The sequence below is a fragment of the Xanthomonas pisi DSM 18956 genome (assembly GCF_001010415.1).
Taxonomy (GTDB): Bacteria; Pseudomonadota; Gammaproteobacteria; order Xanthomonadales; family Xanthomonadaceae; genus Xanthomonas; species Xanthomonas pisi.
This window is the reverse complement of record NZ_JPLE01000001.1, coordinates 1-46747: the sequence shown is the minus strand read 5'-3', so window position 1 is coordinate 46747 and position 46747 is coordinate 1. Positions and strand designations below refer to the sequence as shown.

Genomic DNA, 46747 nt, shown 5'->3' with positions numbered 1-46747 from the left:
GTCGACACCATGCCTGCGACTGCGCTCAGGCGGCGGTTGGCCGTCGAGTTCGTATAGACCTGCGTGACACCGCCGATTTTGGCACTGAGGCGGTTACCCATGCCATTGTAACTATAGCCGTCGATCACCCTGATTTGAAAACGTCTTTGATCTCTGTGAATCTGCCAGGCACGCAAAACATTTTTAATTCTTTAAATAACCCTGACCCTTAAGCCCAATGCAGCTGAAAAGCAGGTTTTTTTTAGTCAAAATTTTCTCGACCTTGCTCAAATCAGAAGCCATGAACATTACATATACTCGCCCTTCTTTGCCGCCCCGATTATAAGCAAACAACAACTTTTCCCGATTGTCACTCACTTCCTTACCAAGTAAGTTGAACCCGTCTGTTGTTTTTACGCCAGCCCTCATCACTTTATGTGAGAACCTTGGATGTCCGCCAATGAAAACCTCAAGTGAAATGTTTTTCGCACTCAAGATGCCTACATCAAAGTCTGGGCCAGGCGCATCACTTCGGTAGGATGCACCGGGCGGCAGGTTTGCACAGACTCCGTACCGTTCACTGAGTGTAGTAGCACCTTGGTCCCCATGACATCCCGACAAAAAAACCAGCAACACAGTGGCGAATCTAGTTACTGCATCCGCAGTCATGCGTAATTGCTTCATTTCCATTATTCAAAACGCCCTTGATATTCTGCCCGTTGACAGGAACACTGAGGTTTCTCCCCATGATCCCTGGATCGTAATCACCCAAACCAAGAAGATGGCCTGCCTCGTGCGCAAATGTCGCGTCACCCCACTGACCAGGTGTATACCAAACGCCTTCATTCATCCAAGGTGTTTGAACATATGATTCTTTATCGGCCTCTCGGACAGCAATACCGTTAGTAGTCCCAACATGCCAAATCGGAATCGACTGAACTACTGTCGTGACGTTGTATGAACCGAACTTTCCACTCCAAGCGCGTTGGATCGAATTTTTAATCTGAGCAACCTGAGCTCGCGTAGCACCTTGGAAATTAATCGGAATGGTGATGCCAATATTGTTGCCCTTTTGGCACACGTAGCCAATCAAGCCTAGCAGATCAATCGCATTTGCCGGGTTACCTCCAACATAGGCATATGTGCTAATCCCTCCATCAAGCCCAATCGGATCACTCTGCCCATACCTGCCTGTGGCCGCATCGTAATCCCGGAAGTAGTTCTGATTGAACCCGCTCGCCGCATCAAACCGCTGTCCCGGGAAGCGCATGTCGAACACCATCGCGGTGCCATCGCCATCCGGATCCTGGTTGGGTGCGGTATTGCCGAAGGCTTCGCCTTTCAGGCTCCAGTTCCACACAGCAACGTCGCGGGCGGCATCGACGACCACACGGGGGCTACCGAGGTGGTCAGGTTCGATGTAGTGCAGTTGACCGCCGTTGGCCAGCAGGCCCACCGGCAGGTCGTCCAGCCAGATCGCTTGTTGCTTGGGTGCGCCGTTGGTGTCGTAGTCGCCCAGCCAGTGGCCCGCCTCGTCGTAAAGCGTGTAGGTATTGGTGGTGCCCAGATAACGGCGTACCTGCTCGCCGCGGCCGTTGTAACGGTAGTTCATCACAGCAACACCTGCCCGCTTGACCAGAGTCATACGGCCCGTGGTGTCGTATAGGTACTCACGTGCCTTGCCGCCGATGGTGAGGGCGTTGCCCAACTTGTCGTAGGTACGCGCCACGCCAGCAACCGCGCTCAAACGATGGTTGGTGGTTGGGTAGGTGTAGGTCTGCATGACGCCACCGACCTTGGCACTCAGGCGGTTGCCGGTGGCATCGTAGCTGTAGCCGTCGATCACTGGAAACTGGGTAGGTTTTTTTTAGGTGAAGACTGCTAACAGCACACCTAGGTAGTGACATCTGATCAGTAGTTACCAGTACAATTCCAGACGTTTTCGGCGTCTGCAGATCGATGGACGCATAAGTTACTGCCTGGGCCAAAATACTTGATTATTAACTCGTAATTATCAGGCGAATTTGAGACAAAGAATAACTTTATATTTGCGGAATCAACATCCGCCATGATTTCATTATAATTGCCAAGCTCATCAATCGACTTGGGATAAGCAGCCCTCTCAATACGATAAGCTTCGATTGAACGGACTATAGCGTTACCGACCTCCTTCGTCTTCTTGGCTTTTATACCTTGGCCAGGAGCAGCACAAGCAGACAAGGAGATCATAAGAATAACTGCCAGCCTTAAATTATTAGCAATCATTGGCCCAAGCACCCATTTTGAACTTCGTTTTGCAAGGCAGTCCAAATTTCCCCAGCTAAGCTACTTGAGTCGCTTGCAAGGTACGAATCTTCCCATAACTGAGCCTGTGCTTCGTACTTGCCATCTCCAAAAAGCGCATTGAAGTACTGAGATGCTTGTTCAGCGCTAGAGGGACTCACGTAATCATAGGGACTCCCAAAGCCGAGTTTATATCCAACCTGAGGAAGTATGAGGCGTGAGGTGACCTTTGCACCTCTACGACGCTGCCACACATGAAAAACCTCGTGAGCAAGAGTTGAGCGCGCTTCAACTTTATTGAGGTCGATTCCTTTACCTATATCGCCATCAATAAAAAGGCTTCGTGGCAGCTTAACATTGCTGCCACGCAGAGATGAGCCGCGGCTTCCCGATGCTTGCTGGATATCTAGTGATGCAGTATCGAAGCTGCTACCGAACAGATTGCCAATAAAAGCAGATTCTTGAGCAAATGGCGCACGAAGGCCAAATGGATCAGAGGAGAAAAACGGGCGATTGTTAGCATATGAGTAGCTATTCAGCCCTCCTCTTAATCCAATCGGGTCACTTTGCCCATACCGACCAGTAGCAGAGTCATAATCCCGGAAGTAGTTCTGATTGAACCCGCTCGCTACATCAAACCGCTGGCCTGGGAAGCGCATGTCGAACACCATCGCGGTGCCATCGCCATCCGGATCCTGGTTGGGTGCGGTATTGCCGAAGGCTTCGCCTTTCAGGCTCCAGTTCCACACAGCAACGTCGCGGGCGGCATCGACGACCACACGGGGGCTACCGAGGTGGTCGGGTTCGATGTAGTGCAGTTGACCGCCGTTGGCCAGCAGGCCCACCGGCAGGTCGTCCAGCCAGATCGCTTGTTGCTTGGGTGCGCCGTTGGTGTCGTAGTCGCCCAGCCAGTGGCCCGCCTCGTCGTAAAGCGTGTAGGTATTGGTGGTGCCCAGATAACGGCGTACCTGCTCGCCGCGGCCGTTGTAGCGGTAGTTCATGACCGCGGCACCTGCGCGCTTGACCTGGGTCATGCGCCCGGTGGTGTCATACAGATACTCGCGTGCCTTGCCGCCGATGGTGAGGGTGTTGCCCATCTTGTCGTAGGTGCGCACCACGCCTGCCACCGCACTCAGACGATGGTTGGTGGTTGGGTAGGTGTAGGTCTGCATGGCGCCGCCGACCTTGGCGCTCAGGCGGTTGCCGGTGGCATCGTAGCTGTAGCCGTCGATCACGGTATTGGCGGCGCCGTCCTTCAGCGCTGTGAGCCGACCGAGGGCGTCGTAGTCCAGTCGTAGCTCTGGTGTCGGATTGCCAGCCGGGGTCAGAGCGGTGAGGTCGCCAACCGCATCGAAGCCGAAGCCGATTTCCAAGCCGCCCGCGCGGGTGTCTTGGATGCTGCGTGGGCGATAATCGAGATCGTACATGCGCGCCAATCTGCGGCCGTTACCGTAGGTCCAGCCGGAGGATGGGCCGAACGGATAGTAGGTCGCTCCGCTCAGCAGACGCTGGCGGCTGCCGCCTTGTGCCGTCACGCCAACCTCGGTCGTCTGGCCTTGCGCGTTGCGGACATAATCGACCGTAGTGCCGTCCGGATAGACCATCGACCGCAGACGGCCGCCAGGGGTGTAGTCGTAGCGCACCACCAACACCTTGCCGTTGACCGTCTGCACCTTGCGCACCACCTCGCCGAAGCGGTTATAGCAGTATTGGGTGGTACCGCTGCCATCCTGGAGCTTGGCCAGGCGCCCGACGGTGAAGGTCTCACCGCTGGCGCACACGCTCTGCGTGACGTCATATGTATAGCTGATATTGAAGGCGGCGGTTGGGTAACTGATGCTCAGGACACGGTTGAGCGCGTCGTAGCCATAGGTAGACGTGATGCCGCGTGCATCGGTCTGCGTGGCGCGGTTGCCCGCGCTGTCGTAGGTGTAGGTGGTGACGCCGGCGTCCGGGCTGGTCAGCTTCAGGGTATCGCCAAAGCCGTTGTACGTGTAACGCGTATCAAGACGTTTGGGGTCCTTGACCTGCAGCGGGCGACCCTGCGTGTCGTAACCCACGTTGGTTTCGGCCTTGATGCCGTCGACATCCTGCAAGGTGCGCGCAAGCCGACCGAGCGGATCGTGCTCTTGCAGGGTGTTACGGCCAAATGCGTCGGTGACCAAGCGCAGGTTGCCGTTTGCATCGTAGGCGTAGTCGGTGGGATTTGCGCCCGCGTCCGCCTGCGTTTTCAGTTGGCCCAATTGGTTGTAAATACGGCTCAAGCTGCGCTTGAGCACACCTTGCACGTCCTTGGTCTGCTCCTCCAGACGATTGCCAGCGTTATCGAGCACGTAATGGAGGGTGTTGCCCAGCGTATCGGTGATATCGGTGAGGCGTTGGGCCTGGTCGTAGACAAACGTCGCGTAACTGCCATCGGACTGGGTGATGCGTTTGACCAAGCCGGTGGGCCAATACTCGAACGTGGTGACGCGATTCTGCGCGGACGTCGCGCCATGCACCGTAGTCGATGCCAACCAACCACGCGGGTGGTAGCTGTAATCGGTCAGCACCCCATTTTCGTCAACGGCAGACAGAACGCGGCCTGCTGCGTCATAACCCAGATTCTCGCGGACCTGGCCGCGGGCGTTGATGGTCTGCTTGAGGTCGCCCTTGCGATACGGGCACGGTCCGGTGCCGGTCTCGCATCCTGCGGCATCGATGGGGTAATAGTTGTAGGTGGTACGGTCGTCGATATCCGTGCGCGGGCCATCGATGGACTTCAGGAGGCCAATCACGGGACAGTCGCTACCGGCAGCCACATCGGCTGCCTCGCAGTAGTTCAAACTGAGAACTCTGGTCTGACCACTTGCGACGTCGGTAGTGGTTACTTGCTGCGGCTGCAGTCGCGCATTTCGAACGTAGCTGATTTTCCTGTCACTGGATTGAACTGATATCAGCCGGTTACCGTCGACCGTGGTACGCGTAGTTGTTGTTCGTTGAGTGGGCAAACCGGCCGCCTCGGTGACCGTATGCACATTGACTGGCACGCCAGCATCCGCAAGTTCGCCATAGGCGTGTTGCGTGACAACCCCAGTACGATCGATAGATACGCTCAGGCGCCGACGGAAGTCGATACTGGCATCCAGATAGTCGCTGCTGAGGGTGCCCGCGCTGTCGGTGACGTCATCTATTTTTCTAGGACCTGCGGAACGCTGGCTCAGCGTATATGTCGTCTGTTTCCCCAACGCGTCGGTTACAACGGTGGCGCCATCGGTGTAATCAAGCGTCACGCCGTCTGCGCCGCCTTGATGCTGGCTTGACACAACACGCCCAGTCGCGTTGTAGGCGAATGTGCTGTAGCGCATTCCATCCTCCGCGACCACACCGGTCAGGAAGCGGTAAAAATCCTCGTCCTCATACAGATACGACCTGACCCGGCCGTCCGCATAGGTCGCGCTCTCCAGCACCGCGCTGTCCGGGAAAGTGCCAGAGTAAGCGTAGGTGGCCAACGCAACTCCGTCCAGCGCAATTCGAATAAGCTGGGCATAACGGGAACCATCAGCGTAGTGGAAAACCAACTTGCGGCCGGTCGAGTGGGTGATCGACTCCAACCTCGAGGACCGATCGTACGCATATCGAAGATAAGTACCGTCGTCCTTCGACACCAAGCTCAACGCGCCTGTAGCATCAAATTCCGAAACCGTATCCGACCTAAAAAGTCGCCATCCATTAGCTATTTTCTCAAGCCGATCCCCAGAACCATCAGAAGCAATAAAAGAATTTCCGAACGACTTGAAATTACGTTGAAGCCCGTTTCCTTCAGCAAGTATTGCGTGAGAGCCACTTGCAGAAACGCTGATTTCATGTGAATTGAACCAGCCTGCCCCAAGGTTGGATCGCCGTCCGACCTGCGAGGACCGAAACGTTCGAACGAGACGTATCCATCCAAGATCGAAATCCTGCTCGGGCTGTGATTTTTCCCCGGTTTTTACATCGCACGGATTACCAACCGAACACGTATCCTCTAAAGAAGGCCCGGTCAAGTAAGCAAATATTTCCAGATTTACACAAGCCTGATAATCATCGTTCCAGGTCGTATACAAAGGACAGAATATCCTGCGCTGGCGAGTACCGAACCCGGTGTGCTCTACGGGTAGGCACGTTCCATCGTAATAAAGTACGTTCGATATAACTTCAAAGCTTTTTGAATCAAAACGACCCTCGAATTCCGCCGAGTATGGCGTCCATTCGGTTGCTGGCTTCAGCGAAACCTTGCCACATTCGTTAAATTCAGTGTAGAAGGACTCAATACGTGCAACCATCTCGACCTCAGTTGCGTAAGTGCTACCTAGTGCAGAGTAGGTCCATTCGGGATCGGAAGGTTGATCGTTACCAAGCCAGTATGTGAGCGTAACCGTCTGGTCTTCGTTTGTTTTTGTCTCTTTTATGTGCGTAGCTAAGGCATACGCATACTGTGCATCGCTGGGACCGGCGATCTGCGCCATGGCCTCAATTGCACGATGTTGATTGTCAAAAACGCCAACAGTTGTCGTCGGAATTTCTGGGTGCTTGGCAGAAACCGTCCACTCCGGCTTGACCTCCTGCGCGGAGACTCCGCAGACAACGGTCAGCAACAGCGCGCAAACATAATGACGCAGCCACAAGGGCCTAAGAACTTCCATGTCCTGATCTCTCTAATTTTTAACTGCGCGGCAGTGCTACAGCCGCTCTCGAGCATGACGCGGCTGCCACAGGTGCGTCACTATCACCTGCCGAAATTGCTCCAGTCAAGCATCAGTTTAACTTACGCTAACTCACTTAATAATCAAGGCGCACAGCTTCTTCCCAGCCAGCGGCCTCAGCAATCTGCTATGCGCACACTATCTTGCCCAGATCTGGGGTTTGCCCAGCATCGCGTCACGTTAGTTTGCAGTCGAGATTCACGCACACACCGATGATCGCGCGCACCTGCCTTCACACGCTGCCTGCCGGTCGCTGGGCGACAAGCATCGTGAAGCAGCGAGCCAGAAGCTTCATCGATTGCTCTGTACACGCGCCAGCCATCACGCAACGGCTGGCGCGTGCGAATCAATTACCCGGTTTACGCGCAGCTGCACTCCTGCCGACAGACTTCTTCGCTGCTACCTTGCCGGCCGCGGTTTTGCCCGCAGTCGTCCCGGCTGCTTTTGCGACTTTCTTCGCTGCCCGCTTGGTCACTGACTTTTTGGCAGCCTTGCCGGGCGAACCACCTGCGCTTCCAGCGGACTTTGCAGAAGGTGCGGCAGCACCTTGGGATGTGGCCTTTCCCGCTTTCTTGGCCGTCTTCTTGCTTACCTTCTTGATCGGCGTAGCAGCGCTGCTGCGTGCTTCCGGTGCGCGGCGCGGCGGCGGTTTGCGGCCTGGGGTGAGCGCTCGCCAGGCGTGTCCGCCGTTCATGGCCAGCAGCGCGTCGGCGGCCGAGGGACCGGCGCTGCCGGCGGCGTAGTTGGGGAAGTCGCTGGCCGGTTGTTTCCAGGCATCCAGGATCGGCTGGACGATGCGCCAGGCGCCTTCCACCATCGCCGCGTCCTGGAACAGGCCCGCTTCGCCGTTCATGCAGTCCTGCAGCAGGCGCTCGTAGCCCACGGTGTATTCCTTGGGAAACCAGTCGCGGTAGCGGAAGTCCATGCGCACCGGCGCCAGCGCCACCTGCGCGCCCGGGCGCTTGACGTCGAACTGCAGCGAGATGCCTTCATCGGGTTGAATATGCAGCACCAGCCAGTCGGGGCCGTAGCCGCCCACTTCGGTGCTGCGAAACGGTGCCAGCGGCGCGGGCTTGAAGCGGATGGCGATCTCGGTGGTGCGCTCGCGCAAACGCTTGCCGGTGCGCAGGTAGAACGGCACACCGGCCCAGCGCCAGGTGTCGACCTGCAGCTTCATCGCCACATAGGTTTCGGTCTCCGAATCGTCCGGCACGGTGTCTTCTTCACGATAGCCGGGCACGGCGCTGCGGTTGACCGCACCGGAGGCGTACTGGCCGCGCACCACGTCTTCCGGCTTGATCGGGCGCACCGCCTCGATCACCTCGGCACGGCGGCGATGCATCGCCTCGGTGGTGAAGGCAGCCGGCGGCTCCATCGCAATCATCGCCAGCAGCTGGAACAGATGGTTCGGCACCATGTCGCGCAGGCAACCGGTGGGATCGTAGAAGCGCCCGCGCCCTTCCACGCCGATGGTTTCGGCGGCGGTGATCTGCACGTGATCGATGCGGTCGCGGTTCCACACCGGCTCGAACAAGCCGTTTGCGAAACGGAACGCCAGAATGTTCTGCACGGTTTCCTTGCCCAGGAAATGGTCGATGCGGAACACCTGATCCTCATGCAGCACCTTGGCCACGGTGGCATTGAGCGCGATGGCGCTGGGCAGGTCGTGACCGAACGGTTTTTCCACGATGACGCGGCGCCAGCCCTGGTTTTCGCGCTGCTTGACCAGGCCGGCTTCGCCGAGATTCAACAACACCGGCTCGAAGAAACGTGCGGCGGTGGCGAGATAGAAAAGTACATTGCCTTGCGTGCCATAGCGCTTGTGCAGCTTCTCCAACAAGCTGCCCAGCGCCTGATACGCGCCCAGGTCGGTAAAGTCGCCGCGCAGGTAGTGCATGCGCTCGCGCAGCCAGTCCCAGGTAACGGTATCGAATTCGTCGGTCTGGAATTCGGCATCGCGGCTGCTCAGCAGCTGCGTCATCGACTGCCCCATGTTGCCGCGCCACGCGCGTTCGCTGATGTCGCCGTGGTCCATGCCGACAATGGCGAATTCCTCGCCCAATGCACCGGCGCGGCGCAGGTTGTACAGCGCCGGCATCACCAGGCGCTTGGTCAGATCGCCGCGTGCGCCGAACACCACGATGATGCACGGCGGTGTGGTCTGTTGCTCGTTCATGGATGTTGTTCCTTTTCGCCCATGCGTCCATGCAGGCGCAATGCCGCATTGACCAGGGCCACGTGGGAATACCCTTGCGGGAAGTTGCCAAGCATGCGTTTTGTACGTGGGTCGTATTCTTCGGCGAGCAGGCCCACGTCGTTGCACAACCCCAGCAGACGTTCGAGCAATGCGCGCGCCTCATCGGTGCGGCCGATCAACGCAAAGTTCTCCACCAGCCAGAAACTGCAGGCCAGGAAGGTGCCCTCGCCCGCCGGCAGGCCATCGGCGCTGTCGTCGGCGCGATAGCGTTCGACCAGGCCATCGATGGTCAGCTCGCGCGCGATCGCATCGGCAGTGGCGGCGATGCGCGGATCGTCGGCCGGCAGAAAGCCGACGATGGGGATCAGCAGCAGCGATGCATCCAGGCGATCGGAGCCGTAGCTCTGTACGAAATGGCCGTCCGGATGCACGCCTTTTTCCAGCACTTGCGCGCGGATCTCTTCGGCGATGCGGCCCCAGTGCGCGCGCTTGTCGGCATCGGCATTGGTGATGCCATCGCGGCTGCCGCAATCGAAGGCCAGCCACGCCATCACCTTGGAATGCACGAAATGCCGGCGCTCGTCGCGGATTTCCCAGATACCTTCGTCCGGCAAGCGCCACAGGTCTTCCAGCGTATCCAGTATCTTTTCCAGCAATGACGCCGACGAGCCATCGTCATCGGCGGGCGGGGCCACGCCTTTTTCGCGTGCGTAGTGAAAGGCGCCGATGAGCTCGCCGTACACATCGAGTTGAAATTGATCGACTGCACCGTTGCCGATGCGTACCGGTCCGGAATTTTCGTAGCCGGGCAGCCAGTGCGCCTCCCATTCCTGCAGACGACGCTCGCCACCGATGCCGTACAGCGCCTGTAACTGGTCCGGCGACCCGGCGATGGTGCGCTGGACCCAGTCGCGAAACGAAGCGGCCTCATCGCGATAGCCGGCCTGCAGCAATGCGATCAGCGTGAACACCGAATCGCGCAACCAGCAGTAGCGGTAATCCCAGTTACGCGTGCCGCCCAGATGCTCGGGCAACGAGGCGGTGGGCGCGGCCACGATGCCGCCGGTGGGCAGGTAACTGAGCCCTTTCAATACCACCAGCGAGCGACGCACCTGCTCGGTCCACGGACCGACATCGGTGCAGCGACGTGCCCAGCCATGCCAGAACGCGGCGGTACGTTGCAGCGCCTGTTCCGGGTCGATCTGCGGCGGCGTGGGCTCATGCGATGCACCATGACTGAGCAGGAACCAGGTGCTTTGGCCCTCGCGCAGCGTGAAGTCCGACTCGGTGCCCATGTCTTCGCCGTGCAGTTCCTGCGGCGAGCGCAACGCGAGCTGGTCGGGGCCGGCAATGGCGCGGATGCCGCCCTCGATGCCGGTGACCCACGGCACGGTGCGGCCATAGTTGAAGCGAAAGGTCAGGCGCATGTGCATCGGCACCTCGCCCTGCACGCAGCGCACGATGCGCACCAGATGCTGATGGTCGTCGCCTTCGTCGCTGGCGACCATGAAGTCGACCAGCTCCACCGTGCCGGTGTCGGTGATCATGCGCGTGCACAACACCAGGCTGTCGTCTTCGTAGGCGCGTTCGCTGCGAAAGTCGCCGGACGGCGATAACGCCCATTGCCCGTGCTGCTCATCGCCCAGCAAGGATGCGAAGAACGCATCCGAATCGAATCGTGGCAGACACAGCCAGTCGATGGTGCCGCGGTGGTCGACCAGGGCCGCGCTGTGGCAATTGCCCAGCATGGCGTGGTCCTCGATACGCACGCTCATCGTAGGGGCGCTTCCTTCCAACGAAAGAACCCGCAGTTTTACATGCATGGTGTCGGGATCAGGTTACGAATGCGCGGGCAGGCGCAGCAACGGTGGCACCGTGTGTTCCAGCCGACGGATCAGTGCCGGATCCATGTACGCGTCGTCATCAGGAATCTGCAGCGAGACCACGCGACAATGGCGCAGATGTGCGGCGAAGCGCTTGCGCAGCAGCTGCAGGTGGCGGCGCTCCATCACCAGCACCAGGTCGGACTCGTGCAGCAATTCGGGGGTGACCTGCACCTGCGCATCTGCGGCCAGCCCGGCCGATTGGGTCTGCACGCCCGGCCAGTCGGCAAACACGCGCTCGGCGGTGGGGCTGCGCAGCCGGTTGCGGCTGCACACGAACAGCACCCGCAGCGGTGCGCCGCCGCGCCGGCTCAGCGGCCTTCGCGCAGGAAGCGCGCCATCGAGGACACGCCCGGCAACGCCGGTTCGAACTGGCCGGCCACATCGATGAAACCGCGCATGATGGCGATCTCGCGCGGAGTCCGGTTGAGCGCATCGCGGCGGTCGGCATCGGCGCCGGCACGCAGCAGGCGCTGCACCAGCAGCGGCAGGCCATGCAGTGCGGCCAGATGCAGCGGGCCGAAGCCGCGCTGATCGGCCACATCCAGCGAGACGTCTTCATCGAGCAGGCGTTCGACGCCGGCCAGCACCACCTTTTCGTCGCAGGCGGTGCCCGGTTCGGCGCGCGCGCCCAGCAACAGCAGCAGCGGGCTGACCCGCCCACCGGCCAGCGCATCCGGGTCGGCGCCGGCCAGCAACACGGTGTCCAGCAAAGCCAGCAGGCGGGTGGTGTCGCGCGCGGTGAAGCCGTACAGCGCCGCGCAGTGCAGCGGTGCCAGCCCCTGATTGTCGGTGGCGTGCACGTCGGCTGCGGCGGTGAGCAGGCGCGCCACGATGTCCGGCAGGCCGAGCGCGCAGGCCAGCATCAGCACGGTCACTCCGCCCGGCAGGCGATGCTCGATCTGCGCGCCGGCCTGCAACAGCGCGGCGACGATGTCGGTCTGGCGCATGCTCACCGCCGCCGACAACGGCGTGGCGCCGCTGTTGGCCGCGCGTTGCGGGTCGGCGCCGCGGCCGAGCAGATGCGCGACCACACCCAGGTGGCCGCCACCGGCCGCACGCAGCAGCGCGGTGCAGCCCTGGGCGTCGACGGCATCCACCGGCAGGCCCAGGTCGATCAGCCGCCGCACCGCATCGGTGTCGCCGGTCATCGCTGCCGCCGGCACGTCCGCTTCGCGCAACGTGCGGCCTGGCAACGACCAGATCCGCCAGTCCAGCCAGTCGGCCAGATCGCGCCGGCCGATCGACAACGCCACGCCCAGCGGGGTCTGCCCGTCGGCGGCGCGCGCTTCCGGTGAGGCGCCCTGCTTGACCAGCAATTTCAGCGAGGCGTCACGCCCCAGCGCGGTGGCCAGATGCAGCGCGGTCATGCCGTGGCTGTCGCGCGCTTCGCGGTCCACGCCGTGTTCCAGCAACCACTGCTGCAGGCGCAGCCAGCCCAGCCGCACGGCCAGCGACAACGGCGGGTCGCCGGCTGCCGACGGCGCAAACGGGTCGGCGCCGCGTTCGAGCAATTCCAGTGCGAACTGTTCCAGCCCGCGCGAAGCGGCATCGTGCTGCACGCAGGCACTGAGCAGCCGGGTCAGGCCGCCCGCACCGGCCGGCGACACGCCGTGCCGCAGCAACACCTGCAGCGCCGGCACCGCTTCCACGCCGCGCGATAGCAGTGCAAACATCGGCACGTCGCCGCAGGCATCGCGCATCTCGGCATCGGCGCCGTGGCGCAGCAGCCAGTCCACCGCATCGGCGTTGAGCGCCAGATGCGCGTCATGCAGCAGGCCGCCGAGTTCTTCCGGGGCGCAGAGCCGCGCCAGCGCGTCCAGGCCATCGCGTTGGCCGAACTGCAGACCTTCGCGCAGCAATACCAGTGGCGGGCGATCGGGCAGCACCGCAACACCGGGGGTATCGCCATGCGCATCGCTGACGGCGGCCGGCACGGGATAGCTGGGGTCGAGCAATTGCACGATCGCCCAACGCCCGGCTTCGGCTGCCACGTCCACGGCGCGACGGCCATGCACATCGACGCTGTCGGCCGGCACCTGCAGATCGAGCAGACGGCGGATCAAGGCCGGCGACACGCTGTCGGCGGCGCAGGCCAGCATCACCGCATTGCGGCCCTCGCCGTCGATGGCCAGCACATCGGCCTTGCGCGCGACCAGGCGTTCGAGCACCGCACTGCGCGCCTGACGCGCCGCGTCCAGCCACGGCGTGCGGCCGAGCAGATCGCGCGCTTCCAGATTGGCGCCGGCCGACAACAGCGCCTCGACGATGTCGCCGTGGCCGGCCAGCGCCGCTTCGTGCAGGGCGCTGCGACGCTGGCGGTCGCGCGCATCCACGCGTGCCTTGTGCTTGAGCAGCAACTGCACGCCGGCCGGGTCGTCTTCTTCGGTGCCGGCCGCGGCCAGCAACACCGGCGCGCCGCCGTCCGGTTCTGACTGGGCGCCGCGTTCCAGCAAAAATTTCGCCAGCCGCCAATTGCCGACCTGGCAGGCCATCGCCAGCGGCGAGTGACCTTCGTTGTTGAGCGCGTCCAGTTCGGCGGCGGCGTCGCGCAGCAACGCGGCCACGCCGGGGTCGGAGCTGCGGACCGCGTGATGCAGCGGCGTATTGCCGTCGTTGTCGGTGGAGCGCGGGTCGGCACCGTTGGCCAGCAGGGTCATCACCGCATCCGGGCGGCCATGCCAGCTGTCGCGGGTGGCGGCCAGCAGCGGCGTCATGCCGCGATGCGGCTGGTTGACGTCCACGCGGCGCACGATCAGCTCGCGCAGCAGGCGCAGATCCGGCAGCACCGCTGCCAGCGCCGGCAGACTGCGCTGGTCGCGCCATTCCGGCAGCGGCATCGCCTGCGGGTCGGCGCCGGCCTCCAGCAACTGCAGCGCGCGATCCACCCGGCCGCTACGCGCGGCCTCGAACAATTCGGGCACCAGCTGATGCTGGGCGACCGGCTCCAGCGGACGCGGTTCGGCGGCCGCTTCGGAGAAGAAATCGGCAGCCTGCCGGGCCACTGGCGCATCGCTGCGCGCCGGTGCGGCGGTGCGTTGCAGCAGCAGATGGGCGGCGGGCAGCAGCGCGCTGGCGGCAATCGCCAGGCCCCAGCGCAGACCGCCGGACAACCAACCCGGCCAGGCCAGTGCCACCACCAGGGTGCACACCGCCAGCACCAGGGCGGCCGCCAGCAGGCCGCGCCAGGCATGCAATTCCTGCGTGGCCAGCGCGTGCCAGCGTGGCGCCAGCGCGCCACCGTCGCGTTCCACCTCGCCCCACAGCGGCCAGGTGCGCCACAGGCCCAGCAAGGCGGCGCTGACGGCCACGCTCAGGGCCAACGCGGCAGCCAGGCTGCCGCTGTCGCGCAGCGCGGTCAGCGGCCAGCTGATCAATGCCGCCAAGGCGAGCAGGCCGACGCCCCAGATCGCCAGCAGTGGCGGCAGCGCGTGTGCGATGGCGCGCGGCTGCGTCGCCAGCGCGCGGGTGCCGCGCGCCCACGACACTGCCAGTGCAAAGGCCGGCTGCGCCAGCCACAGGCTTACCGCAGCAACGGCGCCGCCAAGGCCACCGAGCAGGGACAACACCACGCCGGCTGCACCTGCCAGCGCTGCGGCGCGTACTCGCGCGGCACGCTGCGGCTCAGTCATAGTCGCACTCGCCCGCCAGCACCACCGTCTTGGGCAGCTGCAGGTAGAACCCGTGCTTGCCGAGCGCGTCGCGCACGGTCGCCACATCGGCCTGCGCCAGGCGGCGCTCAGGCGTCAACGCCACCTCCAGCACGAATGCGAATGGCGCCAACTGCGTGTGCACGGCAGCGGGAAGACCGGAGAAGTCGTCGCGCGTGGCCAGGTAGACGAAGGTGTCCTGCTTGCGTTGGCTTTTATAGACGTAGGCGTGCATGCGCGCGTGATCGCGCTCGAAGAGCGGTGGGTCGCAGGATTGTGTCCCAATTGTGGCGACGGCGAAAGCGCGGCCGCTGCGAAAAATTCCAGCCACGTCAGCGACATGACCGGCGCGTTCAGTTGCGCCATCGACGGGGCTGGCGCACGCCGCCGATATACTGCAAGCACTTTTTGCCAGCCAGACCATCGTGAGCCAAGCGCAGCATTCGTCCCAGATGGCCCCGGTCGCCGTCACCGCCTACACCTCCACCACTGCGCTCGGCGCCGGGCTCGCGGCCCAGGCCGCGGCCCTGCAGTCGCGTCGCAGCGGCCTGCGTTACAACGATTTCGGACCGCAACCGCTGCCGTGCTGGATCGGCCGCGTCGACGGCGTGGAAGCAGTCGTGCTGCCCGATGCGCTGCAAGGCTGGGACTGCCGCAACAACCGGCTGGCCTGGCTGGCGCTGCAGCAGGACGGCATGGCCGATGCCGTGCAGGCAGCCGCCCAACGCTACGGCGCCGAGCGCGTGGCGGTGATCATCGGCACCTCTACCTCCAGCATCGGCGCCAGTGAAGAGGCCTATACGCGACTGGTCGACGACGCCGACGGCGCGCGGTTTCCCCACGATCTGGCCCGGCCCATCGTGCACACCCCGCATTCGCTGGGCGACTTCGTCCAGCATGCCACCGGCCTGCGCGGCCCCAGCGTGACCGTGGCCACCGCCTGTTCGTCCAGCGCCAAGGTCTTCGCCCAGGCGGCGCGACTGATCGACGCCGGGGTGATCGACGCGGCGCTGGTCGGCGGCGTGGACACCTTGTGCGGCAGCGTGCTGTTCGGCTTCAACGCGCTGCAGGTGGTCGCGCCCGAACCGTGCCAGCCGTTCGACGCGCGCCGGGTCGGCCTGAGCCTGGGCGAAGCCGGTGGCTTTGCGCTGGTCGAACGCACCGCCGCCGCCCCGGATGCGACGCTATGGCTTTACGGCTACGGCGAATCCAGCGATGCGCACCACATGTCCGCCCCGCATCCGCAGGGCCTGGGCGCGCAGCTGGCGATGCGCGGCGCGCTCGAACGCGCCGGCCTGGACGCGGCAGCGGTGGGCTACCTGAATCTGCATGGCACCGCCACGCCGGCCAACGACAGCGTGGAAGCGGCAGCGGTGGCGGCGATCTTCCCGGACAGCTTGCACGCCAGTTCGACCAAGGCCTGGACCGGCCACACCCTGGGCGCGGCCGGCATCGTCGAGTCGGTGATCGCCCTGTTGGCGCTGCGCGACGGCGTGCTGCCGGGCACGCTCAACAGCTCCGTGCCCGACCCGGCCTGCGGCCCGCAGATCCGCTTCGACAACGCCCATTCCCGGATCGATTACGCAATGAACAACTCCTTCGGTTTTGGCGGCAACAACTGTTCGCTGCTGTTCGGGCGGGCACGCTGATGCTGACCGCCACCATCGAAGGAATCGGGTTCTGGACCCAGGGCCTGCCGACCTGGGAAGCGGCGCAGGCGTTCGTGCACGGCGCCCCGCTGCAGGAAACGCCCGCCCGTCCGGCACCGCAACTGCTGGCCGCCAACGAGCGCCGCCGCGCGCCCGATACGGTGGCGGTGTCGCTGGAAGCCGCACTGGCCGCCTGCACGGCCGCCGGCCGCGCCCCCGCCAGCCTGCCGTCGGTGTTCACTTCCACGCACGGCGATCTGGCCATCACCGATTACATGTGCACCACGCTGGCAAGCGACCCGCTGGCGATCTCGCCGACCAAGTTCCACAACTCGGTGCACAACGCCGCGGCCGGCTACTGGACCATCGGCGCCGGCGCGATGACCCCGGCCACCGCGATCAGCGCCCATACCGCCAGTTTTGCGCAGGGCCTGCTGGAAGCGCTGGTGCAACTCACCGCCGGCGTGGACGCGGTGCTGCTGGCCGGATACGACGCGCGCTCGGTGGGGCCGCTTGGCCGCATCTCGCCCAGCCAGGGCCTGCTCGGTGGCGCGCTGGTGCTGGGCCGCGCCGGCCAGGCCGGCAAAGCGCAGCTGCAGGCGCGGCTGGACGATGGCGCGCCGTCTGCCGGTGATGGCGCGCTGGCGCGCCATGTCGCAGGCAATGCGATGGCGCCGATGCTGCCGCTGTTTGCGCTGTTGGCCGGCCACGGCGACAGCGCTGCGCTGTATGCTGGCCCTGGCCGCGTGCTGCGCGTGGAGCTGCAGCGATGAGCCGGGTGCCGTTGACCCGCGAGGACACCGCGATTCTGGTGCCCGCCTTGAACGAGGCATTGCGCATCCGCGAAGTGGTCACCGACGCGCTGACCTATTGCTCGCACGTCATCGTGATCGACGACGGCTCCGACGACGGCACCGCCGAGTGTATCGCCGGCATGCCGGTCACGTTGATCCGTCACCCGCAGCGCATGGGCAAGGGCGCCGCGTTGCGCAGCGGCTTTGCGCAGGCGCAGCAGATGGGCATGCGCGCGGTGATGACCATGGACGGCGACGGGCAGCACAAGGCGGCCGATTTCCCGCGCCTGTTGGCCGCGGCCAACCGCCACCCCGGCTGCGTGATCGTCGGTGCGCGCATGCGCAAGCGCGCCACCCAGCCCACCATCCGCCGGATCGGCAACGACTTCGGCGACTGGGGCATTGCCTGGGCCTGCGGCTTTCGCCTGGTGGACAGCCAGAGCGGCCAACGGCTGTATCCGGCCTCGGTGTTCACCCTGCCTAACGTGCCCGGCGAAGGCTTCGTGTTCGAAGCGCAGCTGCTGATTTCCGCCGCCCGCCAGGCCGGCGCGCGCGTGGTCGCGGTGCCGATCGAAACCCGCTATGCCGGCACCTCGCCGGGCACCTTCCGCAAGAGCCATTTCCGGCTGGTGCGCGACCTGTGGAACATCACCTCGCACGTGGTCAAACAGGTCTGGGCGTACGGCCATGTGTGGCGCGAATACCGCCGCGTGCGCGCCAACCCGGTGATCATTGACGATCCCGACGGCGAATTTGCTACTGTGCCCGCGGCTACCAAGAGCAACCCATCCCCATGAATGCACAGCGTCGCGATGTCGTCATCACCGGTGGTGGACTGGCCGGTCTGAGCCTGGCCCTGCAACTGAAGCAACGCGACCCCGAGCTTGCGATCACTGTGCTGGAGCGGCGGGCGCACCCGGTGCGCGAGGCGGCATTCAAGGTGGGCGAATCCACGGTGGAAATCGGCGCGCATTATTTCGCCGACGTGCTGGGTCTGCGCGAGCATCTGGAGACCGAGCAGATCCGCAAGTTCGGTTTCCGCTTTTTCTTCTCCGACAAGCGCGAGGACATCGACCGCTGCACCGAGCTGGGCGTCAGCCAGATCCTGCCGACGCCGTCGTGGCAGATCGACCGCGGCCGCTTCGAGAATTTCCTCGGCGAGCGCGCCCGCGCGCACGGCATTACCTTCCTCGATAACTGCAGCGTCAAGGGCGTGGACCTGTCCGACGACGACGCCGACCACGCGGTGCGCTACGAGCATGCCGGCGAGCCGGGCACGCTGAGCGCGCGCTGGGTGGTCGATGCCAGTGGCCGCGCCGGCCTGCTCAAGCGCAAGCTGGATCTGGCGCAGGACAACGCGCACAACGCCAATGCGGTGTGGTGGCGCGTGGAAGGCCTGATCGACCCGAACGGCTGGTCGCAGGACAGCAGCTGGCTGCAGCGCTGCACACCGCCGGACCGCTGGCGGTCCACCAACCACATGTGCGGGCCCGGTTACTGGTTCTGGCTGATCCCGCTGTCGTCCGGCGCGCATTCGCTGGGCATCGTCTGCGATGCGCAGATGCACCCGCTGGAGACCATGAACACGCACGAAAAAGCCATGGACTGGCTGCGCCTGCATCAACCGCAGGTCGCCGCATCGCTGGACAAGGCCGACTACCGCCTGCAGGACTTCCTGTTCCTGCGCAAGTTTTCGTATGGCTGCAAGCAGGTGTTCTCGTCGCAGCGCTGGGCGCTGACCGGCGAGGCGGGCTTGTTCCTGGATCCGTTCTATTCGCCCGGCAGCGACTTCATCGCCATCTCCAATACCTATATCTGCGAACTGATCGGCCGCGATCGCGCCGGCAGGTCGCTCAGCCCGTATACCGAGCTGTATGAGCAACTGTATTTCTCGTTCTACGAAAGCACCCTGACCCTGTACCAGGATCAGTATGCGTTGTTCGGCGACGAGCAGGTCATGCCGGTCAAGGTGATCTGGGATTACACCTACTACTGGTCGTTGCTGGCGCCGCTGTTCTGCTCCGGACGCATCGCCGACCTGAGCCTGCTGTCGCGCATGAAGGCGGACTTCCTGTACGCGCGCGATCTGAACCTGTCCATGCAGCGCGTGCTGCACGACTGGGGCGTGCACAACACCGCACAGGGCATCGCCACCGGTGGTGGCCGCCTGCTGGACCAGTATCTGATCGGCTGGTTCAACGAGCTCAATGGCGCCTTGCACGACGTCCTGGACGACGACACGTTTGCCGCACGCATCCACACCAACGTGGCGCAAATGGCGGTGCTGGCGCGCGAGATCCTGCAGCAGGCACGCCACCGCCACCCGACCCTGCCCGACCACGGACTGGACGCACTGACCGCCAACGCCAGCGGCGACCCGATCCTGACGGCAACGTGGTACGCCGACGCGGCGTGAGTTTTATTACGTGCAGAGAGATACGTGGATGAAGTATGGCTACTTCGTAACCTTGCTTGCGTTTAGTGCGCCGACGCACGCGGAAGAAATTGCTGCATGCTCAAATCCGTCAGGAAAGGGCTATTACGCCGAGACAGGCATCATCACGGCAAAAGACAGTGGCTGGAACGATGAAAAGATCACGGGTGGCCTGACCAAACTGTCAAAGCACGGGAATGACTACGACCTGACGTATGTAGATGTACGTAAGGAGATAGTTTCAGCTCGCGAGGAGGGAGCAAAGGTCATGCTTCTGAGTCGCGGCACCAGCTCGGTGTCCATGCTGGTTGTTTATCCAGGCAAGACTGCCGAGGTCTATACGTTCCTCAAGACTTCTTCAGGGCATCTGGAATATATCCACACGCTTAGTCGTGCTGGAGATGAGGTGCTTATTACCAAGGCATCCGTGATGCATGGCGAATGCAACTACATCAACTTCGATGCGGTCTAGCCCATACCACCGTTGATGCCGATGATCTGGCCATTGATGTAACCGGCAGATTCCGAGCACAGGAAGGCGACCAGCGCGGCGACTTCGTCGGGTTTGCCGACACGCCCGGCTGGCACAAGTTGCTTGATCACGTCCGGCGCGAAACTTTCGCCGACCATCTCGCTTTCGATCACGCCCGGCGCCACCACATTGACCGCGATGCCGCGGCTGGCCATCTCGCGCGACAAGGACTTGGTCGCGCCATGCAGTGCCGCCTTGGCTGCGGCGTAATTGGTCTGACCGCGATTGCCCAGCACGGCCGCCACCGACGACACGTTGACGATGCGGCCCCAGCGCGTGCGCGCCATCGGCAACAACAACGGTTGGGTGACATTGAAAAACCCGTGCAGCGAGACATCGATCACCCGATGCCACTGCTCGGCGTTCATGCCTGCCATCGGCGCATCGTCGTGGATGCCGGCGTTATTGACCACGATCTGGATCGGGCCGGCTTCCAGCAGGCGTTCCAGCGCCGCACCGCTGGCCTGCGCATCGGCCACATCAAAGGCCACCGCTTCGGCGCTGCCGCCGTCGGCCACGATGGCGGCAACCACCTCCTGCGCGCGCGCCAGATTGCGATTGGCATGCACGATCACGTGCCGCCCCTGCGCTGCCAGATGGCGACAGATCGCACCGCCAAGATCGCCGCTGCCGCCGGTGACCAAGGCACGGCGCTGTGGAATGGATGTGCTCATGGACGTCTCGATGGAAGCCGCAGCAACGACGGCGGAAAGAGCGTCATCCTAACGGCTCGCAGCAGGCGCAGGAATAGATCCAGCATTGATCGCCCACTTCATGTAGGAGCGCGCTTGCGCGCGATGCGGCATCACCGCCAAAGCCATCGCGCGCAAGCGCGCTCCTACGAGGCCTCGGCGGCCTGCGCCGCGCCCAGCATCACCGTGGCGCGCCCTTCGGCGAGCAGCTGCGCCTGATGGGTCAGGCGGAAACTGTATTGCTGGCTGTCCTCGCCCTGCATCAGCACCTGCGCTTCGCACTCGATGGCGTCGGGCAACGCGTCCAGATGGGTCACGTGCAACTCCACGCCCCGCAACGCGACCAGCATGCCCGGGCGCACCGGCTTGCCGGACTCGCGCCCCAACAGGCCGCCATGCACCGCCATGGCCTGCGCACCGTATTCGCACAGATGCACGGCGCGCAGACGTCCATCGGCACGCAGCGGATGCATGTCGCTGCGATGCGCATGACTGCGCAACACAATCCGCTGCGCATCCCAACTCACGACCTCGTCCCACAGGCACATGCTGCCCTGGTGCGGGATCAAGGCGGCGATGGCGTCACGTCCCTGCATGCGATGCTCCACTGCGTGTGCGCTCCAATGCCGGTTCGCGCGACACCAGCAACGCCAGGATGAAATTGAACAACACGCCCAATGCCACCGTGCTGCCGATCGCGCGCAGCACCGGGATGCTGGAGGCGGCCAGCAGCGCGAACACCAGCAATGTCATCAGGCTGCAGACGATCAATGCATGCAGCGTGCGCAGTTGATCGGCGTGATCGTCGCCGGCATGATCGAAGAACAAGGCGTAATCCAGGCCCAAGCCTGCGGCAAGAATCAACGCGATCAGGTGGAACAGGTTGAGCTCCACCCCGACGCCGCGCAGGATCGCCAGGATCAGCACGGTGGTCAGCGCCATCGGCAACAGCACACGCACGATGCGGCGCGGGCTGCGCAATGCGATCGCCACCGTCACTGCAAGCAGCAACGCCGCCACACCCAGGGCGCCCAGCACCCGGCCGCGGTAGGCGGCCACCAGCGATTCGGACGCGTCCTTGAGATCCAGCAATTGCGCGCCGCTGCCCTGCACCGCCGCAGCCAACAGCGCCGGATCATGCAAGCCGGTCAACGACACCAGGGCGGTCGTACGATCGCCGCGCCCCAGCAGCAGGCCGCCCACCGAGGTGGCCAGCGGCGAGCCGGTCAGATCCTTCGGCAGCAGCGGCGGCGCGCGCCTGGCGGCATCCAGATCCTGCAGGAATGGCGCAAACGCATCGCTGCGGAATGGCGTGGCCGCCACCGCGCGCTCGGTCAGCGCGCGTGCCTGCGCCGCATCCGGCAACCTGGCCTGACGCGCCTGCTGGGTCCTGGCACTGGGCAGATACCGCGCGGCCATGTCGTAACCGGTCAGGGCACCGTCGCGCACCAGCGCATCCAGCCGCGGCCGCAGGCGCTCGCTGGCCTGCAGCGCCGCCTCATCGCTGGCTGCAGACAGCGCGAGCACGTAACGCACATCGGGCGCGCCCAGCTCCTGACGCAGGCGGGTGTCCTGCGCCAAGGCCTTGGGCGGCACCGGGGTGAGCTTGGACAGGTCGTTCTGCCAGAACTGGCCGGGCGCGAAGGCGATCACCGCCAGACCGATCACCGCGATCACCGCCAGGCTGACGCGTGGCCGCGGCAAGCGCGCGATGCCGCGCCACAGCCCGGCCAACAGGCGCGAATCGGCGTAGTCGCGCGGAGCCGGGTCGATCAGCCACGGCAACAGCCAACGCGTGGTCACCGCTGCAGTGGCCAGGCCGGCAATGGTGAACACCGCCAGCTGGCGCAGGCCATCCACGCCGGAAAACAGAAAGGTCACATACGCAATGCAGGTGGACACCACGCCGGTCGCCAGCGTCGGCCACAAATGCCGCGCGTTCTGACGTGGATCCAGACCGGGACGTTGATGGCTGAACAGGTGGATCGGGTAATCCTGCACCACGCCGATCAACGTGAAGCCGAATGCCACGGTGATGCCATGCACGCCGTCGAACAGCAGCGCCACCGCGCCCAGTCCGGCCAGCCCCGCGCTCGCCAGCGGCAACACGCCCAGCACCGGAATCTTCCAGCTGCGGTAGGCGATCATCAGCAACAGCACCAGACCCACGGTATCCAGCGTGCCGATCCATTGCGACTCGCCCTGGGTGCGCGCGGTGATCTCCACCGCGAATGCGCCCGGGCCGGTCAAGGTCAGCTGCGTCGTGGTGCCCTTGCTGACCTTGGCGAACGCCGCCTGCACAGCGTCGTAGGCCAGCTGCTGGCCGGTAGGATCGAAGCCGGCCGCATGCGTCTGCACGATCAACAGGGCCGAGGTCCCGGCGCGATCGAACCACACCCCATTGCGCGTTTGCGGGGCGGCCGCCGGCTGCAGGGTCTCGGCCAGATGCAGCACTTCCAGCGTCGGGTCGCGCGGCAGCAGCGGCTCCACCATCGCCGCTGCCGGCGAGCCCAGATCCTGCACGCGTGACTGCAGCGCCGTTTCGAGCGTCGCCGCGTCCAGCATCGCGGCGTCGAAACTGTCGCTGAGCAGATAGCGATACGGCAGCAAGCGCTCCGGAATCGCCTCCAACCCGGCAGTGCCACCGTTACCGACCAACTCGAACAGCGCCGGCTGCGCGGCGAGCGCCTGGCGCACCTGTTGCGATTGCTCGGCCAGGGTGGCCGGGTCGCTATTGGACAAGGCCATCAGCAACAAGCGCGAGCCGGGGCCTTCGCCTAGTTCTTCGATCAGCAGTTTCTGCGCCGGCGTGCGCGGGGCGGGCATGAATTTGCGCAGATCGCCGGTGACCTTGAGCGTCTCGCTCAACCAGAATCCGGCCACCACCAGCAAGGCCAGCCACAGCAAGGCCAGCCCAATGCGGCGGTTTGCGTTCAATTCAAACCGCATGCAACCGCCTCACTGCGATGGCTGGACGTCCACCGGCCGCGCGCGCGGCATCGGGCAACTCCGGTGTTTTTTTGCTGCGGAGGGCGGGCATGAATTTGCGCAGATCGCCGGTGACCTTGAGCGTCTCGCTCAACCAGAACCCGGCCACCACCAGCAAGGCCAGCCACAGCAAGGCCAGCCCAATGCGGCGATTTGCGTTCAATTCAAACGGCATGCAAACGCCTCACTGCGATGGCTGGACGTCCACCGGCCGCGCGCGCGGCATCGGGCAACTTCGGTGTTTTTTTGCTGCGGAGGGCGGGCATGAATTTGCGCAGATCGCCGGTGACCTTGAGCGTCTCGCTCAACCAGAATCCGGCCACCACCAGCAAGGCCAGCCACAGCAAGGCCAGCCCAATGCGGCGGTTTGCGTTCAATTCAAACCGCATGCAACCGCCTCACTGCAACGGACGATACGCGAGCCGCGAACGGTATCGGTCGGCAGTGCGACGACGGGCTGGTCGAGAGCACACGATCTGGCATTTTTGACCACGGCCGACGGGATCTGCCCGTGCGTGGTCATGCGCCCGAACCGTGGCAGAGCGTCGTCAGCGCTGCGGCATCGTTGACGCCGGCCGCCGCACGTGCAGCGGCGGCCAGCAGCGTGCGTTGCACATCGCCCTTGGCCGGAACGCTTTCGATGCAGCGCAGCTCGTCATTGCTGCCGTACAGACGCAGCTCGCGCACCTGTTTGGCCACTGTGGCGTCCTTTGGCTGCAGGGTCAGTTGCCAGGCCTGCGGCGTGCCTTGCCCGCCAAGGCGATACTGCTGCTCCAGCAACGCGCGATCTCCCGACAGCAGCGCACCGAAGCCGGACTTCAGACCGGCCAGCTCGGGCACGCGGCTCAACGCGAACTTGCGCGGCGGTTTGCCCTCGCGTTCGAGCACGCCTTCGTCGCCTCGCAAGGTGGTGGTTTCGCGATACGGCGCACTGACCTCGCGCACCAGCGTCTGCGCATCCGGGCGACGGTAATGGCCCTGCACGCGCAACGGCGTTTTCAGCAGCGCAGAACCACGCAGCTCGACGAACTCGGTACTGACCGGGGCCGGTCGGGCCAGGCGCTGCAGCACCTGGCCGACGTCCAGCGTCTCAGGCGGTGCGGCGCATAGCGGTGCGGCGCTGAACAGCAGTATCAGCATCCACGGCAGGGTGCGGCGCATCGGCATGGTGAGTGTTCCAGAAATCGTAGAAGTTGAACCAGTTGTACGGCGCGTAGCGTGTGTAATGTTCCAGCCTGGCGGCGTAATCGCGCATGAGCACGGCAAGCACCGGCGCACGTTGCCTGCGCGGCACGTCCAGCCCTTCGCTGAAGGTCTCGAACGCCAGCTCGTAATGGTTGCCGCCGCGATACAGGCCGAACGCCAGCACCACCGGCACCTTGAGCGCAGCGGCGATCAGCCACGGCGAGGTCGGGAACATCGCGTTGCGGCCGAGGAACATCGCCGGCAACGCCGGGTCGCCTTCGCGCGGGCGATCGATCAGCAGCGCCACCAGCGCGCCGGCATCGGTGGCGTCCTTGATCGCCATGACGATCGAGGTCGCGTCCATGCCGGCATCGATGATGTTGGCGGCCAGCTGCGGGTTCAGTGCGCCCAGCAGGTCGGTCATCGCGCGGTTGTGGGCCTTGTCCAGCACCACCTTGACCTGCACGTCCGGGCGCTCGGTGGCCAGCACGCGCAGCGCATCGAAACTGCCCAGGTGCGAGCCGAAGATCAGCACGCCGCGACCACGGTCCATCTGCGTATGCAGCTGATCCAGCCCGGTGATGTCGACGCGGAAGCGCTGCATCTGCCCGCACAGCATGTAGACGCGGTCCAGGATCGTCGAGGCGAAGGTGTGGATATGCCGCGCCACATCGCGCAGCGTGGCCGGGCGATCCAGCACGCGCGTCAGATAGGCACGCGAGGCGCTACGCTCGGGCGCACGCACCAGCAGGAAGTACAGCGTGATCGGGTACAACAGCGCGCGTCCCACCGCGCGTCCGGCGTGCTGGGCGATGCCGCGGATCAGCCACAGCGCGAAACGTCCGCCGCCTTCCGGGCGTTGCTTCCACTGACTGCTCATTGCGCCGCCTCCGCCACCAGTTCGCCGCTGACCAGCATCTGGCCGGCACGCTGCACGCGGAAGCGCCAGCGCGGACCCTCACCTTCCAGCACGACCGACGCGGTCTGGCCGGGCAGCAACGGCTGCACGAACTTCACCTGCGGCAGCCGTGCCGCGGCGCGCGGGCCATGCAGCGCTTCCACGGCCTGCAGCACATGGTCGAGCACGACCACGCCAGGCACCACGGGGCGACCCGGAAAGTGCCCGGGCAGGCAGGGATGATCATGCGGCACGACGAAATCCATAAGCGCGGAACTCAGATCCTGGGTTGAAGCATTGCAGCCACGGCCTTGTGTGCCTGCTCGGTCAATTGTTGGCGATCCGGCGCATCCGGCCCGGTGACCGCGATCGGCTCGCCGATGCGTACGCGGATGATGCCGGGACGCACCCTGAACACGCCATCCACGGGCAGCACCTTGCCGCAGCCGTCCAGCGCCACCGGGACAACCTGGACGCCAGCATCGATAGCGGCCTGCAGTAGCCCGGCCTTGAATGGCAATAATGCGCCGCTGCGGCTGCGGGTGCCTTCGGGAAACAGACACAACTGTTTGCCCTCGCGCAACAGCGCGGCCGCCTGACGGCGCACCAGCGCACCGGCGCGACGGCTGTCGCGGTCCAGGAACAGCATGCCGGTGGCGCGCGCATACCAGTTCACGAACGGCACCTTGAGCATTTCTTCCTTGAGCAGGAAGCGCAGCGGCACCGGCAGGGCGTGGAACAGGGCGCAGATATCGATGATGGACTGGTGGTTGCTGACGAACAGATAGTTCCTGGACCAGTCGACACGCTCGCGCCCTTCCACGATCACCCTGGCGCCCGCACCGCGAAACAGCACCGGCGCCCACATCCAGCTGCCCATGCGCAACAGGCGATCGGCGTCGCGGGTGATCGCCAGCAACGCCAGCGCATACACGATCCCGCCGGCGGTAAACGTCAGCGTGAACGCCAATTGCAGCAGATTGAACACACCCCACGCCAGGCGCGACGGCATCCTTGCCAACGGCATTTTTGTCTTGTCCCCGAAACTGTGCACGTACGTCGCTGCCCTGGCCACGCACTCAGCGCAGCAGATCGCGCCAGAAGTCCGGCCCGAGCCGCGCCATCTGGCGCAAGAAGTCTGGCAGATTACGATAGGGACGCTGCGGAAACCAGCGCCCGCGCAATAGGTATTCCCCAACAAAGAACCCGCCAACCACGCCGTACACCAGCAAATTGGCGAACAACGAGGCGCGTTCATCGCTGATCGGCAGCGGCGAGGCGTAGCCCAGTTGCGCCAGCACCCCGCTGGGCTCGGCGCACAGGCCAAGCACCAGGTTGAGCAGGGTCAACCCGCACAGCAGCAGCGCCCAGGCCAGGGTGAGGCAGCGCGTGTAGCGGTATTGCTCGGTCGTGATCGGCATGCCGGCTTGGCGATACAGCCCTTCGACAATGCGCGTGATCAACGGCGTGCGCCCACGGCGCAGGCTGCGGCCGAAGAACCAGGCGACCCAGCCGGTGAACACCACCGGCGGCGCAGCCAGTACCAGCATCGCGTACGGCGAGTGCCACAACGCGCCCAGGCCCAGCAAGGTCAGCGCGGCCAGCGCCCAGGCCCAGGCCCGGCGCGCGGCCATCGGTTCGATCAGCACCGTCAGCACCAGCAAGGCACCGGCGATGACGGCAAGCTCCGGGCGATGGCTGGCGTTGGCCCAATGCGCCAGCGGCGAATACGCCACCGCCAGCAAGACAGCCAGCCCCAGCACCCACGGGGGCGCGTCGCCGGGCGCGGCGGTTGGAACCTCAGACGGTCTTGTTGGCTTCGACATGCGCCGACAATGCGCGCAGCGACGCGAAGATGCGACGGTTCTCGTCATTGTCCGAGCGCAGCTGGAAGCCATAGCGCTTGCTGATCGCCAGCGCCAGTTCCAGCGCGTCGATCGAATCCAGTCCCAACCCGGTATTGAACAGGGGCGCCTCCGGGTCGATGTCGGCGGGCTGGACGTCTTCCAGGTTCAGACTTTCGACCAGGAGTTCGGCCAGTTCACGTTCGGCAGCGGTTTGCGAGGACATCCAGAGAGCTTCCAGGTGAGGGTCGGGCGACAGATTCGCAGCGAGATTTCAGAACAACCACCACAGCGGCGCAGACAACCATCAGGTCGGCATCGGCGATGCTGCGGGGCACGGACAGTGTACGTTGCCGTGCCGGCCGATTCCGAGCACTCGCTACGCCGGCCTTGCGGCCGCAGTGTCGAGGGTGGCGATCGTTCTGCAACGGCAATTCGGCGGCCGGCATACCTGTCCGGGCCGCCGGTCAGGCTATCATGACTGCATGACGCTCGCCCGCTGCAGGTTCGTTCCAGGATGACTTCCACCGCTGTTGGCCCTACCCCGACCGCCAAGCCGGCAGCCGGGCCGGCTCCCGGACCCGAGTGCCCGGATGTCCTGATCATCGGCGGCGGCCCGGCCGGCTGCGCGGCGGCCATCGTCCTGGCCCAGCAGGGCTGGCAGGTGACCTTGCTGGAGAAGGCGCAGCATCCACGCTTCCATATCGGCGAGTCGCTGCTGCCGATGAACATGCCGATTCTCGAACGCCTGGGCGTGCTGGAAGACGTGCGCGGCATCGGCGTACTCAAGCGCGGCGCGGACTTTCCCAACGACAGCGGCGGCTACAACACCTTCCGCTTCTCGCATGCGCTGGAGGCCAAGGCCGATTTCGCCTTCCAGGTGCCGCGTGCGCAGTTCGACCAGGTGCTGTTCGAGCGCGCGCGCGCGGTGGGCGTGGATGCGCGCGATCAGGTCAAGGTCGAAACAGTGGAGTTCGACGGGCAGCAGCCGGTGCTGCAGGCGCGTGGCATGGCGGGCGTGCAGCAGTTCCGCCCGCGCTATCTGCTCGATGCCAGCGGCCGCGACACCTTCCTGGGCAACCGCTTCAAGCTCAAGCGCGCCAATGCCAAGCATCAATCGGCCGCGCTGTTCAGCCACTTCCGCGGCGTGACGCGGCGACCGGGCGAGGATGCCGGCAACATCAGCATCTACCGCCACGCGCATGGCTGGATGTGGCTGATTCCGTTGCCGGACGACATCATGAGCGTGGGCGCGGTCTGCTACCCGGAATACATGAAGACCCGCAAAGGCGACAGCGAGGGCTTCTTCATGCGCACGCTCGCGCTCAACACCGAGCTCAGCGCACGCATGCTCGGCGCCGAACGCGTGGCGCCGGTGCATGCCACCGGCAATTACGCCTACGAATGCACGCGCATGTCCGGCCCGCGCTGGTTGATGCTGGGCGATGCCTACACCTTCGTCGACCCGATGTTTTCGTCGGGCGTGTTCCTGGCCATGCACAGCGCCGAGCGCGGCGCGGCGATGGTGGACCAGGCCCTGCGCATGCCGCAGCACGAGGCGAAACTGCAGCGCGCCTTGCAGCGCGAGCTCAAGCGCGGCGTGGACGAGTTCAAGTGGTTCATCTATCGCTTCACCTCGCCGACCATGCGCGCCCTGTTCGCACAACCGCAGAACACCTGGCAGATCGAGGAAGCGGTGGTGGCGATGCTGGCCGGCGACGTGTTCGACAGCCCCAGGGTGCGCCTGCGTCTGCGCGCGTTCCGCGCCATCTATGCACTGACCACCTTGTCGATGATGCCGCGCGCCTGGCAGTCCTGGCGCCAACGCCGACGTCAGGCCACGCTCGGCTTCGACGGCGACACCTTGCAACGCGACACGCAACAACGAGATACGCAATGACCGCTTCCCAGGCCCAGACCACGCACACCGTGCGCCATCCCCGCCTGCAGGTCGACTATGTCGACCAGACCGAACCGTCCGCATTGCTGGCCGACCCGCAGGTGCTGGCCGTGTTCGGCTTCGGCACTGCGGCGCCGCGCCTGGACGACCCGCGCTACCTGCGCGTGCCGCTGCAGCCGTATCAGGCCGAGGTGCTGGAGGTGTGGCGGACCGACGCGCCGGTGCGCAGCGGCCGCGACGGCAACATCGCCTGGTCCAGCGACGGCCGCCTGCAGTTCGGTGTGATCGAAATCGACGAGCAGGATGTCGATATCGAAGACGCCGCCGCCAAGGCCTATGCGGAAATCACCGCCTTCGTCACCCGCAGCCAGACTCCGCGCCTGCTGCGTATCTGGAACTACCTGGACGCCATCACCCTGGGCAGCGGCGACCGTGAGCGCTACCGGCAGTTCTGCGTGGGCCGTGCGCGCGGCCTGGGTGCCTTCGACGTCGCGCAATTGCCGGCCGCCACGGCGGTGGGTCGCTGCGATGCCGAGCGCATCATCCAGATCTACTGGCTGGCGGCCGCAGATGCCGGCACCCCGCTGGAAAACCCCCGCCAGGTCAGCGCCTACAACTACCCGCGCCAATACGGCCCGCAGCCGCCGAGTTTTGCGCGCGCCATGTTGCCGCCGGCCGGCAGCGACATGCCGCTGCTGCTATCGGGCACCGCCGCGGTGGTGGGCCATGCCTCGATGCACACCGGCCAGTTGCTGGCGCAGCTGGAAGAGACCTTCGCCAACTTCGATGCCTTGCTCGGCGCTGCACGCACGCACGCACCGGCGCTGCCGGCGCAGTTCGGCGCCGGCACCCGCCTGAAGGTGTATGTCCGCGAGCAGGACGACCTGCCCAAGGTCGCGCAGGCGCTCGACGCCCGCTTCGGCGATGCGGTGCCGCGCCTGCTGCTGCACGCGGTGATCTGCCGCGACGAGCTGGCGGTGGAGATCGATGGGGTGCACGGCTGAGTGATGCCGTGCATGCCGGTGTGCCGCAGACCGTGGCCGCCGGCTACGCGCTGAAGACCGCGTGCAGGATGCAGTACGCCGGTACCGCCGTCATCGCGACCAGGGCGGTTACCCATCTGGCTACTGAGCGTGCAGCGCGCAGGCGCTGGCAGAGCGTCGACTTCGGTGAGATCGTGCGCTCAGTCGAGCAGACGACACTCCCACGGAGACAGCATGCTTGTTCTGGCAATCCTCCTGGCGGCCGCAGCCCCTGCCGCAACGCAGGAATACCAAGGGAAAGCGGCGTTCGAAGCGCTGGCAGATCAGGCCGATCGGCGCTGCCCAGCCCGACGGATCAGATCGATCACGCCAGGTGATCTGGACTTTGCGCAGGAGGAGTTTCAGGCGCAGCTGACGCAGCTCGATCGCACGCGCTTGAATGCGGCCAACACAGCCGATGCGCGTTGTGCGGATCAGAATGGATTGGCCTGCCAAGCGAATGCGACCCTGGCGGCGATGCACAAAACGCACCTGCTGACGCGCTTCTCTGCCTACCTTTGTGCGCATCCGGCGCGGGAGCACTGAGCAATCCGCTCACCCAGCCGCTGTCATCGACAGGCAGCCGGCGCCACCCAAACTCACTCAGCCCTTGAGCAACTCCAGCACCACATCGCGCGGCAGCTTGCCGGTCTCGTTGCGTGGCAGGACGGCGAGCTTGCGCAGGCGGCGCGGCAGAAACACCGGGTCGACGCCGACGCGCAATGCGGCCAGGATCTGCGCTTCGTCCAGGGTCGGGGCGACCACCAGCGCGGCAATGCGCCCCACCGACTGACCGGCATCCGGCGCCAGCTGCACGATGATGCCGTCGATCACGCCGGGGATGGCGAGCAGACGGCGGGTGAGGTCGGCCAGCGATGCGCGTTTGCCGGCGATTTCCAGCGAATCGGCCTGGCGTCCGCGTACCTGGAAGGTGCCGTCGTCGGCCACGTCCATCATGTCGGCCAGCAACACCGGCGTGGTCAGGTGCGGCGCATGCACCAGGGTGCCGGTGGCCTGGGTCTGGAGACGCACGCCGGGCAGCGGGGTCCATGCGGCGTCCAGCGCGGTGCGGCGCACGGCGAACACGCAGGTTTCGGTGGAGCCGAACATCTCGCGGACTTCGCCGCCAAAACGCGCTTCGGCGGCGGCGGCAATCTCCTGCGCCAACGGCGCAGTGGCCGAGACGATACCGGCCAACGGCGGCAACACCACCCCGGATTCGACCAGCGCACGCAGATGCACGGGCGTGGTCACCAGCACGCGCGGGGCAGGAATATCGGCCAGCGCGCGCGCCACATCGTCCGGGAAGAACGGGCGGCCCGCATGCACCGCCAGCTCGGTCACCATCGGCAGCAGCACCGACAACTCCATGCCGTACATGTGCTGCGGCGGCACCGTGGCCACCACGTGCGGCACCGCGTCGGTGTGCGCCCACAGGCTTTGCAGCGCAACCAGATCCTGCCGCGTGCTGGTCAGAAAACTGCCCCAGGTCTTGGGATTGGGTTGCGGGCTGCCGGTACTGCCGGAGGTGAAGCCGATCGCCACCAGCGCATCGTCGGCCAGCTGCGGAATCGGGCCGTCCGCCTGCGGCAACGCGTCCGGCAATTGCCAGTAGCGCGGCGGCGCCAGCTCCAACGCCAGATCGCCCAGGCAATAGGCATCGGCGTGACGGGCCTGCACCTCGCCCACCACCGCCGGCGCGCGCGAGGACGGCAGCAGCGATACCTGCCCGCGCAGCGCGCAGGCATAGAACGCCACCATGAACCGATAGCGGTCTTCGCACAGATTGACCGCATGGCGGCCCTCCGGCAGCTGCTGCGCCAGGCCATGCACATGTGCGACGAAGGTCGCCAGATCGACCGACCGCCCTGCGCGCCACGCCAACGGCCGGCCAGGCGCACCGACAGCCATGGGATGGGACACAACGAAGGCAGGCAGGCTGGACATGTGCATCGACAATCGCAAAAGCGCGCTAGCTTGGCCGCCACCTGCCCTGCTGGCAAGTCGGGAGGTTTCCGGCCGCGCCACGGCTGCGGCGGTCCAGAACCTCGGCCAGGCGCGTGCGCGAAGCACATTCCACCGCATTGCAGGAGCGCATCGCAGCTGGATTGCATTGGCCACAAAGCGCGTGCATGCCCCCGCGGACCAACCTGCGCGCAACCGCTTATGGTCGCGTCCGCCACTCGCCCATGCCTTGCCTGTTCGACGACGCACGCGTCCCACCGCGCGCATGACCTGTGGCCCAAGCCCCCGACGGAAGTGAGCTGCTAGGCTTGTCCGCTCCTCGTTGCGTCCAGTTGTTACCGATGCCCAGATTGTTGCCGCTGTCCTTGTTGTTGCTGGCTGTCACCGCGCATGCGCAATCCGCCACACCGCTCACCATCGAACAGGTGATGGCCGATCCGGACTGGATCGGGCCGTCGGTCGATCAGGCGTGGTGGCAATGGGATGGCAAACAGGTGCAGTACCTGCTCAAGCGCGATGGCAGCCCGGTGCGCGATACCTATCGCCAGGGCATCGACGGCGCGGCGGCAGACCGCGTGGCCGACACGGCACGCGCCGGCCTGGATGCGGCCAATCCCAGCTACGACGCCACGCGCCGGCGCATGCTGTTCGCACGCAATGGCGACATTTTCCTGCGCGACCTGCGCTCGGGCGCGCTGACCCAGCTGACCCGCAGCAACGAGGTCGAGTCGCGTCCGCAATTCGCCAGCGATGGCGGTGCGATCTGGCGCGCGGGCAACAACTGGTACCACTGGCGGGCCGATGGCGGCACCGCGCAGGTTGCGGTGGTCAAGGCCGAGCGCGATCCCAACGCCGCGCCCAAGGCCGATGTGTTGCGCGAGCAGCAGCTGGCCACATTGGCCACGCTACGTCGCGATCGCGAACAGCGCGATGCGCTGCGCGCCCAGGAAGATGCCTGGCGCCGCGCCGATGCCACGCGCGCGACAGCGCCGGTGTATCTGGGCGATGAGGTGGAGATCGTCGACAGCGCGTTGTCGCCGGACGGCCGCCACCTGCTGGTGGTGACCCAGGCCAAGGCTGCCGACGAAGGCCAGGCCGGCAAGATGCCCAAGTACGTGACCGAATCCGGTTACGAGGAATTCCAGGAAACCCGTACCCGCGTCGGCCGCAACATGCCAGTCGCGCATACGCTGTGGCTGGTCGATGTGGCCGCAGGCAGCGCGCGCCAGCTGTCCTTCGACGCGCTGCCCGGGATCGCCACCGACCCGCTGGCCGCACTGCGCAAGGCCGCCAAGCGCGATGCGCTCAAGGGCAACCGCGCCGTGCGCGTGGAAAGCGATGGCGACGGCAGCGGCCCGGCGGTGCACTGGAGCGACGATGGCCGCAACGTGGCAGTGGAAATCCGTGCGGTGGACAACAAGGACCGCTGGATCGCCAGCGTGGATCTGGAAAACGCAAAGCTGCAGCCGCGGCATCGACTGAGCGACAGCGCCTGGATCAACTGGGACTTCAACGATTTCGGCTGGTTGCCCGACAACCGCACGCTGTGGCTGCTGTCGGAAGAATCCGGCTATTCGCAGCTGTACACCGTGGAAGGCAACGGCAAACCGCGCCAGCGCACCCGCGGCAAGTGGGAAGTGTCGATGCCGGTGCCCAGCGCCGATGGCAGCGGCATGTATTTCCTGTGCAACCAGAAATGGCCGGGCGATTACGAGGTCTGCAAGCTGGACCTGCGCACCGACCAGCTCACCGAAGTGACGGCCTTGAACGGTGTGGAAGGCTTCAGCCTGTCGCCGAACGGGCAGCAGTTGCTGGTGCGTTACTCCGGCGCCTATCTGCCGCCGCAGCTGGCGGTGGTGCCGGCGGCGGGCGGCCAGGCCACGGTGCTCACCGACACGCGCACGCCGGCCTTCAAGGCGCAGACGTGGATCGCACCGCAGTACGTGCAGGTGCCGTCCAAGCACGGCGCCGGCACCGTCTGGGGCAAGTATTACGGTCCGCAGACTCCCGAGCCGGGCAAGCAGTATCCGATCGTGATGTTCGTGCATGGGGCCGGCTACCTGCAGAACGTGTCGCAGCGCTACACACCGTATTTCCGCGAGCAGATGTTCCACAACCTGCTGGTGCAGCAGGGCTACATCGTGCTGGATCTGGACTACCGCGCGTCCGAAGGCTACGGCCGCGACTGGCGCACCGCGATCTACCGCAACATGGGACATCCGGAGCTGGAGGATTATCTGGACGGCCTGGACTGGCTGGTCGCCACCAAGCAGGGCGACCGTGCGCGCGCCGGCATCTACGGCGGGTCGTACGGCGGCTTCATGACCTACATGGCGCTGTTCCGCAGCCCCGGCACCTTCAAGGCCGGCGCGGCGCTGCGGCCGGTGGGCGACTGGATGCAGTACAACCACGAGTACACCTCCAACATCCTCAACACCCCCGAACTCGACCCGCAGGCCTACAAGACTTCCTCGCCGATCAACTACGCCGACGGGCTGCAGGACCATCTGCTGATCGCGCACGGCATGATCGACGACAACGTGTTCTTCAAGGACTCGGTGGACATGACGCAGAAATTGATCGAGCTGCACAAGGACAACTGGCAGGTGGCGCCTTATCCGCTGGAGCGCCACGGTTTTACCCGGGCCGACGCGTGGCTGGACGAGTACAAGCGCATCCTCAAGCTGTTCAACGCGCAGGTGAAGCCGCAGCGCTGATCGACGCACCGCGCCCGTTGCAAGCGGGCGTTGCCGGCACCGATACCCATACAGGGTCGCAGTGCCGGCGCAGCGCCCCACGTGCGCGTTTGCCAATGAGGCGACGGGTGCGCGTTTGACGGTCGTGGGGATGGCGCACTCCCGCCGCCTCGCCCGCAGGCGATCGCCGGAGCGTGCAACCGCTTGCGCGGATCAAACCGAGCGCAACGCGTCGCGCAGCCAGCGTGCGGGCTGGTTGCGTTGCGCTCACCTCTCCCTACGCAAGGGGCTCTAAGCTTGACCCAGGATCGGCAGAAGGGTCGTGCGTTTGGCCCTCTGCACCGGTCTGCCGCAGGACCGGTGCGCCGCCGGCGTCGCGGCGACTTCCACTCATTGCTGGCGCACAAAAGGTAGACGCGATGGGCCTGTGGGACCGTTTGTTTGGACGCAAGACCGACGTGGCGAAGCCGCCGCGTGCAGAACCCACCGTCGCGACGGCGCCTGCCGACGATGCCGACCAGGCAGCTGCCGAGATCGACCCCGCACTGCAGCCGGCGCTGACGGCGTTTCAGCGCGGCGACCATGTGGGCGCCTACAACGCAGCGCAGGCGCAGCTGCAGGCAGGTGCGGATGCGCAGCGACTGTGCGCGCTGGCGTTGAGCGCGCTGGACCGCTACCACGAGGCGTATCCGTATTGGCTGGCGCTGTACGCGCTGGAGCCCACCGCACACAACGCCCTGCAGCTGGCCACCACCTCGGTGATGTGCAACGACATCGAGCGCGGCGAGCAGTGGCTGCTGACCTTCGACGATCTCAACGCCCAGGAGCGCTCTACCTCGCCGGCCACGGCGCGTACCAGCTTCCTGACCGCGCTGACCCGCGCCGGTCACGGCGCGCATGCCCTGCCGCATCTGGAGTGGCTGCGCGAAGCCTATGCCGGCATGTCGATCACCGACAGCCATTTCTTGTACGTCCGCGGCCTGCCGTTCTTGGACGCATTCCTGGAGCGCAGCACGCCATTGCTGCGCGAGTGTCTGCCGGCCGAGGCCCTGCCAAGCTGGTACGCACAGCTGCAGCCCGCGCTGGACCCACCGGGGCAGGCGGCAGTCGCCGCGCATATCGCGTCGCTGCAATGAACGCAGCGCTGCGCACAGCGCACCCGTCTCGCGGCGGCTTCGTCTCGCCGCTGGCATGGGTCTCGTTGTTGCTGGGCGTGGTCAGCGCACTGGCCAACCTGTTTCAGATCGTGGTGCTGCTGGCGATGCCCGACGCCACCACGTTCGCCTTGCCACCGGGCATGAGCTTGCCGCCCTCGTGGCAGTGGGTGATCGACCACGGCATGGCCTTGTCGGTGATCGGCGTGGTGGTGTCGGTGGCGTTCGCATGGCTGAGCTGGGCGCTGCTGCAACGACGCGAGTGGGCACGCATCGGGTTTGTAGCGGTGCTGATCGCGACCGGCCTGCTCAATTTTGCCGGACTGGCGCTGATCGGGCCGCTGTTCGACGGCGTGCAGGCGATGCTGCCGGCCGATGTGCTGCATAGCCCGGAATGGCCGCACCTGCAGGCACGCCTGCAGGCCACGCAACAGATGGCGCTGGTACTCACCGGTCTGGGCGCACTGGCCATCGGCTGCGTGCATGCCGCACTGGCCTGGCGACTGTGTACGCCTGCCGTCCGTAGCGAATTCGAACCAGCGCGTACGCTATGAGCGACAGGCCAATCGATCGCGTCCCATCACAGCGAACGCAGCGCTGATCACAAAGCCGCTGCAGACAACCGACCGGCGCGCATCGCATCGCCCTGCGACAAACGGGCACGTTCGGGCAGGCGCACCGGCTGCAATGCACGGCTTAGAATTGGGCCATGAACGAATTCGAGCGTGTACGCGATTATCTGACCGACCTGCAGGACCGTATCTGCGCGGCTGTGGAAGCCGCCGATGGGCGAGCGCGGTTCTCCGAGGATCTCTGGCAGCGCGAGGAAGGCGGCGGTGGGCGCACCCGCATCCTGCGCGATGGCGCGGTGTTCGAGCAGGCCGGCATCGGCTTTTCGGATGTGTCCGGTACGCGCCTGCCGCCCTCTGCCAGCGCCCACCGACCCGAGCTGGCGGGCGCCACCTGGCGCGCCTGCGGCGTCTCGCTGGTGTTTCATCCGAACAATCCGCACGTACCGACCACGCATATGAACGTGCGTTACTTCCGCGCCGAGCGCGATGGCGAGGTGGTTGCCGCGTGGTTCGGCGGCGGCTTCGATCTGACGCCGTTCTACCCGGTGGACGAAGACGTGCAGCACTGGCACCGCACCGCACAGACGCTGTGCGCGCCGTTCGGCGAGGAGCGCTATGCCGCGCACAAGCGCTGGTGCGACGAGTACTTCTTCCTGCGCCACCGCAACGAAACCCGCGGCGTCGGCGGGCTGTTCTTCGATGACCTGGGCCAGGACTTCGAGCGCGACTTTGCGTACCAGCAGGCGGTGGGTAACGGCTTCCTGGATGCCTACATGCCGCTCGTGCAGCGCCGCAAGGACGAACCCTTTGGCGAACGCGAGCGCGAGTTCCAGCTGTACCGCCGCGGACGCTACGTGGAGTTCAACCTGGTCTACGACCGTGGCACCCTGTTCGGGCTGCAGAGCGGCGGGCGCGCCGAGAGCATCCTGATGAGCCTGCCGCCGCGGGTGCGTTGGGAGTACGGCTACACCGCCGAGCCCGGTAGCGCCGAGGCGCGATTGCTGGACTACCTGGTGCCGCGCGACTGGCTGGGCTGAGCGCTGCCCCACCCTGTACGCCCGAAGGCGCTGAATTCATTATCCCTTGCGGGGACTGGGCTCAGAGCCTTTGATCGGTTAGGTCATTCAACCATATTCACGCATTCAGATTTCCCATCGCTAAAACTGAATTGGGGAAATGAAACGCTGTGTTGATTGAGCGAATTAATCATCGCTATTTAAATTTGTGATTGCCCAGCAGATCGCTGGCATCTGCCGATGCTGTGCTGCAGCGTCATTCCGATAGTGTTCGTCTGCATGCCGGAAATAAAAAAGCCCCGCAGACCAGGGGGAGGTCGGCGGGGCCAGGGAACGGAAACTTGGGGAGGAGTTTCCGCTCCGAGATCTGCTCCAGGGGATGGGAGAGATCTGCCGACAGGCGTTGCGCCCGTCGAGGGATATAACACCATTTTCCACATTGATGGATCGTGAAGATAACTGTTAAAAAAATGTAGAATTTAACGGTTATTCATTCCTCCAAAACTGCGGCAGTCGCATTATGTTTTTTAGCAACTTATGCCTGGTCTGCGCATTCAGCATATCAGCGTGATTTGCTGGGTCAGTGCGCCTCGTCCCAGTTATCGCCCACGCCCGAATCCACCACCAGCGGTACGCGCAGTTGCGCTGCCGAGGCCATGCGCGCGGTGACTTCGCTCAGCAGCGTGTCGACGAAATCGGTCTCGGCTTCGAACACCAGTTCGTCGTGCACCTGCAGGATCATCAGCGCGCGTGCGGCGTGCTCGGCGATCCAGCCATCCACGCTGACCATGGCGCGCTTGATGATGTCGGCCGCGGTGCCTTGCATCGGCGCGTTGATGGCGGCGCGCTCGGCGCCGGCGCGCTGGCCCTGGCTGCCGGCGTTGATGAAGTCCAGATACAGCCGGCGGCCGAACACCGTTTCCACGTAGCCCTTGTCGCGCGCCTGCTGGCGGGTGGTTTCCATGAAGTCGCGTACGCCCGGGTAACGGCTGAAGTACAGCGCGATGTAGTCCTGCGCCTCGCCACGGCCGATGCCGAGCTGGCGGGCCAGGCCGAACGCGCTCATGCCGTACATCAGGCCGAAGTTGATCGCCTTGGCGGCGCGACGCTCGTCAGCGCTGACGGTGTCGATGGTGCGGCCGAACACCTCGGCGGCGGTGGCGCGGTGCACGTCGGCACCGGACTCGAACGCACCGACCAGGCCGGGGTCGCCGGACAGGTGGGCCATGATGCGCAGCTCGATCTGCGAGTAGTCGCAGGCGATCAGCTTGCGTCCGGGCGGGGCGACGAAGGCGCGGCGGATGCGGCGGCCGTCTTCGGTGCGGATCGGGATGTTCTGCAGGTTGGGATCGGACGAGGACAGCCGCCCGGTGGCCGCGCCGGCCTGGTGGTAGCTGGTGTGCACGCGCCCGGACTGCGGGTGGATCATCTCCGGCAGCTTGTCGGTGTAGGTGCTGCGCAGCTTGGTCAGGCCGCGGTACTCCAGGATCACCCTGGGCAGCTCGTGCTGGTCGGCGATGGCTTCCAGCGCCTCTTCGTTGGTCGAGGGCTGGCCCTTGGGCGTCTTGACCACGGCGGGGAGCTTGAGCTCGTCGAACAGCAGCGCCTGCAGCTGCTTGGGCGAATCCAGGTTGAAGCTGCGCCCGGCCAGCTCGGTGGCCTTCTGCTGGGCAGCGAGCATGCGCTTGGACAGGTCCGCGCTCTGGCGGCGCAGTTCGGCCGCGTCCACGCACACGCCGTTGGCCTCGATGCGGGCGAGCACTTCCACCAGCGGCATCTCGATGTCGCGGTAGACCCGCTCCAGGCCCGGCTCGGCGGCCAGCCTGGGGCCGAGCACCTGGTGCAGGCGCAGGGTGATGTCGGCGTCTTCGGCGGCGTAGCGGGTGGCGTCGTCCAGGCTGATCTGGGCAAACGGGATCTGCTTGGCGCCCTTGCCGCAGACGTCTTCGTACTTGACCGTGTCGTAGCCCAGGTAGCGCTTGGCCAGGCTGTCCATGTCGTGGCGGGCGCTGCCGGAATTGAGCACGAAGCTCTCCAGCAGGGTGTCGTCGCTGTAGCCGGCCAGGGCGATGCCGTGGCGGCGCATCACGTGCAGGTCGTACTTGCCGTGCTGGCCGAGCTTGCGCACCGCAGGGTCGGTGAGCAGCGGCGCCAGTTGCGCCAGCGCCTGGGCACGGTCGAGCTGGGCCGGCGCGCCGGGGAAATCGTGGCCGAACGGCAGATACGCTGCCTGGCCGGGCTCGGCGGCCACGCTCAGGCCGATCAGGTTGGCCTGGAGTGGGTCCAGGCTGTCGGTTTCGGTATCGAACGCGAACTGGCCGGCGGTGCGCAGGCGCGCGATCCAGCTGTCGAGCTGTTCCTGGGTGAGGATGGTGTCGTACTGGCCGGGCGCGGCCAGCGCCGGGTCCAGATCCACCGGCGCGCTGGCCGGGCCGGAGACGAAGCCGGTGCCGCGGGCGCGGCCGGGTTCGGTGCGGGCCACGGCCATGGCTTCGGTCTGCGCGCCGGCGGCCGCTGCGCCGCCCAGCTCGCGCAGGGCCTGGCTGAAGCCGTAGCGGGCGTACAGCACGGCCAGCGCTTCGGCATTGGGCTCGCGCAGGTCCAGCGCGCGCGGGCCGCTGGCCAGAGTCACGTCGGTCTTGATGGTGACCAGTTCGCGGTTGAGCGGCAGCCGCGGCAATGCGGCGCGCAGGTTGTCGCCGATCTTGCCCTTGATCTTGTCGGCGTTGGCGATGACGCCGTCGAGCGAGTCGTATTCGGCCAGCCATTTGGCGGCGGTCTTGGGGCCGCACTTTTCCACGCCGGGCACGTTGTCGATGGCATCGCCCATCAGCGCGAGCAGGTCGACGATCTGGTCGGGACGCACGCCGAACTTGGCGATCACCGCCGCGTCCGAATCCATGCGGCTGCCGCTCATGGTGTTGACCAGTTCGATGCCCGGACGCACCAGCTGGGCGAAGTCCTTGTCGCCGGTGGAGATGGTGACGCTCAACCCATCGCTGGCGCCTTGCAACGCCAGCGTGCCGATCACATCGTCCGCTTCCACGCCGTCGATGCGCAGGATGTCGATGCCCAGCGCATGCACGATGTCGCACATCGGCTGCACCTGCGCGCGCAGATCGTCGGGCATCGAGGGACGGTTGGCCTTGTAGTCGGCATACAAGTCATCACGAAAGGTCTTGCCCGGCGCATCCACCACGAACGCGACGTACGCGGGACGTTCCTTCAAGGTGGCGCGCAGCATGTTGACCACGCCGAACAAGGCGCCAGTGGGCTCGCCCTGGGCATTGGTCAGCGGCGGAAGCGCGTGGAACGCGCGGTACAGGTAACTGGACCCGTCGATCAGGACTAATCTGCTCATGCCGCAATTCTACGCTGCACACCCGCGCCACACCGCCCCAGCGCATACTCACCGACGACCTAGAACGGATGACAACGATGAAGAGAGCATGTCTTTTGCTGCTGCCATTGCTGCTGCTCGGCGGCTGTGCCACCACCTCCGGCGGGACTGCCGGCGACGGTATCCCTGCCGGTGCAGATGTCACCAGCAAGACCATGGGCAACGGCGACAAGGTCGACGAATACCGCGTCAACGGCCAGCTGGAAATGGTGCGCGTCACGCCCGCACGCGGTGCGCCCTACTTCCTGTACGACCGCGACCACGACGGGCATACCGACGCGGAGAAGGACAAGGTCAACAAGGTGTATTGGCAGCTGTATCGCTGGTGATTCGGGATTCGGGATTCGGGATTCGAGATTCGGGATTGGGGATTTGCAAAAGCGCGGTGTGACTGCGTTTTGTTCGGAAGTGGTGGCAGGCTGGTTGGGCTGCCGCCGCAGGGCAGTCGATGGTGGTGCGGGGCGCGCCTTTGCGATTGACTGCTTGACCGCGCGGATGGATGGGACCGCTGATGGCGCGACGACGACCGCCATCGAGCGGATGCGTGCGTTGCTCGGCGTCGCCATGCATCGCACGCCTGCTGCGGCCTGGCGTGCGCTATCCGCCATCCTGACGGTGGCCTGCCCGGTGTCGTTCGCCGACTTCAGCCGTTTTCCAGCGGGCCGGTGACGCGTTGCAGGTCGTCGATACCGGCCGGGGCCAGTTCCTTCATCAACGCCAGGAAGTCGCAGCCCACCAGGCGTTGCGCACGCCGCAGCAGCATCGGGACCGGACTGGACGGTTCGCAGCGCGCGTAATACGCGCAGATCTCATCCAGCCGCCGCAGCACATCGTCCGGGCCGGCAATGGCACCGGGCGTGCGGGCGCTGCTGCCTGCGCCGTCGATGCCCTCGCCTGCCGGCGCAGCGTCGGGGTCTGCCGATGCGGGGGTGGCGCTGCCATCGCGCGCCTGCCAGTGCGGCAGCACGAAACGTTCCAGCTCGCGCAGGTCGGTCAGCAGCGGGCGTAGATCCGGTGCGGCGGTGCCGACGTGTTCGGTGAGCAAGGCATCGATGGCGCGCGCATGTGCCGACGCATCGCCGATGGCCTGGGCGGAGGCGGCCAGCGTTTCCAGCGTGCAGTCCAGGCAGCAGGCTTCGATCTCGGCCAGGCTGGGGCCGGTCTGGCCCTCGGGCAGCTTGAGGCTGCCGTTGGCCACGCGCAGGTCGCGCAGGCTGAAACGCCCCAACCGCGGCGATTGCACGAACGGCGTGGTGCGCAGCGCGCCGAGCAGGCCCATCGGGTCGCCCAGCCCGACCAGGGCGTTGATGCGCGAGGTCGGGTCGTTGTCGTCGTCGGCATCCAGCTGCGGATGCACGCTGTCCCAGTGCTGTTCCAGCAGGCCGCGGATCAGCGCCAGGGTATCGGCCCAGCCCGGCAGGCCGCGCAGGCGCAGCCAGGCGGCGCCCAGCTTGCCGGCGATGCGCAGGTCGCGGCTGCGCCGGCTCAGTTCCAATGCGAGTGCCTGCACCTTGTCCCAGTCGGGTTCTTCGGCGGCGATGACGCTCTCGCCCAGGGTGCGCTCGGGGCGGACGGCCGAGTCGCGCTCAAGACGCAGAAAGTCCGGGTCGTACTCCAGGTCCGGGCCGGCCGGGGCGTCGTCGCTGATCGGCGCCAGCAGGGTCTGCAGGGAAGTGTCGTCGTGCATGGCAGGCTCCGTCGGGGGAGCCGCCGCGGTGGGCGGCGGCGCTGGGCTTATTGCGGGGTGCAGACCGCGTCCGGGTCGCCGGCGTCGCAGGCCGGTTGCTGGTCGTCGGGCAGACGCAGGCCGGGACGGACCAGGCCGAAGGCGCGATACGGCGTCCCGCTGGCGGACAGGTCGACGAAGGCGATGGTGCGGCTGGCCGAGCTCTGCGCGCGACCGGCAAACGCCGAGGCCGGCACGTTGAAGCTGGAGCCGCCGCTCAGGTCCAGCAGCCCGCCCTCGGCGGTGGTGGCGTTGAAGTACGCCGGTGGCGCGCCCACCGCACCGATCACCTGGGCGCCGGTGCCGATCAGATAGATCGGGTCCTGCTGGGTGCCGATGCGGCCGGTGGCGGAGAAGTTGCCGGTGCCATCGCGCAGGGGCGCGCGGCCTTCCTGCAGCAGGTCGCCCCGCACCGACAGCAACAACGCGCTGTTGCCGGCGTCCACGCTGTAGGGACTGCCGTTGGCCAGCACCAGCGTGAGGTCGCCCGCGTTGGTGAGGCTGAAGCCATTGCTGGCGGTGAAATCGCCCAGCCGCACCACGCGGTTGTCGATGAAGGTGGTGGCATCGCCCAGCAGCACGGGGCCACCGGCACTGCCGCTGAGCAGGTTGGTGCCGATCGTGCTGCCGGCGCGCTGGCGGATGCCGGCAGCCGCCTGCAGCCAGGTGGTCGCGGCGCTGAGCTGACCATCCAGCAGCAACGCATCGCCGCTGCGCAGCCGCAACAGGGTGCCGCCGTCCACGCGCCCGCTGACCTGCAATGCGCCGGCACTGAACAGGTCCAGGCCTTGCGCGCTGAAGTCGCCGAGCGTGCCGATGGCATTGCCGGCGCTGGTCAGCGTGGCCGCACCGGTGGCGCTGCCGCTGAGGTGCGCTGCGCGCAGGCTGCCGCCGCTCTGGGTGATGGCACCGCCGCTGCGCATGCCGAGATTGCCCGCGCTGGCGATGTCGTGACCCAGCTGCAGGGCGCCGCCGCTGCGCAACGCAACCGCGTTGCCGGCGATCGCACCGCTGGTGGAGAGCTGGCCGCCAGCCTGCAGCGCGACCGCACCGCTCGCCTGCGCCGCCACGGCCAGGTCGTTACGATCGACCAGGGCGATGCTGCCGCCACTGGCCTGCACGCTGCCCTGGAAATCGTTGCCGGCATCGGTGAGCACGATGGCACCGGTGCCGGCGTCGAGCACGCTGTTGCCGACGATGGTCAACGCGCCCTGCTGGGTGATGCCGGCGTCGGTTGCGGCCGGGCGCACCACCGCCTGCGCGGTCAGCCTGCCGGTGCTGCCGATCCCGTTACTGCCACTACGCGCCACCAGGGTGCCGCCGATACGGCCCTGGCCCAGGTCGAGAGCGGCACCGCTGGCGACATCCAGCGTGCCCACGTCCAGGTTGCCCAACGTCAGCCCATTGCGATCGCGCACGCGGGTGTCGCCACCGGCCAGGCTCACTGCCGACTGGAAATCGTTGCCGGCATCGGCAAGCGCAATGGAAGCGCCGGCACTGTTGATGCGGGCGACGCCGGTAACGGTCAAGGCAGCGGTCTGCGACACCGCACCGCCGTTGCTGGCGGCATCCAGGTCGCCATTGACCACGCCGAAGCCCAGGTTGAGCGCACCGTTGCTGGCGACATCGAGCGCACCGGTGGTCAGCGCATCCAGCGTCAGCGCATTGGCATCGCGCACCCGCGTGGCACCGCCGCTGAGCGCCAACAGCCCCTGGAAGTCGTTGCCGGCGGCATCCAGCACGATCGCGCCGCTGCCGGCATCGACCATGCTGTTGCCTGCCACCTGCAGCGTGCCCGCGCTCTGGGTGATCGCCGCGTTGTTGCTGCGTAATGCCAGACCGCCGGACGCAACGATGCGATTGCCAAGCACGATGCCGTTGGCACCGCTGAGCTGCACGTCGCCGCCACGCAGCGCACCGGTGGCGGTGAGCGTGCCGCCGCGCGCGATCACATCGAGCGCACCGCTGCCGGTGTCGACTGTGGAGGTCAACAGCAGCGCACCGCCGGCATCCAGCGATACCGGGCCATCGCCGTTGCCTTGCACGGCGGCGAGTTGCAGGTCGTTACGGTCGACCAAGGCGATGCCATCGCCGGTGGCGGCGACGGCAGCGACGAAATCGTTGTTGGCGTTGTCTAACGCGATCGACCCGCTGCCGGCGTTGAGGTTGCTTGCGCCGTTGATGGTGAGCGCACCGGCCTGGGTGATGGCGCCGTTGTTGCTGGTGGCGGTCAGTGCGCCGGTGCTGCCGGTGCCAAGATTCAACGCGCCGTTGCTGCTGACGCTGAGCGCGCCGGTATTGAGCGTGCCCAAGGTGAGCGTGTTGGTGTCGACGATCTGTGTCGCGCCGCCGGTGAGCGCCACGGCGCCAGTGAAGTCGTTGGCATTGGCCAGTGCGATGCCACCAGAGCCTGCGTTGACGGTGGTGGCGCCGCCGACCAGCAACTGGCCGCCGGTCTGGTTGATTGCGGCATTGCTGGTGCGCAGCGTCAGCGCGTTGCCGGCGCTAATGGTGTGTGCCAGGGTCAGTCCGTCGCGCGCAATGAGCGCGACGTTGGCGCCGCTCAGAGTGCCGCCGGTGCTGAAGGCGCTGCCGGTGGAGGTGAGCGTCAGGCTGCCGGTGCCGGCGGAGATTGCCGATGCAGGCAGGTCGAGCGTCTGCGCAGTGAGCGCGATGTCGCCGCTGCTGTTGCCAGTGATCGAGGAGACCTGCAGCAGACTGCGGTCGGTCACGGCGATGCCGTTGCCGGTCAGGCCGAGCGCGCCCTGGAACTCGTTGTTGGCATCGGTCAACGCAATCGTGCCGCTGCCGGCGTTGACGTTGCTTGCGCCGGTGACGGTGAGCGCACCGGCCTGGGTGATGGCGCCGTTGTTGCTGGTGGCGGTCAGGGCGCCGGTGCTGCCGGTGCCCAGATTCAACGCGCCGTTGCTGCTGACGCTGAGCGCGCCGGTATTGAGCGTGCCCAAGGTGAGCGTGTTGGTGTCGACGATCTGTGTCGCGCCGCCGGTGAGCGCCACGGCGCCAGTGAAGTCGTTGGCATTGGCCAGTGCGATGGCGCCGGAACCTGCGTTGACGGTGGTGGCGCCGCCGACCAGCAACTGGCCGCCGGTCTGGTTGATTGCGGCATTGGTGGTGCGCAGCGTCAGCGCGGTGCCGGCATTGACGGTGTGCGCCAGGGTCAGGCCATCGCGTGCAGTGAGCACGACGTTGGCGCCGCTCAGGGCGCCACCGGTGCTGAAGGCGCTGCCGGTGGATGTCAGCGTCAGGCTGCCGGTGCCGGCGGAGATCGCCGATGCAGGCAGGTCGAGCGTCTGCGCAGTGAGCGCAATGTCGCCGCTGCTGTTGCCAGTGATCGAGGAGACCTGCAGCAGACTGCGGTCGGTCACGGCGATGCCATTGCCGGTCAGGCCGACCGTACCCTGGAAATCGTTGTTGGCATCGGTCAACGCAATCGTGCCGCTGCCGGCGTTGATGCTTCCAACACCGGTGACGGTAAGCGCACCGGCCTGGGTGATGGCGCCGTTGTTGCTGGTGGCGGTCAGGCCGCCGGTGCTGCCGGTGCCC

37 protein-coding genes and 2 pseudogenes are annotated in these 46747 nt (G+C 65.6%); 14 read left to right on the top strand and 25 right to left on the bottom strand.

The annotated features are described in order from the left end of the window. From Y887_RS21510 to Y887_RS00150, 10 genes and pseudogenes are all read right to left on the bottom strand, one after another. Positions 1-128: pseudogene (locus Y887_RS21510) on the bottom strand (RHS repeat-associated core domain-containing protein); the annotation flags it as partial. 55 nt (positions 129-183) lie between these two features. Then, positions 184-663 carry a hypothetical protein gene (locus Y887_RS19975; protein WP_146093476.1) on the bottom strand — a complete coding sequence of 160 codons (480 nt, stop codon included), beginning with the start codon at positions 661-663 and terminating at the stop codon, positions 184-186. Continuing rightward, positions 626-1825, bottom strand: a pseudogene (locus tag Y887_RS21240) (RHS repeat-associated core domain-containing protein); the annotation flags it as partial. The pseudogene Y887_RS21240 and the gene Y887_RS19975, both read right to left, overlap by 38 nt. Before the next feature lie 65 nt (positions 1826-1890). Continuing rightward, positions 1891-2244 (bottom strand): hypothetical protein, encoded by a 354-nt coding sequence (locus Y887_RS19970; protein ID WP_146093474.1) that lies wholly within the window; start codon positions 2242-2244, stop codon positions 1891-1893. Continuing rightward, entirely contained in the window at positions 2241-6926 is a 4686-nt protein-coding gene (locus Y887_RS00175; RefSeq protein ID WP_248827408.1) for an RHS repeat-associated core domain-containing protein, read from the bottom strand. The genes Y887_RS19970 and Y887_RS00175 overlap by 4 nt, the downstream gene beginning before the upstream one ends. A 406-nt stretch (positions 6927-7332) precedes the next feature. Further along, positions 7333-9162: a glucose-6-phosphate dehydrogenase gene (gene zwf, locus Y887_RS00170; protein ID WP_046962425.1), complete on the bottom strand. Its 1830-nt coding sequence runs from the start codon at positions 9160-9162 to the stop codon at positions 7333-7335. Then, the gene (locus tag Y887_RS00165; RefSeq protein WP_046962424.1) at positions 9159-10958 is read right to left on the bottom strand and encodes a glycoside hydrolase family 15 protein; all 1800 of its coding nucleotides are present in this window, start codon (positions 10956-10958) and stop codon (positions 9159-9161) included. The genes zwf and Y887_RS00165 overlap by 4 nt, the downstream gene beginning before the upstream one ends. Positions 10959-11021: 63 nt before the next feature. Further along, positions 11022-11351, bottom strand: a complete 330-nt coding sequence (locus Y887_RS00160) for a low molecular weight protein tyrosine phosphatase family protein (protein ID WP_084725879.1) — start codon at positions 11349-11351, stop codon at positions 11022-11024. A 26-nt stretch (positions 11352-11377) separates the two neighbouring features. Continuing rightward, positions 11378-14698: an ankyrin repeat domain-containing protein gene (locus Y887_RS00155; protein WP_046962422.1), complete on the bottom strand. Its 3321-nt coding sequence runs from the start codon at positions 14696-14698 to the stop codon at positions 11378-11380. After that, on the bottom strand, positions 14691-14951 hold the full coding sequence (locus tag Y887_RS00150; RefSeq protein ID WP_046962421.1) for a YcgL domain-containing protein: 261 nt from the start codon (positions 14949-14951) through the stop codon (positions 14691-14693). The genes Y887_RS00155 and Y887_RS00150 overlap by 8 nt, the downstream gene beginning before the upstream one ends. Before the next feature lie 217 nt (positions 14952-15168). Between Y887_RS00150 and Y887_RS00145 the strand changes: the two genes are divergently transcribed. Genes Y887_RS00145 through Y887_RS00125 form a run of 5 tightly spaced genes read left to right on the top strand, consistent with a single transcriptional unit; the run spans position 15169 to position 20065 of the window. Then, a complete protein-coding gene (locus Y887_RS00145; protein ID WP_046962420.1) occupies positions 15169-16365 on the top strand; it encodes a beta-ketoacyl-[acyl-carrier-protein] synthase family protein in 1197 nt (398 codons plus the stop codon). Next, positions 16365-17138: a beta-ketoacyl synthase chain length factor gene (locus Y887_RS00140; protein WP_046962419.1), complete on the top strand. Its 774-nt coding sequence runs from the start codon at positions 16365-16367 to the stop codon at positions 17136-17138. Before Y887_RS00145 ends, Y887_RS00140 begins: the two co-directional genes overlap by 1 nt. Beyond that, positions 17135-17956: a glycosyltransferase family 2 protein gene (locus Y887_RS00135; RefSeq protein WP_046962418.1), complete on the top strand. Its 822-nt coding sequence runs from the start codon at positions 17135-17137 to the stop codon at positions 17954-17956. Before Y887_RS00140 ends, Y887_RS00135 begins: the two co-directional genes overlap by 4 nt. Further along, on the top strand, positions 17953-19575 hold the full coding sequence (locus Y887_RS00130) for an NAD(P)/FAD-dependent oxidoreductase (protein ID WP_046962417.1): 1623 nt from the start codon (positions 17953-17955) through the stop codon (positions 19573-19575). The genes Y887_RS00135 and Y887_RS00130 overlap by 4 nt, the downstream gene beginning before the upstream one ends. Before the next feature lie 28 nt (positions 19576-19603). Further along, entirely contained in the window at positions 19604-20065 is a 462-nt protein-coding gene (locus Y887_RS00125; protein WP_046962416.1) for a hypothetical protein, read from the top strand. Here the strand turns inward: Y887_RS00125 and fabG are convergent. From fabG to xanC, 11 genes are all read right to left on the bottom strand, one after another. After that, on the bottom strand, positions 20062-20799 hold the full coding sequence (gene fabG, locus Y887_RS00120) for a 3-oxoacyl-ACP reductase FabG (RefSeq protein WP_046962415.1): 738 nt from the start codon (positions 20797-20799) through the stop codon (positions 20062-20064). The genes Y887_RS00125 and fabG overlap by 4 nt on opposite strands. 164 nt (positions 20800-20963) lie before the next feature. Next, positions 20964-21413, bottom strand: a complete 450-nt coding sequence (locus Y887_RS00115) for a hotdog family protein (protein ID WP_046962414.1) — start codon at positions 21411-21413, stop codon at positions 20964-20966. Further along, a complete protein-coding gene (locus tag Y887_RS00110; RefSeq protein ID WP_046962413.1) occupies positions 21400-23766 on the bottom strand; it encodes an MMPL family transporter in 2367 nt (788 codons plus the stop codon). Before Y887_RS00110 ends, Y887_RS00115 begins: the two co-directional genes overlap by 14 nt. After that, positions 23756-23980 (bottom strand): hypothetical protein, encoded by a 225-nt coding sequence (locus Y887_RS00105; RefSeq protein WP_046962412.1) that lies wholly within the window; start codon positions 23978-23980, stop codon positions 23756-23758. The genes Y887_RS00110 and Y887_RS00105 overlap by 11 nt, the downstream gene beginning before the upstream one ends. Then, positions 23970-24194, bottom strand: coding sequence for a hypothetical protein (locus tag Y887_RS00100; protein ID WP_046962411.1), 225 nt, complete (start codon positions 24192-24194; stop codon positions 23970-23972). Before Y887_RS00100 ends, Y887_RS00105 begins: the two co-directional genes overlap by 11 nt. 130 nt (positions 24195-24324) lie before the next feature. Further along, the gene (locus Y887_RS00095) at positions 24325-24972 is read right to left on the bottom strand and encodes a LolA-related protein (protein WP_046962426.1); all 648 of its coding nucleotides are present in this window, start codon (positions 24970-24972) and stop codon (positions 24325-24327) included. Further along, positions 24896-25870: a lysophospholipid acyltransferase family protein gene (locus Y887_RS00090; protein WP_046962410.1), complete on the bottom strand. Its 975-nt coding sequence runs from the start codon at positions 25868-25870 to the stop codon at positions 24896-24898. The genes Y887_RS00095 and Y887_RS00090 overlap by 77 nt, the downstream gene beginning before the upstream one ends. Beyond that, positions 25867-26154 carry an ApeI family dehydratase gene (locus Y887_RS00085; RefSeq protein WP_046962409.1) on the bottom strand — a complete coding sequence of 96 codons (288 nt, stop codon included), beginning with the start codon at positions 26152-26154 and terminating at the stop codon, positions 25867-25869. The genes Y887_RS00090 and Y887_RS00085 overlap by 4 nt, the downstream gene beginning before the upstream one ends. An 11-nt stretch (positions 26155-26165) precedes the next feature. Then, positions 26166-26915, bottom strand: a complete 750-nt coding sequence (locus Y887_RS00080) for a lysophospholipid acyltransferase family protein (RefSeq protein WP_046962408.1) — start codon at positions 26913-26915, stop codon at positions 26166-26168. 52 nt (positions 26916-26967) lie between these two features. After that, entirely contained in the window at positions 26968-27651 is a 684-nt protein-coding gene (locus tag Y887_RS00075; RefSeq protein ID WP_084725878.1) for a COG4648 family protein, read from the bottom strand. Positions 27652-27688: 37 nt separating this feature from the next. Then, positions 27689-27958 (bottom strand): xanthomonadin biosynthesis acyl carrier protein XanC, encoded by a 270-nt coding sequence (gene xanC / locus Y887_RS00070; protein WP_011260626.1) that lies wholly within the window; start codon positions 27956-27958, stop codon positions 27689-27691. Positions 27959-28249: 291 nt separating this feature from the next. Between xanC and Y887_RS00065 the strand changes: the two genes are divergently transcribed. From Y887_RS00065 to Y887_RS00055, 3 genes are all read left to right on the top strand, one after another. Continuing rightward, a complete protein-coding gene (locus tag Y887_RS00065) occupies positions 28250-29632 on the top strand; it encodes an NAD(P)/FAD-dependent oxidoreductase (RefSeq protein WP_046962406.1) in 1383 nt (460 codons plus the stop codon). Further along, complete coding sequence (locus tag Y887_RS00060) at positions 29629-30636, top strand: chorismate transformation FkbO/Hyg5 family protein (protein ID WP_046962405.1); 1008 nt, start codon at positions 29629-29631, stop codon at positions 30634-30636. Before Y887_RS00065 ends, Y887_RS00060 begins: the two co-directional genes overlap by 4 nt. Before the next feature lie 213 nt (positions 30637-30849). Beyond that, positions 30850-31200, top strand: coding sequence for a hypothetical protein (locus Y887_RS00055; RefSeq protein WP_046962404.1), 351 nt, complete (start codon positions 30850-30852; stop codon positions 31198-31200). Between the two features lie 57 nt (positions 31201-31257). Here the strand turns inward: Y887_RS00055 and Y887_RS00050 are convergent, their stop codons facing one another. Then, a complete protein-coding gene (locus Y887_RS00050; protein ID WP_046962403.1) occupies positions 31258-32601 on the bottom strand; it encodes an AMP-binding protein in 1344 nt (447 codons plus the stop codon). A 368-nt stretch (positions 32602-32969) separates the two neighbouring features. Between Y887_RS00050 and Y887_RS00045 the strand changes: the two genes are divergently transcribed. The 4 genes from Y887_RS00045 (at position 32970) to hemF (ending at position 38078) form a co-directional block, all read left to right on the top strand. Beyond that, the gene (locus tag Y887_RS00045; protein WP_046962402.1) at positions 32970-35336 is read left to right on the top strand and encodes a S9 family peptidase; all 2367 of its coding nucleotides are present in this window, start codon (positions 32970-32972) and stop codon (positions 35334-35336) included. A 398-nt stretch (positions 35337-35734) separates the two neighbouring features. After that, positions 35735-36451: an SH3 domain-containing protein gene (locus tag Y887_RS00040; protein ID WP_046962401.1), complete on the top strand. Its 717-nt coding sequence runs from the start codon at positions 35735-35737 to the stop codon at positions 36449-36451. Then, complete coding sequence (locus tag Y887_RS00035; protein ID WP_046962400.1) at positions 36448-37023, top strand: hypothetical protein; 576 nt, start codon at positions 36448-36450, stop codon at positions 37021-37023. Before Y887_RS00040 ends, Y887_RS00035 begins: the two co-directional genes overlap by 4 nt. Positions 37024-37178: 155 nt before the next feature. Continuing rightward, complete coding sequence (gene hemF / locus Y887_RS00030; protein ID WP_046962399.1) at positions 37179-38078, top strand: oxygen-dependent coproporphyrinogen oxidase; 900 nt, start codon at positions 37179-37181, stop codon at positions 38076-38078. 559 nt (positions 38079-38637) lie between these two features. Here hemF and polA read toward each other — a convergent pair. After that, the gene (gene polA / locus Y887_RS00025) at positions 38638-41418 is read right to left on the bottom strand and encodes a DNA polymerase I (RefSeq protein WP_046962398.1); all 2781 of its coding nucleotides are present in this window, start codon (positions 41416-41418) and stop codon (positions 38638-38640) included. Between the two features lie 77 nt (positions 41419-41495). Here polA and Y887_RS00020 point away from each other — a divergent pair, with 77 nt between their 5' ends. Both Y887_RS00020 and Y887_RS00015 read left to right on the top strand, forming a co-directional pair. Beyond that, positions 41496-41786 carry a DUF2782 domain-containing protein gene (locus Y887_RS00020; RefSeq protein WP_046962397.1) on the top strand — a complete coding sequence of 97 codons (291 nt, stop codon included), beginning with the start codon at positions 41496-41498 and terminating at the stop codon, positions 41784-41786. A gap of 43 nt (positions 41787-41829) precedes the next feature. Then, complete coding sequence (locus Y887_RS00015; protein ID WP_046962396.1) at positions 41830-42126, top strand: hypothetical protein; 297 nt, start codon at positions 41830-41832, stop codon at positions 42124-42126. On the opposite strand, the gene tssA is transcribed toward Y887_RS00015, so the two are convergent. Beyond that, entirely contained in the window at positions 42101-43144 is a 1044-nt protein-coding gene (gene tssA / locus Y887_RS00010) for a type VI secretion system protein TssA (RefSeq protein WP_046962395.1), read from the bottom strand. The two genes, Y887_RS00015 and tssA, sit on opposite strands and share 26 nt — an antisense overlap. A 47-nt stretch (positions 43145-43191) precedes the next feature. Further along, positions 43192-46747 (bottom strand): beta strand repeat-containing protein (locus Y887_RS20620; protein WP_046962394.1); only part of this gene is annotated, 3556 nt, incomplete at its 5' end.

What these genes read in the sequence shown, in the direction of transcription:
- Y887_RS00150 (WP_046962421.1), bottom strand. Translation starts at nt 14,951, where the DNA reads ATGCACGCCTACGTCTATAAAAGCCAACGCAAGCAGGACACCTTCGTC.
- Y887_RS00040 (WP_046962401.1), top strand. Translation starts at nt 35,735, where the DNA reads ATGGGCCTGTGGGACCGTTTGTTTGGACGCAAGACCGACGTGGCGAAG.
- Y887_RS00105 (WP_046962412.1), bottom strand. Translation starts at nt 23,980, where the DNA reads ATGCCGTTTGAATTGAACGCAAATCGCCGCATTGGGCTGGCCTTGCTG.
- xanC (WP_011260626.1), bottom strand. Translation starts at nt 27,958, where the DNA reads ATGTCCTCGCAAACCGCTGCCGAACGTGAACTGGCCGAACTCCTGGTC.
- zwf (WP_046962425.1), bottom strand. Translation starts at nt 9,162, where the DNA reads ATGAACGAGCAACAGACCACACCGCCGTGCATCATCGTGGTGTTCGGC.
- Y887_RS00065 (WP_046962406.1), top strand. Translation starts at nt 28,250, where the DNA reads ATGACTTCCACCGCTGTTGGCCCTACCCCGACCGCCAAGCCGGCAGCC.
- Y887_RS00155 (WP_046962422.1), bottom strand. Translation starts at nt 14,698, where the DNA reads ATGACTGAGCCGCAGCGTGCCGCGCGAGTACGCGCCGCAGCGCTGGCA.
- Y887_RS00060 (WP_046962405.1), top strand. Translation starts at nt 29,629, where the DNA reads ATGACCGCTTCCCAGGCCCAGACCACGCACACCGTGCGCCATCCCCGC.
- Y887_RS00035 (WP_046962400.1), top strand. Translation starts at nt 36,448, where the DNA reads ATGAACGCAGCGCTGCGCACAGCGCACCCGTCTCGCGGCGGCTTCGTC.
- Y887_RS00125 (WP_046962416.1), top strand. Translation starts at nt 19,604, where the DNA reads ATGAAGTATGGCTACTTCGTAACCTTGCTTGCGTTTAGTGCGCCGACG.
- tssA (WP_046962395.1), bottom strand. Translation starts at nt 43,144, where the DNA reads ATGCACGACGACACTTCCCTGCAGACCCTGCTGGCGCCGATCAGCGAC.
- Y887_RS00055 (WP_046962404.1), top strand. Translation starts at nt 30,850, where the DNA reads ATGCTTGTTCTGGCAATCCTCCTGGCGGCCGCAGCCCCTGCCGCAACG.
- Y887_RS00175 (WP_248827408.1), bottom strand. Translation starts at nt 6,926, where the DNA reads ATGGAAGTTCTTAGGCCCTTGTGGCTGCGTCATTATGTTTGCGCGCTG.
- Y887_RS00095 (WP_046962426.1), bottom strand. Translation starts at nt 24,972, where the DNA reads ATGCCGATGCGCCGCACCCTGCCGTGGATGCTGATACTGCTGTTCAGC.
- Y887_RS00165 (WP_046962424.1), bottom strand. Translation starts at nt 10,958, where the DNA reads ATGAGCGTGCGTATCGAGGACCACGCCATGCTGGGCAATTGCCACAGC.
- Y887_RS00145 (WP_046962420.1), top strand. Translation starts at nt 15,169, where the DNA reads ATGGCCCCGGTCGCCGTCACCGCCTACACCTCCACCACTGCGCTCGGC.
- Y887_RS00020 (WP_046962397.1), top strand. Translation starts at nt 41,496, where the DNA reads ATGAAGAGAGCATGTCTTTTGCTGCTGCCATTGCTGCTGCTCGGCGGC.
- Y887_RS19975 (WP_146093476.1), bottom strand. Translation starts at nt 663, where the DNA reads ATGAAGCAATTACGCATGACTGCGGATGCAGTAACTAGATTCGCCACT.
- Y887_RS19970 (WP_146093474.1), bottom strand. Translation starts at nt 2,244, where the DNA reads ATGATTGCTAATAATTTAAGGCTGGCAGTTATTCTTATGATCTCCTTG.
- Y887_RS00100 (WP_046962411.1), bottom strand. Translation starts at nt 24,194, where the DNA reads ATGCGGTTTGAATTGAACGCAAACCGCCGCATTGGGCTGGCCTTGCTG.
- hemF (WP_046962399.1), top strand. Translation starts at nt 37,179, where the DNA reads ATGAACGAATTCGAGCGTGTACGCGATTATCTGACCGACCTGCAGGAC.
- Y887_RS00050 (WP_046962403.1), bottom strand. Translation starts at nt 32,601, where the DNA reads ATGTCCAGCCTGCCTGCCTTCGTTGTGTCCCATCCCATGGCTGTCGGT.
- Y887_RS00130 (WP_046962417.1), top strand. Translation starts at nt 17,953, where the DNA reads ATGAATGCACAGCGTCGCGATGTCGTCATCACCGGTGGTGGACTGGCC.
- Y887_RS00110 (WP_046962413.1), bottom strand. Translation starts at nt 23,766, where the DNA reads ATGCGGTTTGAATTGAACGCAAACCGCCGCATTGGGCTGGCCTTGCTG.
- Y887_RS00140 (WP_046962419.1), top strand. Translation starts at nt 16,365, where the DNA reads ATGCTGACCGCCACCATCGAAGGAATCGGGTTCTGGACCCAGGGCCTG.
- Y887_RS00085 (WP_046962409.1), bottom strand. Translation starts at nt 26,154, where the DNA reads ATGGATTTCGTCGTGCCGCATGATCATCCCTGCCTGCCCGGGCACTTT.
- polA (WP_046962398.1), bottom strand. Translation starts at nt 41,418, where the DNA reads ATGAGCAGATTAGTCCTGATCGACGGGTCCAGTTACCTGTACCGCGCG.
- Y887_RS00115 (WP_046962414.1), bottom strand. Translation starts at nt 21,413, where the DNA reads ATGCAGGGACGTGACGCCATCGCCGCCTTGATCCCGCACCAGGGCAGC.
- fabG (WP_046962415.1), bottom strand. Translation starts at nt 20,799, where the DNA reads ATGAGCACATCCATTCCACAGCGCCGTGCCTTGGTCACCGGCGGCAGC.
- Y887_RS00135 (WP_046962418.1), top strand. Translation starts at nt 17,135, where the DNA reads ATGAGCCGGGTGCCGTTGACCCGCGAGGACACCGCGATTCTGGTGCCC.
- Y887_RS00090 (WP_046962410.1), bottom strand. Translation starts at nt 25,870, where the DNA reads ATGAGCAGTCAGTGGAAGCAACGCCCGGAAGGCGGCGGACGTTTCGCG.
- Y887_RS00080 (WP_046962408.1), bottom strand. Translation starts at nt 26,915, where the DNA reads ATGCCGTTGGCAAGGATGCCGTCGCGCCTGGCGTGGGGTGTGTTCAAT.